The organism is Pantoea wallisii (genome assembly GCF_002095485.1).
In the GTDB taxonomy this organism is placed as follows: Bacteria; Pseudomonadota; Gammaproteobacteria; order Enterobacterales; family Enterobacteriaceae; genus Pantoea; species Pantoea wallisii.
The window spans coordinates 1-48,828 of record NZ_MLFS01000037.1 but is presented as its reverse complement, the minus strand read 5'-3'; the positions used below and the strand labels follow the sequence as shown (position 1 = coordinate 48,828).

Genomic DNA, 48,828 nt, shown 5'->3' with positions numbered 1-48,828 from the left:
CTGGCGACGTCGCCAGCAGCGCCAGGCCCGCCAGGGTGGCGATCAGTACGGATGGCAGGGCACTCAGCAGGATAGCGATCAGTGCGCCGGTGAAGCCGGTGAGCAGATAAAAAATGCCGGCAATTGCTGAGGCCATCCAGCGCCGCGCGGGATTGGGATCAACATCATCCCCCATACAGATGGCGGCGGTGATGGCAGCGATACACACGGAAAAGCCGCCGAACGGCGAGAGAATAAGGGCAATGAAACCGGTCCATCCGGTGAGGGCGGAGACCGGTGGCTGATAACCGTGCGCCTGTAGTGTCGCAATGCCCGGGGCGTTTTGTGATGCCATCGTGACCAGAAAATAGGGCAAGCCCACGCCAATCAGCGCCGCCAGGTTGATGTGCGGCATGATGAATTCTGGCACGCTCAGCGTCAGCGCATGCGGCGGGAAGTGGATCGCCCGCTGCCCCAGCGCCACCAGCACGCCGGTGACCAGCGCCAGGATAATGGCGTAGCGCGGCAGCCAGCGACGGCCAATCAGCCATATCAGGCACATGCTGCCGCACAGGGCCGGGTTGCTCTCTAATCCGCTAAAGGTGCCGATGCCAAAGCGCAGCAAAATCCCCGCCAGCATGGCAGCCGCCAGCGACTGCGGGATGTGATTCATCAGCCGGGCAAAGAGTCCGGTGATGCCGCTCAGCACAATCAGCAGGTTGGTGATCACAAAGAGCCCAACCACCTCATTGAGCGTCAGACCCTGCACGCTGGTTGCCAGCAGGGCGGCACCGGGCGTTGACCAGGCCGCAAGGATCGGCATGCGCGTCCAGAGCGATAACGCAAAAGAGGCCACGCCCATGCCCACGCCGAGCATGGAGAACCAACCGCCGATTTGCGCTGGCGAGGCTCCGGCAGCTTGCGCCGCCTGGAAAATGAGCGCCGCGCTGCTGCTGTAACCCACGAGTACGGCAATGAATCCGGAGACCAGCATCGGAAACGAGAACGCGCTGCGCGTTGAAGCAATATTCATCCATCACATCCTGTTGTGCGTTATAACGCACAATATGGCATGCGTGCGTTTCGCGTACAAGTGCTACACTGCCGCGCGAGCTTTTGGGGGATCTTATGGAAAATCTGCATCAACATCTGAGTCTGGCGCTGAAACAGCTGCGTCAGGCGAATGGCTGGAGCCTGACGCTGGCCGCCGGACGCACCGGTGTGAGTAAAGCGATGCTGGGACAAATTGAGCGCGGTGAATCCAGCCCGACCGTGGCAACGTTATGGAAGATTGCCACTGGTTTTAACGTGCCGTTCTCCTTTTTTGTGCAGGGCGGCGCAGAGCCGGCCGGTGGCGTTGCCACGTTCAGCCAGCCCAATGCGCAGATGCAGGTTAAACCGTTACTGCCCTATGATGCGCAGCTGCGCTTTGATCTGCTGGAGGTGACGCTGGCCCCAGGCGCGCAGAGCGACTCCTCGGCGCACGAAAGCGGCGTTATCGAACAGGTGGTGGTACTCGAAGGAGAGCTTCTGTTGAATATCGAGGGCACCTGGCGACGCGTGCAGTCGGGCGAAGCGAGTCAGTTTGCGGCTGATAAGCCGCACAGTTATCGCAACCCACTCAGCATCCCGCTGCGCTTTCATAGTCTTATCCACTATTTGCAGCGCCCGTAACGTTTCGTTATGCCAGCAGCATCGCCAATTGCAGGGCCGCCGCTTCGTATCAACGGCTTACAAATTAATAACGGTGCAAACTACCCAGGCCTTCCGCCTGTTTATATACTCGCGCTGCATGAGTATAAGCACGGCTTACAGAGCGCAGGCGCAACCTGCGCTGCCATCGCTGACTTACATTAACCCGCCAACCCTGACTCTGAGAGGACTCTTCATGGCTTTAACGACTCTTGATGCCAACACCGCGCTTATTGTAATTGATCTGCAGCACGGCATCGTGCGCCTGCCGGTGACGCCACTGAAACCTGATGAGGTGATTGAGCGTGCCGCTCGTCTGACTGAGGCGTTCCGCGCGAAACAACAGCCTGTAGTGTTAGTGAACGTTGCCGGCGGCGCCCCGGGCCGTACCCAACAGCCGCGTCACGCTGGCGAGCTGCCTGCCGACTGGGCGCAGCTGGTCCCTGAGATGACGCCCCGGCCAGACGATATCTGCATCACGAAAACCACCTGGGGCGCTTTTCACGCGACCGATCTGCATGCGCAACTGCAGCAGCGCGGCGTGACGCAGGTTGTGATTTGCGGCATCGCCACCAGCATTGGGGTAGAGGCCACGGCGCGTCAGGCTTATGAGTTGGGCTATAATGTCACGCTGGCCACCGATGCCATGACCTGCCTGGATGCGGAGACGCACCGCAATAGCATTGAGCGTATTTTCCCTCGCCTGGGTGAAACCGGCACCACCGACGACGTGCTGGCGCTGCTGGCATAAGGCGCATCTGGCGGCCCTGACGGGTCGCCAAAAAGCCCCCTGACGCACCTCAACCAATACTCACCACAACGTTAATAGCGTTCTGCATTTCTCATTAAACCGGCCATGTTGAAGGGTTATTTCGCTTTACCGCGCTACTGTTTTGCTGATTCGCAACGGCAGTTAAAAATAACGCTCACCCGGAATAATCGTCATGAAAAATAAAGTAAGACTGATTTATATCGCCCCTTATCTTTTCTTTCTCGGCGCGGGTTTTGCGCTGGGCGTTTATATGCTGCCCGATCTGAACGCGGAAAACAGTGCCCTGATGCAGGAGATTCGCGCGGCCCAGGCGCAGGCAAAGTACACCGCGCGATTTTCACGTGACCAGCCAGGCAGTAGTGCGCGCTATTGGGCCGAGGGCGATGTTTATATCTCCGAGCATGATATTGCGTTTATCGGCAAGATTGCGCCCGGACCCGACTATAAACTCTATCTGACCCGACAACAGGCGTACGATCAGACAGGTTTCCTGAAAATGAAAAGTGAGGCGGTACTGGTTGGGGCCGTCGATCACGCGGGTAATTTTATTCAGGCCCTGCCTGAGCATGTAAAGCCGGATGATTACGCCGCCGTACAGATCTGGTGTGAGCGTTTTTCTACTTTTATTGCTTCAGCACGCTATCAATAAAAAAGGTGCCTCACGTCTGAGGCACCTGGCTTATTGCTGGAAGGCGTAACTTACCGTTAAACCGGCGCTGTAATTACGGCCCGGCGCGGATTCGTAATAACGACCGTTACTCTCATTAACGATCACGGAACCGACGTAGCGGCGGTCAAACAGATTATCGACGCGGCCAAACAGATCCAGCGTCCAGTTCTTAATCAGCCACTTATAGCCGCTGTTCACGCCCACCACGGTGTAGGACGGCGCTTTTACATCATTTTGATCGTTGGCGGCGATATCGCTCAGGTAGCGCACTTCACCGCCGGCATACCAGCCTGTTCCGGCGTGTAGCCCAGGCCGGCATAAGCCATGTTGCGCGCAATGCCCGGAATGCGTTTGCCGTCGCAGCTGTCGCTGCCGCAGGCATTACTGCGGTAGCGCGCGTCCAGCAGCGTCCATGCCGCTTTTGCATGCCAGTCGTAGCCAAACTGCTGATCAAGCCCCAGCTCCAGGCCGCGCCGCCGGGTTTCACCGGCATTTTTGTAAGTTGAGCGTCCATTGGATGAACCGTCAGTGACGATCTCATTTTTTGTGTCGGTCTGGAACACCGCAGCGGTAAGCAGACCATTGCCGATACGCTTTTTGGTCCCCCATTCAAAGGTATCGCTGGTAGCCGGCTGCAGGCCGAGGTTCAGACCATTTTGATCGTTTGACCGGTATGAGAGCTCGTTCAGCGTTGGCGTCTCAAAACCGCGACCCGCTGACACATAGGTATTCCAGCTGCTATCAATCGCATAGTTGAGCGAGGCCGCAGGCAGCCAGCGATGATAGCGACGGTTGCCGCTGTCATCCGGATCGTCATTGGTTATGTAGTAATCATTGGAATCAAAATTCACCGTACTGAAACGCACACCGGCATCCAGCGACCAGCTGTCGCTCAGTTGCCAGGCCGTTTGCAGATAGGGATCAAGGTTCCACATCAGATTGCGCTCATTGCGCCGCATCTCACCCTGCACGCCCAGATCGCCGCCGCTAAAGTTTTGATAACCCTTGCGCTTTTCGGTCATGGTCTCATAGTCCAGGCCGCCAGTCAGCGTCACCGGCACGGTAAACAGCGTATCGCGGTGCGTCCAGCGGGTATCAATGCCCTGATAGTGACGCGCCAGCGAGATCGCGCCGCCGGGGTGTCCGGCACGCCGCTGTACCGCAGCAGGAATGGACTGATACTGCGTGGTCTCACGCTCACCGGCGTACATCATGACGCTCAGATCGTCGCTGTCACTCATCTGGCGCTGGTAGTGCAGGCCCGCCTGGGTTTGGTCGACCGTTTTGCGCGCATTGTAGAGCGTAACGTTGCTTGCCACCTGGCGCGGATTATCACGCCACTGCTCAACCGTCAGCCCGCCGGGATCCTGCGCCTCTACGTGCACGCTGTTAAACAGCAGCGTCAGGGTGCTGACATCATCAATGCGCACGCCCAGTTTGGCATTGCCGAGATTCTTCTGCGCCGAGCTGTGGTCGCGATAGCCGTGAGTGGTAAAACGTGACGCGGAGACGGTGTAGTTGACATCTCCGGCGTGGGTGCCATCGCCAGTCGCGCCGCTGGCCTTGACGCTATTACGCCAGCTGCCATAGCTGCCGTACCAGCTGCTGGCTTCCAGCGTGGTGGGCTGCTGTCCGGTCTCCGTCTCCACGTTGATCACTCCGCCGGAAGAGTTGCCATAGAGCGCAGAGAAGGGGCCGCGCAGCACCTCCACACGATCAATCGAACCGATATCAATGTTCGAGGTCTGGCCCTGGCCATCCGGCATGGTCGCCGGAATACCGTCAACGTACATTCTCAGCCCGCGTACGCCAAAAGTGGAGCGGGAGCCGAAGCCGCGCACGGAGATCTGCAGGTCCTGCGCGTAATTCTGGCGGTTTTGGATTTGTAGCCCGGGGACGCTGGTGAGGTTTTCAGACAGGTTCACGCGCGGCGCGGCGTGACGCATCTCGTCACCGCTGATCACGCTCACGGCCGCGGGCGTATCAAGTTCGGAGAGGCCCGAACCGGCCGGCGCGGCGCTCACCACCATGGTATTGCCGGCGTTATCCGCCGCCAGCAGCGGCAGCGGGAGAAGTGCAGGCAGCATCAGCAACGGTGCCTGTCGCAATAGAGACATTTTCATTATGTAAAGACCGTGAAAGAGGCGTAATGAACCAGGCGGAACATTTGTGCGCGTATGTTACTCGTTTTGTCGTTTGTTTGAAAAGCGTGAATAGTATGACGGAATATTGTCAGGCGCGGCGTGAAAAAATGTTTTTTCAGCGCACTGACAGCCTGGCTGCCCGGCACAAATTCTGTCAGTGTGGGGGTTTTGCCAGAAAGCACAAGAGGGAGTGAAGATGAGTCAGCAACCTGTGGTAGCAGTACTGGGATTGGGCGCAATGGGGCACGCTTTTGCCGCTAACCTGTTGAAAAAGGGCTTCTGGGTGCGTGGCTGGAACCGCACACGCGCCAAAGGTGAGGATCTGCTGAGCGCAGGCCTGACGCTAACAGACAGCGCCGCACAGGCGGTTGAGGGCGCAGATGTAGTGATCGCCATGCTGGCTGACGGTGCCACCACGCGCCAGACGCTGGCCGACGTCAGCCGCGCGCTGAAGCAGGGCGCGACCGTGGCACAGATGGGCACCATCGGCGTGGACGATACCGATGCTCTGATCGCGGAACTGCAGCAGGCGCGTCCGGATATCCTGTTTATTGATGCACCGGTCTCAGGGACCAAGGCGCCGGCGGAAAATGCCCAGATTCTGGTGATGGCGAGCGGCGATCGCAGCCGCGCGCAGGCCGCTGAGCAGGTTTTTGCCGCTATTGGTAAAGGCACACAGTGGCTGGGTGAAGCCGGTGCCAGCTCGCGCATGAAGCTGGTGGTCAATAGCTGGCTGATTGGCCTGATGCAGAGCCTGGCCGAGAGCACGCGTCTGGCGGAGCAGTTTGGTTTCAGTACGGATGATTTATGGCGCGTGCTGGAGGGCGGTCCGCTGGCTGCGCCCTATGCCAAAGCCAAACTCGCCATGATCGAAAGCGGTGATTTCACCCCGCAGATGCATCTGGTCTGGGCGCTGAAAGACGCGAAGCTGGCGCTGGACGCTGCCGGTGATACCCGCCTACCTGCGCTGGAGAACATTGTGGATGTCTGGCAACAGGCGGTTGACGCTGGCCACGGCGAGCAGGATCTGGCGGCGGTCTATCAGTACCTGAAGCGCTGATATGAGCCAGCGGCTCAGCTTCGATTTCTCACGGCGTCCTTTGGTGCCGTACGCGCATGACTACGCCCACGGCGCAGCAGAGCCTTGGCATTTTCACGACTGCGCCCAGCTGATTCATACGCTGAGCGGGGTGGTGAAGGTGGAGACGCAGCACGGTAGCTGGGTGGTGCCGCCCAGCCGCGGCGTGTGGCTGCCCGCCGGAACGCGCCATGCGCTGCACACGGTGGGCAGCGTGGCGGCGCGGACGCTGTTTGTTGATCCGCTGGCGCGTGCCGATCTGCCGGCCAGCTGTCAGGTGGTGCAGATCTCGCCCTTGCTGCGTGAGCTGATTGTCACCGCGCTGACGTTGCCGGAGCAGTACGGTGCCGGCAGTCGCGCAGAGCGCATCTACGAGCTGATTCTGGATGAGATTCGCGTCATGGATGTGCTGCCGTTTGGCCTGCCGCTGCCGGAGAGCGAACGCCTGCTGGCGCTGTGCCAGCAGATTCAGCAGGCGCCGGGCGAGGCGTGGACGCTGAAGCGCGCCGCCGCGCAGCTGTGCGTGGCTGAACGGACGCTGGCGCGCCACTTTAGCCGCGAGACCGGTTTGCAGTTCAGCGACTGGCTGCGGCGCGCACGCCTGAGCGTGGCGCTGACGCGGCTGGCGCAGGGTGACGCCGTACTCACGGTGGCGCTCGATCTCGGTTATGAGAGTCCGAGCGCCTTCAGCGCCATGTTTCGCCGCGTGCTCGGCGTTACGCCAGCGAACTACTTTCCTGTGGCAGAAAAACGCGTGCCGCGTTGAGCAGGGCCTGCAGCGAGGCGCGCGTGACATCATTATCAATCCCCACGCCCCAGCTGCGTTCGCCGCGCGCATTGAGACAGCTGATGTAGGCCACCGAACGGCTGTCGCTGCGCTTGCCCAGCGTATGCTCGTGGTAATCCTCAATGGTCATTGAGAGATCATAGCGCTGGCGTAGCGCCGCCACCGCCGCCGAGAGCAAACCGTTGCCTTTGCCCTCCAGCGTCAGCGGCTGCGAACCCTGCTGCAGGCGTGCCTTAAAGCGTGTCTCCCCTGTTCATCGCTGTGGCTCTCCGCCTCCAGCAGCCGACGGGCCGGCTGCGTTAAGCCGTAGTGCTGGCAGAACAGCTGCCACAGCGCATGGTGCGTCATCTCCTGGCCATGATCGTCGGTTTGCTGCTGCACCACACGGCTGAAATCCTGCTGCAGTCCGCGCGGCAGTTGCAGGCCATGGTTCTGCTCCAGCAGCCAGGCCGCGCCGCCTTTTCCGGACTGGCTGTTAACCCGAATCACCGCTTCGTAGCTGCAGCCGATATCCAGCGGGTCAAGCGGCAGGTAGGGCATCTGCCAGATCGTCTCCTGCCGTTCGCTGCGTTCAGCAAAACCTTTGCGGATGGCGTCCTGATGTGAGCCGGAGAAGGCGGTAAATACCAGCTCACCGGCATAAGGGTGGCGTGGATGCACCGGCAGCTGGTTGCACCGCGTGACCACTTCCAGCACCTGCTGGATATCGCTGAAATCGAGATTCGGCGCCACGCCCTGCGTATACAAATTGAGCGCCAGCGTGACGATATCGACATTGCCGGTGCGCTCGCCGTTACCAAACAGGCAGCCCTCTACGCGGTCAGCCCCCGCCAGCACCGCCAGCTCCGCACAGGCGATGCCGGTGCCGCGATCGTTGTGTGGATGGACGCTGATCGCAACCTGCTGGCGCTGGCTGAAGTGGCGGCAGAAATATTCAATCTGGTCGGCATAGACGTTAGGGGTGTTGACCTCAACCGTGGCGGGCAGGTTTATGATCATCGGACGCGACGGGCCGGGCTGCCAGATAGCAGCGACCGCTTCGCAAATCTCCAGCGCAAAGTCGGGTTCGGTGAAGCAGAAGGTCTCCGGCGAGTACTGGAATGTCCATACGGTATCGCGCTGCTCCGCACAGCGTGCGCGGATCTGCCGGGCACCGGCGCAGGCCAGTTCAATGATTTCGGCCTTGCTCTGACGGAATACGCGCTCACGGAACAGCGGTGCGGTGGCATTGTACATATGGATGATGGCCTGCGGTGCGCCGCGCAGCGCCTCAAAGGTGCGGTCGATGAGATCGCTACGTGCCTGGGTGAGCACCTGAATCGCCACATCAGACGGGATGTGGTTTTGCTCAATCAGCAGACGGACAAAATCGAAATCGGTTTGCGACGCGGCCGGGAAGGCCACTTCAATCTCTTTGAAACCGCAACGCAGCAGCAGCTGCCAGAACTCCAGCTTGCGCGCACCGTCCATCGGCGTTGCCAGCGCCTGATTGCCATCGCGCAGGTCAGTAGAGAGCCAGCGCGGCGCCTGCGTGAGCTGGCGCGATGGCCATTGACGATCGGGTAAGTCGATTACCGGCCAGGCACGGTATTTTGCAGCAGGTTGGGTCAGCATAGGGTTCTCCTTGTAATGATGCAGCCAGTCTGGCGGAGGCCGCTGCCTCGTGCTCACGCATAACTGACAACCCATCGCGCATTACGGACAAGTTTGATCGCTGCGGGTAATGAACCTGGTCAGAAGGGGTATCGCTGTGGTTGAAAGAAAACCGCTTACCAACCTGAGCCTTTGTGCGCTGGAATCTGGTGCAACGGGGCCGGGACGCGTAGCATAGTCACACGGTGTTCTTTTCAGATAATGCGATGTTATTTAAAACCTTTGATGGTCATAACGACCTGCTCCTGAACCTGTGGCTGCATTACCGCGACGATCCCGCCGGGGCCTTCTATGCGGGTATCGCGAAAGGTCACCTCGATTTTCCGCGGATGCAGCAGGGCGGTTTTGCCGGCGGCTTGTTCGCGATGTTTGTGCCGCCGCAGCGCTACGTTGAAGAGGTGGCGCCGCAGCAAGTGCAGCAAAACTGGCAGCCGCTGGAGATCCTGTGGCAGCAGCTCGACATCCTGAAAACGCTGGTGGCGCACTCTGCAGGGCGTGCGCGCCTGTGCCTCTCCACGGCGGATATCGCTGCCTGTCGCCGCGACGGCGTGCTGGCAATGGTGGCACACATTGAAGGCGCCGATGGCTTTGATGCCGACGGTGCCGATCTCGCGGCGTTTTACCAGGCCGGCGTGCGCAGCATCGGTCCGTTCTGGAACCTGGCAAATCGCTTTGGCGAAGGCGTCAGTGGTGGATTTCCCGGCTCGCCGGACAGCGGGCCCGGCTTAACTGCCGCCGGTGAGCGGCTCATCGCGTTCGCTAACCAGCACCGCATACTGATTGATATGTCCCACATGAACGAAAAAGCCTTCTGGAATACGGCACGGCTCTCGCATGCGCCGCTGGTGGCGACCCACTCAAACGCACATGTGCTGTGCCCCCAGCCGCGCAACCTTACCGATGACCAGTTGCGTGCAATTCGCGACAGCGGTGGCGTGGTGGGCATCAATTTTGGCAATGCATTTCTGCGCGCCGACGGCAAACGCGATGATGACACCGGTGTGATCGAAATTGTTAAACACTGTGAGCATCTGATCTCTATCATGGGGCCCGATCATGTGGCGCTGGGGTCAGATTTTGATGGCATCAGCGTACCGGCAGAGCTCGGTGACGTCACCGGATTGCCCGGTCTCTATGCGCTTTTGCAGAGTCTCAACTATGATCATGCATTGATTGAACAGCTTGCCTGGGGCAACTGGCAGCGCGTGTTGCGACAAATCTGGCAGGATTAGCACCATTCTCTTACGGAATCAGGGTTGATCTCAGCGCGACATTGACGCAACATCGCGCCGCGTCGTGTGTTGCTAAAGGAAGATGCTTTCCTGTGGCAATCATTTCCAGCAGAGCCTGCTCTGCGTTTTGTACTATGAGGAAGAGTATTATGTGGAAAAAGCCTGAGTTTGTTGACCTGCGTCTGGGCCTGGAAGTGACTCTGTACATCTCCAACCGCTAAGACCCTGTGCCCGCCACTCGTGCGGGCCTTTTCTTCTCCTGCTTCGGTCCTTCACATGTTTATTAAAGTCCTCGGTTCAGCGGCAGGCGGCGGCTTTCCGCAGTGGAACTGCAACTGCGCCAACTGCAGCGGGCTGCGTAATGGTACGCTCCAGGCGCAGGCGCGCACGCAGTCGTCGATCATTGTCAGCGACAATGGTGAAGATTGGGTGCTGTGTAACGCCTCGCCCGATATCAGCCAGCAAATTGCCCGTACGCCTGAACTGGTGAAGCACGGCGTGCTGCGCGGCACGGCCATCGGCAGCATTATCCTCACCGATAGCCAGATCGATCACACCACCGGGCTGCTCAGCCTGCGTGAAGGGTGCCCGCATCAGATATGGTGCACGCCGGAAGTGCACGCCGATCTCACCAGCGGTTTCCCGATCTTTACCATGCTGCAACACTGGAACGGCGGCCTGCAGCATCGTCCGTTGACGCCGCTTGATCCTTTCCGCGTTGATGTCTGCCGCAGCCTGCAGTTCACCGCTATCCCCATTCTCAGCAACGCGCCGCCCTATTCGCCGTGGCGCGATCGTCCGCTGCCCGGCCATAACGTGGCGCTGTTTATTGAGAACACCGTTAACGGCCAGACGCTACTCTATGCGCCAGGCCTGGGTGAGCCGGATGCGGTGATTATGCCCTGGCTGCAAAAAGCCGATTGCCTGCTGATTGACGGCACGGTGTGGCAGGACGATGAACTGCTCACCACCGGCGTGGGTAAAAACACCGGCAAAGCGATGGGCCATCTGGCGCTGGCCGAAGAGCAGGGCCTGATGGCGCTGCTGGCTTCACTGCCGGCCCGCCGCAAAATTCTGATTCACATTAACAACACCAATCCGATCCTCAACGAACACTCGCCGCAGCGTCAGTTCCTGACGCAGCAGGGCATTGAAGTGAGCTGGGACGGCATGGCGATCCACCTGCAGGAGACCGCATCGTGATCATCACCGAAGCGTTAACGCCGCAAGCCTTTGAACAGGCGCTGCGTGCCAAAGGCGACTATTACCACATTCACCATCCGTACCACATTGCGATGCATAACGGCGACGCGACGCGTGAGCAGATTCAGGGCTGGGTAGCGAACCGCTTCTATTATCAGACCAACATCCCCCTGAAAGATGCGGCGATCATGGCGAACTGCCCGGATCCGGCCACGCGGCGCAAATGGGTACAGCGTATTCTTGATCACGACGGTAGCCACGATCGGGAGGGCGGCATCGAAGCCTGGCTGCAGCTTGGCGAAGCGGTTGGCCTGACGCGTGAAGCACTGTTATCAGAAAAACATGTGTTGCCCGGTGTGCGTTTCGCCGTGGATGCCTATGTTAATTTTGCCCGCCGCGCCAACTGGCAGGAGGCCGCCTGCAGCTCGCTCACCGAGCTGTTTGCGCCGCAGATCCACCAGTCGCGCCTGGAGAGCTGGCCGCAGCACTATCCGTGGATCAAAGAAGAGGGCTACTTCTACTTCCGCAATCGTCTTAGCCAGGCGAACCGCGATGTGGAGCACGGCCTGGCGCTGGCGCTGGAGGTCTTTACCACCGCAGAGCAGCAGAACCGGATGCTGGAGATTCTGCAGTTCAAACTCGACATCCTGTGGACCCTGCTGGATGCCATGACCATGGCTTATGCACTGCACCGTCCGCCGTATCACACCGTTACCGACAGCGCCGTATGGCACACCACAAGGCTGGTATAACCTTATGAATGAGAATCTGATTCCGGCATTTCGCCGCGGCTACCGCATGCAGTGGGAAGCCGCGCAGGAGAGCCACGTGGTGCTCTATCCGGAAGGCATGGCAAAACTCAATGAGACCGCAGCGGCCATTCTGGCGCTGGTGACGGGCAAGCAGGACGTGGCGGCTATCATCGCCACGCTGAATGCGCGCTTTCCGGAAGCCGGCGGCGTTGACGATGACGTGAAAGAGTTTCTGCAATCAGCAGTAGAACAAAAATGGATTCAGTGTCGTGAACCCGAATAAACCTGGCGTTAATGCGCCGCTGTGGCTGCTGGCGGAGTTAACCTACCGCTGCCCGCTGCAGTGCCCGTACTGCTCGAATCCGCTCGACTTCTCGCAGCAGGAGAAGGAGCTCACCACAGAGCAGTGGATTGAGGTATTCCGTCAGGCGCGCGCCATGGGCAGCGTGCAGCTCGGCTTTTCGGGTGGCGAACCGCTGACGCGAAAAGATCTGCCGGAGCTGATCCGCGCTGCGCGCGATCTGGGCTTCTATACCAACCTGATCACCTCCGGTATTGGCCTGACGGAGAAAAAACTCGACGCCTTCGCCGATGCCGGACTGGACCATATTCAGATCAGCTTCCAGGCCAGCGACGAGACACTGAATGCGGCGCTGGCCGGCTCGAAAAAAGCCTTCCAACAGAAGCTGGAGATGGCGCGCGCCGTCAAAAAACATGGCTATCCGATGGTGCTGAACTTTGTGCTGCATCGCCACAATATCGATCAGATCGATAAAATCATCGACCTGTGCATTGAGCTGGAAGCCGATGACGTTGAACTGGCGACCTGCCAGTTTTACGGCTGGGCGCATCTGAATCGTGAAGGGCTGCTGCCCACGCGTGAGCAGATCGCCCGGGCAGAGGCGGTGGTGGCTGAGTATCGGGCGCGCATGGGCGAGAGCGGAAACCTGACCAACCTGCTGTTTGTGACGCCGGATTACTACGAAGAGCGGCCCAAGCCCTGCATGGGCGGCTGGGGATCGATCTTCCTGAGCGTTACGCCGGAAGGGACGGCGTTACCCTGTCACAGCGCCCGCCAGCTGCCGGTCGCCTTTCCCTCGGTGCTGGAGCAACCTCTGGACGATATCTGGTACAACTCGTTCGGCTTCAACCGTTATCGCGGCTTTGACTGGATGCCGGAGCCGTGCCGCTCGTGCGATGAGAAAGAGAAGGATTTTGGCGGCTGCCGCTGCCAGGCCTGGATGCTGACCGGCGATGCGGATAACACCGATCCGGTATGCAGCAAATCACCGCATCATGGCAAAATTCTTGAGGCGCGACGTGAAGCCAACTGCAGCGATATCAAAATTGCCCAGCTGCAATTCCGTAATCGCAGCAATTCAGAGCTGATCTTCAAACAGCGGATAACCTGATGCACACGCGCCGCCTGACGCTGGCCAATGGCCTGCGTTGTGAGTTGATCCACCAGCCGCAGGCAGGCTCAGCCTCGGCGCTGCTTCGCGTTGCCGCCGGGAGTCTGGATGAACCAGACCGCTGGCCAGGGCTGGCGCATCTGCTGGAGCATCTGCTGTTTTGCGGCGGCCAGCGCTTTAGCGACGATCAGCGCCTGATGCCGTGGGTGCAGCAGCAGGGCGGCCAGATCAATGCCACTACGCAGCTGAACCGCAGCGCATTTTTCTTTCAGCTGCCGCCGGCGTCTTTACCCGACGGGCTGGCACGGCTAGCGGATATGCTGGCCGCACCCCGGTTAACTCTGCCAGCCATCGGGCAGGAGATTGCGGTGATCGACGCAGAGTACCAGCTGCTGCGCAATCACGCCGATACCCTCAGCGAAGCTGCGCTGCTTGACGGCCTGGCCGGGGATTTCAGGCGCTTTCGGGTCGGCAATCGATCCGCATTTGGTGACAACGTCACTGAAGTTCGCTCTGTGCTGCGAGATTTTCATCAGCGCTATTACGTAGCGGCAAATATGCAGCTCTGGTTATCCGGACCGCAGTCGCTGGATCAGCTGGAGGCGCTGGCGCAGGAGTACACGGCGGCGATGCCCGATGGCAAGGGTTCTGCAACGTCTCTCCTTATGCACCCTGACACCGCGCGTGATGCGGTGATTGGGCTGGCGGGTGAAGAGCGCTTTTGGTTAACGCTGATAGTGCCCGGAGAAGAGGTTTCTCTTCGTGACAACGTCACGTTGCTGCGGGCCTTCTGGCTGGATGAGGCGCCGGGCGGACTGATGGCGCAGCTACGCACAGAGACCGGCTGTAGCGCACTGGATGTACAGTGGCTGTATCAGGACGCGCACCAGGCCGTGCTGGCGTTGCGCTTTAGCGCACCAGCGATAGATGCTGAACGGGCCTGGCAAATAGAGCAGCGCGTTTGGCAGCACCTGCATGCAACAGGCCATACCACAGCGGCGCAGCAACGGCACTATTTGCAGCTGGCGCAGCAGGATTTCGCGGCGCTTTCACCTCTGGAGCAGCTGCGTGGCCGGGCGCTGCAGTTTGCGCCACCGGAAGCCGTTCCCGCAGGCTTTGCCGCCTTTGTTACGGCTTTACCGCACGCTGCCATCAGCCGTCTGCTAAGCCGACAGCAGGCAGCGGGTGACGTTTGGCAGACACAAGGGTTTACCCTGCAGCGTGGCCCGTGGCCCCGGGTGCGGCCTGCTGAGGTAATGCCGGTTAGCTGGCGCTTTTATCCGCGCCCCGCATCCCACGAGCTTGCTCTGTGCACTGTGCAGCGTGCGTCACTGCCGCTGATTACGCCGGTGGCGCCGCAGGAGACCCTGCTGCTGCGTCCGGCGTGTTATCACACGCTGGACGATGATCGGGCACAGGCGCGGCACGAAGCGCTGCGGCCGCTGCTGGCGCAGCTGCGCCATGACGGCGGCAACGGCAGCTGGCAGCAGCAGCATGGTATCTGGCAACTGGTCCTGACGCTGCCCGGCGCTGCGCCGCAGGCGGTGCAGCGCCTGCCCGACATCATCAGCGCGCTGCATGCGCCTTGTGCTGTAGCGCCCGCGACGGCACCGCACACGATTGCAATTCGCCAGCTTCTGGCAGCGTTACCCCGGCAACTGATCGCGCCGCCCGCGCAGATTGAGTGGCTTGCCGCGTGGTGCGGTGTCGATCGTTCACTGAGCCAGCTGGTGGCCCGCGGGCTGCCAGCGGATTGCCTTAGCGTTCCGGCGTGGGCGGCAGCGCCACGTTTGCAGCAAGGCATCACGGCGGTGGCGTGTCCCGGTAGCGATCAGGCACTGCTGCTGTTTATTCCCTTGCCGCAGCAGGATGATACTGGCCTGGCAGCGCTACGGGCGCTGGCGCTGATGTTTGAGCCACGTTTTTTCCAGCGGCTGCGGGTGGAGCAGCAGGTCGGCTATGTGGTGTCGGCACGCTATCAGCGAATGGCAGATGTGGACGGGTTGCTGCTGGCTTTACAGTCACCCTCGGTGCCGTGGCGTACGCTGCTGACGCACTGCAAGCGCTTTCTGCGCGATATGCAGGCTGTCCTGGCCGGGCTTAGCGACGAAACGCTGCGCGGCTGGCAGGCAACGCTGCGCGCGCAGTGTCCGGCAACGGATAACGCCACCGCCGCCAGTGAAGCTTTGCGCCAGCAGCAGGGCTTGCCCTGTCTGACGCCGGCCGCTGTGGAGGGGCTGACGCTGGCGCACCTGCAGGATCTGCACCTGCGCCTTCTGCGCGAACGCCGCCGCTGGCGTGTATTGGTTTCGCGCCCGGCTTAGGGAGCGGGCGGGTTTCTGGCGGCCTGCAAAGCCGGCGGAGCCTGAGCATCGGCGTGACGGTTGCCGAATCCCCGCCGTTTTCTTAACGCCAGAACTTTCTCTTTGACGTCTTGCCGATACCCGGATTGCAGCGGTTGCCGGGATCGAGCTGTTGCCAGTGCGCCACGTGATCGCACGAAGCCTGATACAGATGCCCGACATTGTGCTCCGCCGGATATTTAGCTCCGCGCTGCGCCAGATAGCGCTTAACCTCCTCTTTAAACGCTTTCGCATCCACGCCGGGCTTCAGCACATAATCCTGATGGTTAACGTAACAGAAGAAGTGCCCGCAGCAGGAGTCCACCTGAACCTGAGCCGCCAGGTGCGGCGGGAGAGTTAGCCGCCAGGCGTCATCATTGCGGCGCAGCGCCACATCAAATGCCACCAGTCGCTCGTTAGGGTTGTAGCCCAGCGCATCGCAGTAGGAGATGGTGCAGCCACCGACGCCAAACCGCACCAGAAAGGCGTCGGCCGCTTCTCGTGCATCACAATGGAAGAAACTCCCGCGGCGATCGGCAAAGAACTGCTGCAGCAGCGTCTCCAGCTCCATCTTCTGCCGGGCATCCACTTTAATCATCAGATGATGCTCATACTGGCTGCGGTAATCCATGATGCGCGGCGCGACAAAGCGCGGCGTAATCTGGTTAAAGAATTGCAGTACCCGGTCAACAAAATTGCGCGGCAGGAGCTTGATATGGCTGACGCGCACATCCCATTTCGCCTTACTGGCCATCAGCTGCGGTAGCGCCTGTGGGCCCAGCTTGCGGATCGCCAGGTACATATGTTTGGCGTAGCGCACGGTTAAATCAAAGGCGTTACGGTGAATATATTCCGCCTGCAGCGGCAGTTCCTGCATGCGCGTGAGCAGGAAGCGGCGCAGGTCGACCAGCACGGACTCCTCATTCGTGCCGATATAGAACGTATCGCTGGCGGGGCTGGCCTCAAAGGTCGGCAGACGCACCGCAAACACAATCACTTTACCGGCGCTGCCTGCACTCTCGTGCAGATAGCGCAGATCGCCGTTAAAGCGCGCAGGGGAGTCGGCGCTGATATCACGCAGGCGATCGGCATAATCATCGGCCCAGATTTTGCCCTCCCACGCCGGATGATCGCCGGTCTGGTAGCGCTGGTGCGTCAGGTTTTCCAGCATCGCCTCGGGCGTCGCGCCCAGGTCGATACCCAGATGGTTAACCAGCGTCAGCTCGCCCGCCTCATTAATGCGCGCGAACAGCGACTTTTCGGTAAAGGCCGGGCCGCGCCGAATCAGCGAACCACCGGAGTTATTACAGATCCCGCCCACCACCGACGCGCCAATACAGGAGGAGCCAATAACCGAGTGCGGTTCACGCCCCAGCGGCTGGAGCGTCTGCTCCAGCTCCGTCAGTGTCGTACCCGGAAACGCAATGATCTGGCGCGCCTGGTCGATCACCTGCACGCCTTTCAGCTGCCGGGTGCTGATAATGACCACCTCGCGATCGTAATCGTTGCCATCCGGCGTTGAGCCGCCGGTGACGCCGGTATTCGATGCCTGCATCAGCATAATGGCATCGTGCGCGACGCAAACCTGCAACGTTTGCCACAGCTGTTGCAGGGTCTGCGGCAGGACCACGGCAAGCGCTTCGCCACGCCCTACGCGAAACCCTTTTATATACCAGGCTTTATCATCTGCATGGGTTAATACCTGTTTCTCTCCGACAGCGCCAGCCAGCTGACGCAACATCTCCTGCGCGGTGGTCATATTTCCTCTTCCTGATTATCTGTTCGCCTGGCCATTGGAGCGCTCAACGCTAACCGAGTCAATCATTGCCTGGCGCAACCGGGAAATAACGCACGCAGGCATTACGCCTTTATCAGGGCACAAAACGTAATTGGCCAATAAAAATGCGTGGGTAATCACATTTCATAATGAAAAAAAAGAGTGATAGCGGCAAACGGAGAAGTAAAGTGCTCCGCCGGCACAATAAGATATAACGCCATGATTACCATCATCTTTTAATTTTTTACTGAAAATAAATCGTGTGATTGTAATCACAAAAATGCGACTGTTAATCGCTGTGTCAATCGATATGACGCCTGAATATGTGGCTGAAGTGTGATCTCACCTGCAAATAACCGTCTCATTCACCGTAAAAATAGCTTCCAGACGTGCAGTGGCCAATAGGGGGCATTAATGAGAATCGGTATGGTGATCAGCGGCGGCGATGTCACAGGGATTAATAATTTTATTTATCAAATCGCGCGATTAACGCAGGCAGAGATGGTGCTATTTAATGGCGGCATTCCAGGGTTGCTGGAAAATCGTCATCAGGAAATGGCCCGGCGCGATCTGGTTGATTATGCCATTGCCGCTATTCCGGTGATGCAATCCGGCCGAACGACGCGGAAATTAATGCGCCCGGAGTATGAAACCATTGCCCGGCAATTAAAAGGGCTGCGTATTGATGTGCTGATTATGGCCGGTGGTGATGGCTCGCTGCAATTCCTGCACACCTTAAGTGAATTTGGCGTTAACTGTTTTGGCGTCGGTATGACTATTGATAACGATGTCTCCGGCAGCGATTACACCATTGGTTTTTCCAGCGCCTGTGAGCAGGTTTTAAAAGAGGTGGTCAAGCTGCGTAATACCGGACGTGCCTTAACCGGCCGGGTGTTTATGGTGGAGCTGCTCGGCGGTTACTGCGGTGAGTTAACGCTGCAATCGGCGATCAAATCTAACGCGGATTTCGCCCTGATCCCGGAGTGCCAGATCGCCCCTTCTGAGTTGGCGACGCGCATTACCCGGCGGCTGGCGGCGCAAAACAGCGTGATCATTCTCTGTTCTGAAGGCTATACGCGTGAATACTCACCAGGTTTTCAGGGCGCTATTGATACCTTAATTAAACAGCTCGAACCGCTGATAGGCGTGCGCATTCGCAAGACTATCATCGGTTATGGCCTGCGTAATGGCGATCCCACCTGTGAGGAGATCTATCAGGGCACCATTATGGCCAGTGAGGTCGCGCGCTGTATTCAATCGGGTATGCGGAATAAGGCCGTGGTTATCAACGGCAGTAATAAACCGATTCCGATTGATCTGCTTAGTATAAAAAAACGCCTGGTCGATACCGAAGGGCACCATTATAAACTCGCTAAACAACTGCATATTCTGTGAGGAAATAGCCATGCTGAAAATATTATGTGTGTGTGGATGTGGTCTGGGTTCCAGTTTTGCCATCGAAATGAGTGCCAAATCGGTATTAAAGAAACTCGATATTGATGCAGATATTGACCATACCACCATTTCAGAAGCCAACGCGTTTAAATCGGACATGATTTTAACCCAGAAAGCTTTTGCTGACGTCTTAAACGCGGATGCCAGCCCGGAACAGATGAGGCGCGTCATTATTCTCAACAAGCTTACGGATAAAAGCGAAATTGAAGAGAAGATCCTCGCCTTTATGAAAGAAAACAATCTGAAGGTTGCCAGCCATGAATAGTGTTATCGATTTTTTGATTAAAGACCTGTTAGGGCAGGCATCCATTCTGATTGCGTTTATTGCCCTGATTGGTCTGCTGCTGCAAAAGAAATCGGCCGGGAAAGTGGTGGAAGGGACGTTTAAAACGCTGCTGGGCTTTTTAATTATGATGGCTGGCATCAACATTATTGTTGGCTCGCTGACCTTCCTGAACACCATTTTTACCCACGGTTTTGGTATGCAGGGCTATATTACGGACGTGGCCGCGATTGCCGGATTAGCCAACCGTGAGCTCGGCTCTGAAGTGGCGCTGACGCTGCTGGTGATCTTTATCGTCAATATCATCATCGCGCGGCTGACCCCGTTCAAATATATCTTTCTGACCGGACAGGCGCTGCTGTGGATGGCCACCATTGGTGCCGTCATTGGTTATAAAGCGGGGCTGACCGGTTTACCGCTGATCCTCACCGGCGGCATTTTTGGCGGCGTAATGGCCGTGATTATGCCGGCGCTGGCTCAGCCGGTGGTGCGCCGCATTACCGATTCCGACGACGTTGCGCTCGGTCACTTCTGCACCATTGGCTACCTGTTGACGGCAGCGGTGGCGAAGGTGGTTGGCAGGGGGTCGCGATCAACGGAAGATCTCAAGCTACCGGATAACTTCAAATTCCTGCAGGACACCTATCTCTCGATGGCGGTAGTCATGGTACCGATGTACCTAATCCCGGCGCTGGCAGCGGGCCCGGCCTTTATCGCCCAGTACAGCAGCGGCATGAACTACCTGATGTACGCCTTCATGCAGTCGATTCAATTTGTTGCCGGAGTGTTTGTGCTCTACAGCGGCGTGCGCTTACTGCTTAACGAGCTGGTCCCGGCATTTCGCGGGATTGCGATGCGTCTGGTACCGGATGCCAAACCGGCACTCGATTGCCCGGTCATGTTCCCCTATGCCCCGAATGCGGTGATCGTCGGCTTTCTGGCTACCACGCTGGGTTCGGTGGTCGGCATGCTGATATTCCCGATGCTGGGACTGGCGATGATTCTGCCCGGTTTGCTCACCAACTTTTTTGCCGGGGGAACGGCCGGCGTGTTTGGAAATGCCCTGGGCGGACGCCGCGGGGCGATGATTGGCGGCTTTGTTCACGGCCTGTTCATTACGCTGCTGCCCGCCATTCTGGTGCCCATGCTGGAGAGTTACGGCTTCACCGGTGTGACGTTCAGTGACTCTGATGTGATCAGTACCGGCCTGGTACTGGGCCATGCATTCCAGCATAACTGGCTCTTCGTTGCGCTGTTTATCGCCTTTATCACCCTGATCGCCTGGTTTGTTAACGGAAAACCCACCAAATCTCACGAGGAGAAGCTCCATGAAACTTTATAACTTTACCGATCTGCTGCAGGTGGCAAAACAGCGTGAGTTTAAAGCGCTGGGCTCATTTAATTTGCACTGCCTGGAGATGTTACCGGCCTTTTTTTCGGCGGCAGAAAAGACCCACAGTCCGTTAATGATTCAGATATCCACCGGCACGGCAAAATACCTGGGCCATAAATTAATTGTGGATGCCATGCGTTCGCTATCGGAAAGCCGCAATGTGCCAGCCTGTCTGCATCTTGATCACTGCTCGGATCTGAATGCGATTCAGACGGCCATTGACGCTGGCTTTAGTTCGGTAATGTATGACGGCTCCCACTTGCCTATTGAGGAGAACATTGCGAACACGCGCCGGGTTATCGATATGGCCCGACCGGTACAGGTCTCCGTTGAGGCTGAGCTGGGTGCCATTGGCGGTTCGGAAGATGGCAAATGCGTGGAGCTGGCCGATTCATCATTTACCACCGTGGATGATGCTAAACGGTTTGTGGCAGAAACCGGGGTCGACATGCTGGCCATCTCAATTGGTACCGTACACGGCTTATATACCGGTAAAGCCCATATTCAGCATCAGCGCCTGGCCGATATCACCGCAGCAACCAATACGCCGCTGGTGCTGCATGGCGGTACCGGCGTCAGTGATGAGGATATGCGTCTTGCGGTGCGCAGCGGCATTGAGAAGGTGAATGTCGGCACGGAGATGAATGTGCAATGGGTTGCGAACTGCAAGCAGACATTTGAAAAGGGAAAAGTGAACGACAGCGTACGCAATTTCCTGGTGCCGGCTAACGATGCTGTGACCAGTGTGCTGGTCGAAAAAATCCAGCTATTCCGTTAATTACACTGCTTCTGCAAACCCATAACCTGAGCGGTATAACCCGACTCGGGACAGGAGACCCTATGTTCGGATTCTTCAAAAAGGGCCAGGATAATACTGGCCAGCAACAGCAGGAAATAGATCAACAGGCTGAAGTTATCAGTGGGGAAATAAGCGTGCTGGAGCAGCAGCTGGCAATAAATCCTCAGGCGGGAGAGACACAAAAACAATTAATGCTGGCGTATAACCGGGCAGTAACGCTTTATGCTAAAAGCCGCCGTTACCGTCAGGATATTGATCCGCTATTTGTTAAAATTGATGCGTTGCGTAATACCATTCGCCAGTCAATTTAAGGAGGCAGGATGAGCATTAAACGTCTGCTGCAGGAGCTAACGCCATTCAGGTAAGAGTGAGCGTTCGCGACTGGCGCGAGGTGATTGCCCTGGCCGCGCAGCCTCTGGTTCAGGGCGGTTACGTCCGTGAGAGCTATCCACAGGCGGTGATCGCCAATACCTTAACGCACGGCGCATGGTACGTATTTGAGGAGGGAATTGCGATTCCGCATGCGCGCCCGGAGGCTGGCGTACTGAAAGATTGCTTTAGCCTGATAGTGCTGGATGAGCCGGTCTCTTTCAACGGCAGTGAGAGAGCCGACATCGTGATTATGTTCGGCGCGCGCGACAGAAACGCCCACATTGAAGAGGGTATTCGCGCCATTGTCACGCTGCTGGAGGATGAAGAGACGCTGGTGCAGCTGCGCCGCGCCAGCAGTGCGGCGGAGGTGATTTCAATCTTATGATCAGTGAGAACAACGAAAAGTGCGTGGTGCTGATCAACGGCATCCCCGCCTCGGGGAAAAGTACGCTGACGCACGCGGTGTCGCAGCGCCTTGGGCTGCCGGTGCTGACGCTGGATAGCCTCAAGGAGCCGTTTATGACCAGCTTCGCGCCGGTGGATCGGCAGCGTAATCGCCAACTGGGATGCGCAGCGTATCAGGCAATCTGGCAGATTGTGTCGCAGGCGCCACCCGGCTGCGTCTATCTGATCGATGCCTGGTTTGGCTTTCAGCCAAAAGCGGTGCTGCAACAGGGGTTGCAGCGGGCGGGCGTGACGCGGGCGCTGGAGCTGTGGCTGGCTATTACGCCGGATGAGGCTGTTGCCCGCTATCAGGCTCGTCTGTCGCAGCGTTTGCCGGGCCATCCGGGGGCAGAGTATTTGCCTGAGCTGCATGCGCTGGCGGAGCATGCCCGGCCTATGGGGATTGGCCCGGTTTTACAGCTTGATGCACGTGCGCCGGATGAAGCCGCGGCCTGTGCCTGGCTACAGCGCCAGCGCATACTACCGTTGCGGCAGTCAGCGCTTATGGTGTGAGTGTGGATACCAGACAGCGCCGCAGGATTAAGCGCGTCCGGGTGGTATGAACACAGCTTACCGCGTGGCGAGGCCTGCAGGAATGCGGCCTTTGCCGTGCGGGCTTGCTCGTTTATCTGAACCTCTAATAATTAACTTATTGATTTTAAATTTTTTTATAATAGCTTCGTTACATCTTTAGCAGTGATGAAGACAAAAGTTTACACAGCAGCGCTTGGTGTTTCTGCTGCAATTACATATTATGCCAGCACTTTTCTCTGAGGCTGCGGCATGACAATATCGCCCCAACGCGCAAAATCGATTCTGGCACTGGTTTGTCTGGTGCTGGCGTTTTGTCTTGTGCAGCGCAGCTTCAATCTGCCCGTCCAGCCTGGTCAGCCTGTTGCCTCAGTCAGCGTAGCGGCGCATGCGGCGAGCGCGGATGAGGCCGCCAGCAGCGACAAACCCTGTGCGCTGGGGGCAAAATCCCTGAGCGGCAGCGCACCGCTGCTGGACACCGCATTACCTTTCCTGGTGCTGTTGCTGGCGCTGATCGCCACGCTCTTCCAGGTCACCTCTGCGACCGGCTATCGCCGCGCACCGCTGTTTCCGCCCCTGCGACGACGGCATCTGACGCTCTGCGTTTTTCGGGAATAACATCACGCGTTTTACCGCGTAACCCCTGTTATTCACCGGAGAAAACACATGATTTTTATCATCAGGAGCCTGATGCTCCTGCTGGCGAGCTGCGCGTTTGTCGTGCACGCCGCCGACAGCGGCTGGCTGCGCTATGCGCAAAACAGCCACGCCGAAGTACGTCTGCGTACCGCCGCACACGGTAACGACCACCAGCTACTGCTCGATATCCGCCTGCAGCCGGGCTGGAAAACCTACTGGCGCACGCCAGGTGAAGGCGGCGTCGCGCCTGAGATACGCTGGAATACGCCTGGCGTGCAGGCGCAATGGCTCTGGCCCGCACCGGCGCGGTTCGATGTCAGCGGCCTGACTACGCAAGGCTATAAAGGCGACGTCACGCTGCCCATCACACTCAGTAACCTGCCCGGCAACGCGCTGGCGGGTACGCTGACGCTCTCAACCTGCAGTGATGTCTGCATCCTGACTGACTTCCCATTTAGCCTCGATCTCCGCCAGCCGGCAGAGACAGATTTCGCGCGCGATTTCGCTCAGGCCATGGGGCAGATTCCCCCGCAGAGCGGGCTCACGGATCAGCTGGAAGCGAGCTTCGTCAATGATCACCTCGAGATCCGGGCGCAGCGCCAGCAGGGCTGGCGCAATCCGGCGCTGTTCTTCGATTATCCGCCGGGCAGCATGCTCTCGGCACCGCAGATTAGCGTCCAGGGCGACACGGTAACCGCGCGCGTGCCGGTCACCGATGAGTGGGGGGAAACCGCGCCGGATCTGCGCGGCAAAACGCTCTCGCTGGTGATCGCAGATGGCGATATCGCCCAGCAGAGCAGCGTGGTGATTGGCGCGCAGCCGCTTTTTGACAGTGAAGGCCAGCGCGCAACCCTATGGTCTGTACTGCTGCTGGCGCTGCTCGGCGGCTTAATTCTTAACCTGATGCCCTGCGTCCTGCCGGTACTGGCGATTAAGCTCAGCACCCTGGTGCGGCAGCAGGGGCAAACCCGGCGGCAGACGCGCCAGCAGTTCCTGGCATCCAGCGCCGGTATTCTCTTCTCCTTTATGTTACTGGCCCTGCTGATGACCGGGCTGCGCCTCAGCGGCCAGGCACTTGGCTGGGGCATTCAGTTCCAGAGCGGGGGATTCCTGCTGCTGATGGTCGGGGTAATGTTCCTGTTCAGCGCCAGCCTGTTCGATCTGCTGCACTTCCGGTTACCGTCCGGGCTCAGCACCCGTCTGGCCACGCAGGGCGGTGACGGCCTCGCCGGCCACTTCGGGCAGGGCGCATTTGCCACGCTGCTGGCGACACCCTGCAGCGCGCCGTTCCTCGGCACAGCGGTGGCGTATGCGCTGACCGCGCCGCTGCCGCAGCTGTGGCTGCTGTTCGTGGCGTTGGGGATCGGCATGAGTCTGCCATGGCTGCTGGTGGCAGCGATACCGGGTATGGCGCGCTGCCTGCCGCGTCCGGGACGCTGGATGGTGCACCTGCGCACCGGACTTGGCCTGATGATGCTGCTGGCGACCCTGTGGCTGGTCACGCTGCTCATCCCGCACTGGGGCGCCGCCTTCGCTGGTGCGCTGGCCGCTATCCTGCTGCTGGTGCTGTTTGGCTGGCTGCTGCGCAAGCGTGCGCTGCAGCAGGCCGGTTTGCTGTTTATCACGCTGACGCTGGCGGGCGCGCTCTTTCTGATGACGCGCATCGTGCCGGAAGAGGAGCGCCTCGACTGGCAGCCGCTTACGGAAGCCGCCATTTATCAGGCGCTGCAACAGGATAAGCGCGTGTTCGTTGACGTCACCGCAGACTGGTGCATCACCTGCAAGGTCAACAAATCCCGCGTGTTAAATCAGCCGGACGTACGCGCGGCGCTCAAAGCCGACGACGTCGTGCTGCTGCGGGGGGACTGGACACAGCCCGATCCGGCTATCGGCGAGTTCCTGCGCCGGCGCGATCGCGTCGCTATTCCGTTCAACCAAATATATGGCCCGGCGCTGCCGGATGGCCAGATCCTCTCACCGCTGCTGAGTCGTGAAGCGGTGATCACTACACTCTCTGAGGCAAAAAAATGATGAAAAAATCCCTGTTACTGTCGTTGCTGTTTCTGATGTTGCCTGCCCTGGCCGCCGCGCCGTTTACCCCTGAGCAGGAAGCGCGCATTAAACAACTGATCCGTGAAACGCTGGTGGAGAACCCCGCGATCCTTGCCGAAGCGGCAGATGCCTTTGATAAAGAAGCGGCGCGCCAGCAGCAGAATGTTGTGGCGCAAATGGTGGCGAAAAATCGTGACGCACTGTTCAACGATGCCGGGTCACCGCGTATCGGCGCGAAAAAACCGGCCCTGACGCTGGTCTACTTCACCGACTATAACTGCGTCTTCTGTAAGAAATTTGAAGGCGATATCAATACGCTGCTGAAGGCCTATCCGCAGGTAGCCGTGGTGCTGAAACCGCTGCCGTATCGGGCAGAGAGTTCGCTGACCTCGGCGCGTCTTGCGCTCACCGTATGGGAACAGCAGCCGCAGAACTTCCTCAAACTGCACGAGCGCATGATGGCTAAGAAGGGCAACCATGATGAAGCCAGCATCCAGGCGGCGCTGGAGAAGACCGGCATTACGCTCAACGCACCGAGTAAAGCCAGCCTCGATACCATTAACCGTAATCTGACGCTGGCGCAGCAGCTGGGCGTGCAGGGCACACCTGCCACCCTGGTAGGCGACCAGCTGATCAGCGGTGCAGTGCCCTATGCGCAGCTGGAGGCCGCTGTAAAAACCGCGCTGCAGGCGAAGCCGTGATGTCGCGCCTGCGGCGCTGGATGCGCGAAGGCATCGTGCTGGCGCTGATTGCCGCCGCGGCCCTGTTGGCGATGGATTGGCTGCGCGCCCCGCAGCTGCCGGACGATCTGGCCCGGCAACCGCTTACCGCACTGCAGGGCGAGATAAACCTGGCGCAGCTGAGCCAGCAGCGGCCGGTGCTGATCTATGTCTGGGCCAGCTGGTGTGGCGTATGCAAACTCACCACGCCAACCGTCGCGGGACTCAGCCAGGACGGCACACAGGTGGTTAGCGTCGCGCTGCGCTCCGGAAGCGATGCGCGCGTAGCGACCTGGCTGGAGAAAAAAGGCGTGCAGGGCCCGGCGATCAACGATGAGAACGGGGCGCTGGGCCAGCGCTGGCAGATCGGCGCCACGCCGACCTTTATCGTGCTGTATCAGGGCAAGGTGATCAGCACGACCAGCGGCTGGACCAGCCGCTGGGGTCTGGCACTGCGCTTATGGTGGTCGGCACATACCGCCTGAGGAGAGCGGCACCGAGAGGTGCCGTGCTCTTTTTTGTGATGTATATCACGAACGTCAGGCTGCAAATTTCTGTTCGTTGTTTAAAATGAAACGGTGTTTCAATTTTAAATGTGAGGATGCGTCATGAAAATCGCTTTGATGATGGAAAATAGCCAGGCGGCAAAAAACGCAACGGTGTGGCAGGCGCTGCAGGAGGTTGCACAGCCGCTTGGGCACCAGGTGTTCAACGTCGGCATGAGCGATGAGCAGGATCATCATCTGACATACATTCACCTGGGTATTATGGCCAGCGTGCTGCTCAACAGTCGCGCAGTCGATTTTGTAGTAGCCGGCTGCGGCACCGGCCAGGGTGCGCTGATGTCACTTAATCTGCATCCCGGCGTGGTGTGCGGCTACTGTATCGATCCGGCTGACGCTTACCTGTTTGCGCAAATCAACAACGGCAACGCGCTGGCGCTGCCTTTTGCCAAAGGTTTTGGCTGGGGCGCAGAGCTCAACCTGCGCTTCATCTTTGAGAAAGCCTTTACCGGAGAGAAAGGGCTGGGCTATCCGCCAGAGCGCAAAGAGCCGCAGGTGCGTAACGCGGGTATTCTGAATCAGGTTAAAGCGGCGCTGCTGCGGGAAGATTATCTCGGCTCGCTGCGCGCTCTTGATCCCGAACTGGTGAAAACCGCCCTCAGTGGACCGCGTCTGCAGCAATGCCTGTATGAGCATGGCGAGAATCATCAAATTGTGCAGTTTGTACGTGAAACCACAGGAAAATAGTTGCGCCCGCCGTTACGTTAATTAACGCAATTAAAAGAGAAGCGCAGCCGGATAATATACGCTGCGCTTTTATTCTTATTATGCACCAAGAGATGCTATGCCTGTCCCCTGAAAAGTGTTCACCGGAAATCCCCGTCTAAATAATAAAGTTTGCACAATTCAGCACCCGCAACCATATATTAAATATCAATCAACAATAATGTCGCTTATTTTCAGGCGCGGAATGCTTTGCGCTATTTATTGACGGGAGAAGAGTATGCGAATTCACCATCTGAACTGCGGCTGCATGTGTCCGCTGGGGGGCGCCCTGTTTGACGGTTTTAGCCGCGGCCCGTTTGCTGAACTGGTGTGTCACTGCCTGCTGCTGGAGAGCGATCGCCACGGCCTGATTCTGGTGGATACCGGCCTGGGGATGCAGGATATGCGCCATCCGGGGCGGCGGCTCTCGGGCTTCTTCCGCGCCCTGAACAATATTCAATTCAACGAACAGATGTCGGCGCTGGCGCAAATTCAGCTGCTGGGTTTTCGCGCCGAAGATGTGCGCCACATTATCCTGACGCACCTCGATTTTGATCACGCCGGCGGCATCACTGATTTCCCCGGCGCGCAAATTCATCTTCTGCAACAGGAGCTGGATACCGTCTCGCAGGCGCGCGAGAGCCACTGGCTGGCACGCCAGCGCTTCCGGCCGCAGCAGTGGACTGCACACGATGGCTGGCGTGGCTATGCCAGCGCCGGTGAGCGCTGGATGGGGTTTGACGCGGTAAAAGCCATTGACGATCTGAGCGACGAAATTCTGTTGATCCCGCTGCCCGGTCATACGCTGGGCACGCCGGTGTCGCTATTCGTCACTCAGGCGGATGGCTGCTGCACGGCGGCGATGCCTGGTTCTATCGCGGCGAGATGCACCATGCAGAGCGTCACTGCACGCCGGGGCTGCGCGCCTATCAACGCCTGATGTGCAGCGATCGGGCCGCCTGGCGAACCAACCAGCAGCGGCTACGGCAACTCTCTCTGCAGCATCCTGACGACGTGCAACTATTTTGCAGCCACGACGCGCGTGAGCTGGAGCAGTTCCGCCGTCATGGTTAGCTTTTTGTGCGGGAAGCACGCATTACTCTTTATCTTTACTAATATTTCTCAGGCGTGCGAAGCGATGCAGTGCCGATTCGTTATCGCCTGATAAAACTGTAAAGGGAGAGTGCGATGTACCATACCTCAGGAAGGTCGGTATTCGGCGTTACGCTGTATACCCTGCTGGAGCCGCTGCCGCTTGGCTTTTTCTTTGCCGCCTGGCTGTTCGATATTATCTACCTGCAAACGACTGTTATTATGTGGACCAAATCCGCCAGCTGGCTTATCGCATTTGGTCTGCTGCTGGCTATCCTGCCAAGAATCGTTAGCCTGATTTATTTATTCCGCGGCGCACGTCCGGCCGAAAAAGCCCATTTCTGGATCTCGCTGCTGGCCATTGTTGTGGCCGTGGTGAATGCATTTATTCACAGCCGTGATGCCTGGGCGGTGGTGCCGATGGGCGTTACGCTCTCGACAATTGTGGTGGCGCTGCTACTGATCGCGAATGTCCAGCTGGCCTTACGGGAACGTCACGCACAAGGAGCCCGCCCATGAAATGTCATCTGATTAGCGCGCTGGGTCTGGCGGCATTACTGAGCGGCTGTGATAACGGTGCCACCCTGGATCCGCAGCGTCAAACCGGCCCCAATCCCGAGCTGCCGCAGGCGCAAAACTTCTTTATGCCACCGATGCAGGTGCCGGAAGGAACGCCGTGGAAAGAGGGCGAAAAACCGAAAGTGGCTGACGGGCTGAAGATTGAAAAGATCCCGGCGAAGCTGATGCATCCGCGACAGCTCTATGTGCTGCCGAACGGCGATGTGCTGGTGGCGGAAGCCAACGGCGTTAAAAACCCGGTGACGGCCCCGAAACAGCTCATCATGAGCCTGGTGCAGAAATCGTCCGGTAAAGGTGGCCCCGGCGGCAACCGCATTACGCTGCTTCGTAACGTTAACGGTAAGTGGGAGCAGCATCTCTTTATTGAAAATCTGAACGCGCCGTTTGGCATGCAGCTGATAGGCAATACGCTGTATGTGGCCAACGCCGACAGCCTGGTGAAATTCCCTTATCAGACCGGCGAAACGGCGATCCGCACGCCGCCGGAAGAGGTCACAGAGCTGCCAGGCAAGGATCTCAATCACCACTGGACCAAATCGCTGCTGGCCAGTCCGGACGGCAGCAAGCTGTATGTCGGCGTGGGCTCCAACAGTAACATCACCGAAAACGGCATGGGGGCGGAGCTGGGCCGTGCCGCCGTGTGGGAAGTGGATGCGGCCAGCGGCGCCAGCCGCATTTACGCCAGCGGGATCCGCAATCCGACCGGCCTGCAGTGGGAGCCGCAAACCGGCAAGCTGTGGGCAATTGCCAATGAGCGTGATGAGATCGGTTCCGATCTGGTTCCGGATTACCTGACATCCGTGCAGGATAAAGGCTTCTATGGCTGGCCCTACAGCTATTTTGGTCAGCATGTGGATGAACGCGCGCAGCCGCAGCGTCCTGACCTGGTAGCGAAAGCCATCAAGCCGGATTACGCATTGAGTTCGCACGTAGCCCCGCTCGGCCTGCTGTTCTATGGCGCAGATAATATGCCACAGTACCGTGGCGGCGCTTTCATCAGTGAACACGGCAGCTGGAACCGTACGCCGCTCAACGGCTATAAAGTGGTATGGGTAAAATTTGAGAACGGCAAACCTGTGGGGCAACCTCAGCCGGTGGTGACGGGCTTCCTGACGGAGGATGAGAAGCAGGTGCGCGGTTTACCGGTCGGCTTAGCGACCGATCGGCAGGGCGGCGTATTAATTGCCGATGATGCCGGCAACGCTATCTGGCGCATCAGCGCGGCGCAGTGATCAAATAGCAGGCAATAAAAAAGGATTTGGCGGGTAAGCCAAATCCTTTTTTTATGTTCGTTTTGCGGCGGGTAACCGCGCCACGAACGGGGTGCTCAGCACTCCTCACAAAACGCATAATAAAATGTGCAGCGAAATATTTCAAGTTTCGCCAAAATACTGTATGGTTATACAGGTGTTGGGCGCGGGTTTAGCCTCATTGTTTTCTGATGACTCTCAGGGGCGCGGATAGTCAAATCCCGGCAGGTTTCAGGTGGTGCTGGCCTGTGGCTTTTACAATGAGTGCCGCTCAGCGCTCCTCACAGATGTGCTTAGGCGGCCGGCGGGTAGAGTCAGGGTCCTGGTCGCTGAACAGCGCGCTCCTGCAGAGGAGAAGGAAAGTGATGGAACTTGTTCGGTTACTCCTGGATTTAATCCGGGTGATCCTGCAAATCATCGTTGCCCTTTTGCAACTGACCGGTCAGGCGCACTGATCGGAACTTGAGACAAGGCGGAGCTCACCCCTCCGCCTTTTTTCGTGTCGCCGGCTGCATCGCCTGTTTCAGCGCGTCCAGGAACACCGTGACGCGCTGGGGCAGATGGCGCGTGGTCGGGAACAGCGCCCAGACGCCAAGCATCTGTGGCTGCGCATCGCTCAGCTCAAGCGCGACCAGCTCCCCGGCCGCCAGCTCTTCACGGACATCCCACTCTGACAGCTGCGCAATGCCGCAGCCGGCCACGCACAGGGTACGCACGCCTTCAACATTGCTGCCGCTAAAGCGCCCCTCCACGCTCAGGGTGGAGATATGGTCATCCACCTGAAAACCCCACTGCACCACGCCGGACAGGCGCAGACAGTTATGCCGATGCAGATCGGCCAGCGTACGCGGTGTGCCAAAGCGCGCCAGATAAGCGGGTGAGGCGCAGAGTATGCGTGGGTTATCGGCCAGACGATGTGCAACCAGACGCGAATCGCGCAGCGGGGCAATACGGATAGCCACGTCATAACCCAGGCCAACCAGATCGGTAACGTTATCGCTGAGTTCAAACTCAATACGCAGTTCGGGATTGCTCTCCATCAGCGCGGGCAGCAGGGGAATGATGGTGCGACGGCCAAAGCCGGTGGGGGCGGTAATGCGCAACTGACCGGTGGCGCCCTGTTTGTCCGGTGAGAAGAGATTGCGCGCGCTCTGTTCCGTCTCCGCCAGCGCTTTGGCATAGGGCAGGAACTCCTCTCCCTCAACGGTGAGCGCGATAGCGCGCGTGGTGCGATGCAGCAGCCGTACGCGAGATCCTCTTCCAGCGCTGCCAGCCGCCGGGAGACAGTCATGGTGGTGGTATTGAGGCGGCGGGCGGCCTGAGTCAGGCTGCGCGTTTGCGCCACCATCAGAAAAACAGTGATATCTTTGGAGTTCATTGTAACGATATCCGTTATGCAGACGTATCATCATCGCCCATATTTGCCGTAATGACTACGCACTATAATGCGGTCTGATGATAATCCCTGCACAGAGCGTGGTATGACTGATAAACATCTTTTCCAGAGCGACAAGCTCAATCGCCTTAGCCTGAAAAATCGCCTGCTGGTCGCGCCGATGACGCGCATCTCCGCCAGCGTGGATGGCGTGCCCGGTGAGCGTATGCAGCAGTACTACCAGCGCTTTGCGCGCGGCGGTTTTGCGGCGGTGATCACCGAAGGTCTGTATATCGACGAGAGCTGGTCGCAAACCTATGCTTTCCAGGCCGGACTGGTTAACAGCAAACAGGCGACGGGCTGGCGTGCAATTACCGATAGCGTGCATCAGCACGGCGCCAAAATCATCGCACAGCTGATGCATGCCGGCGCGATCTCGCAGGGCAATATCTATCGCCCCGATACGCTTGCGCCTTCAGCAGTGCAGCCACGCGGCGAGCAGCTGAGCTTCTATCACGGACACGGTGCTTATTCGCTGCCGTGTGAGATGAGCGAAGCGCAGATTCAGCAGGTGATCGCCAGCTTTGCCGATACGGCGGCGCGCGCCATTGGTGTGGCCGGTTTTGACGGCATAGAGATTCATGGGGCAAACGGGTATCTGCTCGATCAGTTCTTTACGGATTACACCAACCAGCGCAGCGACCGCTGGGGTGGCGATATCAGCGCGCGCCTCTCGCTGACGCTGGCCGTGATCCGCGCAGTTCGGCAGCGTATCGGCAGCGACATCACGCTGGGCGTGCGCATCTCACAGGGCAAGGTCAACGACTTCCAGCACAAGTGGCGCGAGGGTGAAGCGGGTGCACGACAGGTGTTTGCGCTGCTGGCGGAGTCGGGCATTGATTATCTGCATCTGACCGAATATGACGCGCTGCAACCGGCGTTTGCGGACTCTTCTCACTCGCTGGTGCAGATTGCGCGTCTGGCGGCGCCAGCGTTACCCATCATTGCCAACGGCAATCTCTCCACGGCAGAAACCGCGGGCATGGCGCTGCATCAGGGCGCGGATTACGTGGCCATCGGCAAAAGCGCGCTGGCGAACCCGGACTGGCCGGCACGCATCCGTGAGCAGCGGCCGCTGCAGGCGTTCGATAAGCAGCTGCTGGCTCCGTCAGCCGATGTGAAGAACAGCGAGCTGGCGTAAACCGGGGCGCCCGTGTGGCGCCCTTTTTCAGGGCCGGAAGGCCCAGTCCAGTTTGCCGCCGTCGGCCTGCAATTTATGCAGCTTCTTTTCATTCACGCTATCGCGCGCACCCAGCTGCCGGGCGGTTAACGGGCCGCTATCATTCTGACCAATCACCGTATCCTTCGCCACGCCGGTCATCCTCTCCGCTACCTGCGTAATGGCCGCGGCATAACCCTGACGATCGTTCAAATCCATGCGCTGTAACGGCAACTGAGTGGCCAGCCACTTGCCCCAGTAAAACTCCAGGAAGGGCGGCGGATTCTTCTCTTTTGCAAAACCGATATCCCGCACGAAGTAGACCAGTGAGCGATAGTCGTCGTTTTGCATATGCTGACGCCCCAGCTCCCGGGGCAACGCCCCGGGCGCAATGGTGCCCTGCGGCGTTTCAAGCCACACTAAATGGCGCGCCTCCATCTGCTGCCAGAACGCGTTCATGCTTTTCAGGCTGCGGAAATCGTCGGTAATACGCACCTGCACTGGCGTGCTGAGTCCGGCTATATCGGCGAAGTTACTGAAAGTATGGTGCCCATCAGTAAGATAAAGCTGATTGTCAGGGCCAATCACGGCAGTTTTCATCGGGCCTGGCTGCGTGCCAACCGCAGCTTTACAGCGAAAGCTGGCGGGCTCACTGAGCGTGGAAGCCGCATCAAACGTCGCCACGCCTTTTTGCCCCATGCTTTCACAGTAGTCATCGAACAGCTTTTCCGGTTCGGCCTGATAACGATGCAGTTTGTAATCCAGCTGACGATAGCCGAGCGCCGCCTGCGTGGGATGCAGCTGCGCGAGCGTGGTCCCGACGATTGCGCCGGCGTTGCTGCCGGCGGGCAGGGCTGCCCAGGCGGGTAAGGCGCTCAGCAGTGCGGCAATCAGGCCCGTTGTCGTTTTCATGTTATCCATCCTGTTGGCGAGTCTGCTGCGCATTGTAGCGCAACCCGGGGCATAACGTTTTTTTGCCCGCAAATAACCTGGTGCCGTCGTATTAGTGTCACGGAGACGGGCCAGGATAGGGGTTTCAGGTTGCGCCAGGGCAACCTGTTATCCAGACATCTGACCACAACGGAGCTTCCACTATGGCACTCGCTGCAGTACAACCCGCCAAACTGCAACACACCTTTATCGATCCCAGCGTGCGTATGCGCGAAAGCACGATCGGACAGCAGTGCGAGATTCTGGCGCACACCTTTCTGGAGTACAGCCAGCTGGGGGATTTCTCCTACCTGGGCGAGTACTGCTGCATTGCGGATGCGCAGATAGGTCGCTTTACGGCGATAGCCAATCAGGTGCGAATCGGCGCACCCAATCACCCGATGGATCGCGCTTCACAGCACCGTTTTACCTACTGTCCCGAGTATTACGATAGCCAGGCGCGACGCGACCAGACGTTCTTTGCCAACCGGCGGGCGGATCGGGTGGTCATTGGCAATGATGTGTGGATTGGCCACGGTGTGATTGTGCTGCCTGGCGTGACGGTGGGAGACGGTGCCGTGCTGGCAGCTGGCGCGGTAGTGACGAAAGATGTGCCGCCTTATACCCTGGTCGGCGGCGTGCCGGCAAAGCCAATACGGGCACGCTTTGCACCGGAGATCGCGGCGCAGCTGCAGCGGATTGCCTGGTGGGACTGGCCGCTGGAGAAGCTGATGGCGCATCTGGCCGATTTTCAGTCCGCAGATATTACCGCTTTTTGCGCGCGACATAAGGTGTCGTAGCGGTGGGTAGCATGGCAACGGCGACCCATCAGGCCGCCAGCCGTACGTATTCCAGGCACATCCGCCCGCCCCATGCACCTGCCGATTATCAAAAAATGCGAATTCTTCACCTGACTCATTAATTTCTTCTGACAAAATGAAACGTGATTTCAATCACGGATTGAACGAAGCGGCGTTTGTCAGCCTTCAGTGCGGCTACATTGATTAGCGGCACTAACGTCACACATCGCAACGGGTTTTTACATGCATCTAACGTAAGTTAAAATTTTGTTGATAATGTGTGTAATTTATTTGGGGTGGTTACGAATGACAACAATTGAGGGAAGGGCATGATAAACAAACTCACCAGTATCGTGCTGGCGATTCTGGGTTGTGCGCTGCTGTATATGGGCGGCAAACTGTTAATGATGGGCGGCAGCGCCTTCTATGCGCTGATGGCAGTCGGTTTATTGATTACCGCTATTTTACTGTTCAGAAATCAGCGCAGCGCACTGGCGCTGTACGCCATTTTGATGTGGATTACCCTGGCGTGGATCGTCTGGGAAGTGGGCTTTGATAAGTGGCAGTGGATTCCGCGTGGCGACCTGTTTGGCGTTATCGGTCTGTGGCTGGCGATGCCGTGGGTGGTCAAGCCGCTTTATCAGGGAACGCGTCGCTTCCATACGTTCCTGGGCAGCACCGTTATCATCATGATCCTCGTGGTGATTGGTCTCTGCTTCTACGATCCCGTGCCGCAGGAAGGCACCATCAGCAATGAACGCGCGCAAGGCAGCGAGCAGGGTGCCGCCAGCGACTGGGCAGCCTACGGCGGTACTGCGGAAGGTATGCGTTTCTCCGCGCTGAATCAGATCACTAAAGCGAACGTAAAAGATCTTGAGGTGGCCTGGACGTATCACACCGGCGATCTGCGCCAGGATGCGGATGCGACCGAATACACCTTTGAAGCTACGCCGCTGAAAGCTAACGGCATGCTCTACTTCTGTACGCCGCACAACGAAGTGCATGCGCTGGATCCGGAGAGCGGTGCGGTGAAGTGGAAGTTCACGCCGGCGAAAGATCGCTCTTACCTGCAGCAGCATCAGACCTGCCGCGGTGTCAGCTACTATCAGCCGGCTGCGGCAACCGCGCAGGATAACGCGGCTGGCCCCGCCATCTGTCGTAAGCGTATCTTCAATGCCACTACCGATGCACAGCTGATTGCGCTGGATGCGGACACCGGTAAGCCCTGTGCCGACTTCGGTAACAATGGCGTCGTCGATCTCCACGCCAACATGGGAGATGTGCGTCCGCATGCGCTAATGCAAACCGCTGCACCACTGGTGGCCGGGAACCTGGTGATCGTGGGCGGTTCGGTGATGGATAACGGCTTCAACAGCGGCAATCCATCGGGCGTTATCCGCGCTTACGATGTCCTCAGCGGCCGTCTGGTGTGGAACTTTGATCCGGCGAACCCGGACAACACCGCGCCTGTTGCGGCCGGTCAGACCTATCCGCAGGACACGCCGGTTGCCTGGGGTACGCTAAGCGCCGACCTGAAAAATGGTCTGGTCTATGTGCCCTTCGGTAACGCTTCACCAGATGAAGTGGGTATTGAACGTGATGCCAACAGCAACACCGAGAAGTTCCGCGACACGCTGGTGGCGCTGGATCTGAACACCGGCGCATTCAAATGGCGCTACCAGAGCTCGCATCACGATTTGTGGGACCGCGATAACCCTTCGCAGCCTTCACTGCTGGATATCGATTATCAGGGCCAGAAGCAGCCGGTCGTGATCCTGCCGACGAAAACCGGCAACCTGTTTGTGCTCAACCGACTGACCGGCCAGCCGGTTTATCCGGTAAATGAGGTTAAAGTATCAACCGAAGGCGGCGTGCCAGGGGAGAAATTTGCGGCGACGCAACCGGTCTCAAGCCTGAACTTCATTCCGCAGCCGCTGACTGAAAAATCCATGTGGGGTATCACACCGTTTGATCAGATGTCCTGCCGTATGGATTTCCGCAGCCTGCGCTACGATGGCAATCCGTGGACGCCGGCAACCGAAGCCGGCACGCTGGTGTTCCCGGGGAATATTGGCGTCTTTAACTGGGGCTCGGTCGCGGTTGATCCACAGCGCCAGATGCTGATCGCCACACCTGTGCGCCTGGCGTACAAATACAATCTGATCAAGCGTACGCCATCTACCGCCACGGAACGTCTGTTCACCAAAGATGGTCAGCCTTACTGGAACGAGAATTTCCATGGCGACTACGCGATTCACATCCAGCAGCTGGCCTCCGGCCTGGGTATTCCGTGCATCGCGCCACCGTGGGGCCGTATGGTTGGGGTGGATCTGAAAACCGGCAAAACCGAATGGCTGCGTCGTACAGGCACCACCAAAAACCTGAAAACCAGCTTCCTGCCGGGCCGCTTCCCGATTGGCTTCCCGATGGGCATGGTGGCACACGGTGGTCCGCTGCTGACCGCAGGCGATCTGGTGTTCCATGGTGCCACGGCGGATAACTTCTTCCGTGCCTATGACAGCACCACCGGCGAGCTGCTGTGGCAGACTGAACTGAGCGCCGGTGCACAGGCCACGCCATCCACCTTTATGGGTAAAGATGGTAAGCAGTATGTGGTGATTGCGGCCGGTGGCCACGGTTCACTCGGCACCAAAGCCGGTGACAGTGTGGTGGCGTACCGTCTGAAGTGACGGCGTAATGCAATGGCCGCCGCAAAAGGCGGCCATGATTAATACGCTGCATAAACCGGCGGCCCTGACGGGCCGCCTCTTTGCGGATCAGCGCTTGGCGCGCTCGGTCTGCACGCGCTGAGCAATGCGATCGCCAATGGCCTGATCGATATTGCGCCAGTAGTCGAAGGCCCGCGACAGCACCGGCTCCTCAACACCATTCAGCAAATGCCCGCTCACGTTATTCACTAAACGCTCGCGCGCGGCATCATCCATCACCTTATTCACCAGCGTATTGGCCTGGCCGAAATCGTCATCATCCTGACGCAGCGTATAGGGCGCCCGCACCATGTTGCCGTGCGCTTCCCAGGTTGAATCGGTTGGATAACGCTCACCATCCGCCACGGGACCGCCTTTGGAGTTAGGTGCGTAGACCGGATCGGAGACCGGGTTGATGCGCATCGCGCCATCTTTGCTGTAGCTGTGCACCGGCGCCTGCGGGGCGTTAACCGGAATCTGCTTATAGTTCACACCCAGCCGCGCACGGTGGGCATCCGCATAGGCAAAGACGCGGCCAATCAGCATTTTGTCCGGGCTCAGACCGATGCCGGGCACCAGGTTATTCGGCTCAAAGGCGGCCTGCTCAATCTGCGCATGGTTATCAGTCGGGTTGCGGTTCAGCATCAGCTTACCGACCTTAATCAGCGGATAGTCGCTGTGTGGCCAGACTTTGGTGAGATCGAACGGGTTGAAGCGGTAGGTCTCTGCCTCTGCGAACGGCATGATCTGCATGTAGAGCGTCCAGCTGGGGAAGTCGCCGTTTTTGATGGCGCTGAACAGATCGCGCGTATGGTAATCGCCATCCTGGCCCGCCAGCAGGTCAGCGTGATCCTGCGCCAGGAACTCCACGCCCTGATCGGTTTTGAAGTGGTACTTGACCCAAAACTTCTCGCCTGCGGCGTTGGCCCACATATAGGTGTGGCTGGAGTAACCATTCATATGCCGCCAGCTTTTCGGGATACCGCGATCGCCCATTAGCCAGGTCACCTGATGCGCGGATTCCGGCGACAGCGTCCAGAAATCCCACTGCATATCGTTATCGCGCAGGTTGTTATCGGCGCGGCGCTTCTGCGAGCGGATAAAGTGCTGGAACTTCATTGGATCGCGAATAAAGAAGACCGGCGTATTGTTGCCCACCATGTCGTAATTGCCTTCGGTGGTATAGAACTTAATGGAGAATCCACGGGGATCGCGCCAGGTATCCGGGCTGCCACGCTCACCGGCCACGGTAGAGAAGCGCATCACCACATCGGTTTTGGTGCCGGGCTGAAACACCGCCGCTTTGGTATAACGGCTGACATCCTCGGTCACCTGAAAATAGCCAAAGGCGCCGCTGCCTTTCGCGTGCGGCTGGCGCTCCGGAATACGTTCGCGGTTGAAGTTAGCCATCTGCTCAATCAGATAGTGATCGTGCAGCATCAGCGGCCCGTCAGGCCCGACGGAGAGCGAATGCTCATCGCTGGCTACCGGAATGCCAGCATCCGTGGTGGTCGGTTTACGATCGTCATTGCTCATAATATCTCCAGCTTTTGTAAGGATAATTCAACCTCTAAGCGTAGCAGCACGCCAATGGCTTGCCCGGTTGATTGCGCTGGTGCAAAACCGTGCCGCGTGGAGTGCGAGGCGGCTCGCAAATCTCGGTTTATTTTGGTGGCGAGGCGATCATAATTTTCAACAAGAGCAAAACGTAATTTTGCGAAACAGATCTGAAATGAGAGAGGAATTAACGGCTGGATTGAGACGGTTCGTAGAGGAATTTTAATTTAGTACCGGATATATGCCTGAATTACAGGTTGCCGTTATAAGTTCATGTAAAATAAGTAAATTTACTTTCATGATATCGATCAAGTTACGCCGGATTTCTCTTCTCTATTCTCTCGCCGGGTAGTGCACAGGCAACGCAATCGGCACATGGAAAGAGGAAGAGAGAAGAGTATGGTAAAGCACAATATATGTTTGACGCCTCTGGCGCTGGCAGTGACATATTTGTTTTCCGCCAGCGGTACGGCGGCGGAATTAACGCTGGAGCAGCGGTTAACGCAGCTGGAGGCGAAGATAGCGCAGCAGCAGGCTCCCTCAGAGACAACGCACAGCTTTGCTTTTTCCGGCTATGCCCGTTCGGGATTGCTGGTGAATGATAAAGGGCGGGGCGGCCATGCGGGGCCGGGCATTTCACCGGCCAGCTCGATCGGCGGTGATGCGCATATTGGCCGGCTCGGCAACGAGAAGGATCACTATGTCGAGCTGGGCTTTCATCACCAGAGCCGCTTCAGCAACGGTGCGTGGGCCAATTTTAAGGCGCTGCTGGCCGATGGCTCCTCCAGCCCCGATCCCTGGGTGCAGAGCAGTGATAATAATCTCAACCTTCGTCAGGTCTACGTTGAAATCGGCGATCTGCCGGACTTCAGCGGCGCGGCGAAACATGCCACGCTGTGGGCCGGAAAACGCTTTGATGGCCGTAACTTCGACCTGCACTTCACCGATACCGATATCGTCTTTCTCGGCGGCACCGGTGGCGGCATCAGCAACCTGACGTGGAGCGATCGCGGGCGCAGTGATTTTTCCCTGTATGGCCGCAGTTTTGGCGATCTCGGCAGCAGCCGCTATAGCGATGATAACGTGCAAAACCTGCTGCTGACCTCTAATCAGTTTTACGATAATGCACAGTGGATGCTGACAGGCATGAGCGCCAGCGGGAATGATGATCTCAAAGGGCGCAACGCCACCACCGGCGGCTATGCCCTGCGCAGCGATGACACCGCAAAGCATGGCGTGTTTACCATGCTGGCCTGGCATGACACCTCCAGCTTTTACGGACTAGCCCCGGGCAGCAGCACACATGCGCTGCAGTGGGGACGGGGCCTGGGCGCAGAGCTGCGGCAAATTGGCGGTGACGGTGATCTGACGCGCAGCGCCAGCGCCGTGCGGCTTGCCACATTTGGCGTGGTACCGCTTAGCGAGCGCTGGTCTCTGGCCCCTGCGTTGCTGGCGCAACACAGTGAAGATCGCTATCGCAGCGGCGATCGCTATGACTGGGCCACCGTCAATCTGCGCGTGGCGCAATCCATCACGCAGAACTTTGCGCTGCAGTATGAAGCCTCCTGGCTGTATATGGATTTGAAACCCAATGGCCGCACTTACCGCGATGGTAATACCATCGCCAGCTATAACGCGGTGAAGGGCGATGTCTACAAGCTAACGTTTGCGCCCACCTTCAAGGTTGCAGATATCAATAACATGTTAGTGCGCCCGGAGATTCGCCTGTTCGCGACCTATATGAACTGGTCGAAAGCGCTGGATAAGTATGCGCTGAATGATGATTTTGGCAGCGCCGGTTTTAGCGCGGGCGGCAGCTGGAACGTAGGCGTGCAGGCGGAAGTATGGTTCTGATCGTCAGGAAACGTGCTGCTGCGGCAGCACGTTCTGGCGCGTAAACTGACTCTGTTGAGAGGGATTCAGGTTATAGTGCCAGACACTATGGAAGATAGAAGGGAACATCATGACGATTGCCTGCCTGCACACGGCTGCCAGTAATATCGCCATTTTTGATGCGGCGGCGCATGCGTCCGGCATGCCGCTCGCGCAGTTGAGCCATCTGGTCATGCCGCACCTGCTGGCGGAAGCGGAGCTGAGCGGCGGCATGACGGCTGCGCAGCAACAGCGGCTGACGCAGATGCTGCACAGCCTGACGCCCTGGTTCGACGCGATTCTGATCACCTGTTCGACGCTGGGCGCAGTGGCTGACGGGATGGATAATGCGCAGGCACGCTGCCCGATCTACCGTACCGACCGGATGCTGGCGGATGAGGTGCATCGGCTGGCGGGCAGTACGCAGGTGCTGTGCGCAGCAGAGTCTACGCTGGCCAGCACCCGGAAGCTGTTTTGTCCGCCGACTCTCCCGGCAGTACGGCATCCCGAGGTTCGACTGATTCCTGGTGCCTGGGCCGCGTTTAAGGCCGGCCAGCATGAAAAGTATCATGCAATGATTGCCGAAGCGGTGCAGCAGGCCCGCACACAGGGCGCCGATCAGGTCGCGCTGGCCCAGGTTTCGATGGCCGCCGCGCTGCCGCATATTCCCCCTGCGCTACAGCCGCTCACCAGCCCGCAGCTGGCGCTGCGTTTTGTACTGGCGCACATCAATCGACGCGATAGATAAACCGGTGCGCATGAATGCGCACCCTACAATTCCCTTTACCTGCCGGTCCGCCATTGATGACAACCGGGTTAACCGCCGTACCCAACCACCAGCACGGTGCGCATCGGCCAATGTCATTCAAAATCCCTGATTTAACCTAACAAAATCCCCCTCTGGTACGCAAACCTGCAACCTCTATCATGGGTAACAGAACCTGATTCTGAGGAAAACCAGCATGAACCTGATTAAAGCACAGCGTGACCAGCTGTTTGAATTTGGCCCGTTTACCATTCGTCGCCAGCGCCCGGGCGAGGGGTTTGGTCCGCTGGCGGTTATCGACCAGATGGCACTGAAAACCGGCGCGCAAATTCCGCTGCACCGCCATCAGGATGATGAGATCTTCAGCTACGTCTGGCGTGGCTCAGCGCAGCATCTGCAGGAGAACGGCGAAAGCCTGGCGCTCAATGCCAAACGTGCGCTGGTGGTCAACGCCGGCGCAGGCATCCGGCACGAAGAGTCCACGCCGCTGATCGAAACCTCAATGCTGCAGGCCTACATTCGTCCGGCGCAGAGCGGCGGTGAAGCCCATGTGCAAACATTCACGCGCGCTGAAGGGGTGCCGGATAACCACTGGACGCTGCTGGCGGGCCCGGAGGGGAGTACGGCACCGATGACGCTGCGCCAGGCGGTATATATCTACGATCTCAAACTGGCGCGGGGCAAGCAGCTCGAGGTTCCGCACCTGCCGGGTTACGCCAGTTGGATCAGCGTGCTGGACGGTATCGTGCGCGTCGGCGAGCAGCGGGCACAGCAGGGGGAAGCCGTCAGCGACAGCGCCGGTTTGCCGGTCATATCCGGCGAACGCGACGCGACGCTGGTGCTGTTCCTGGTCAAACATGATGCGCCTGCGGTATCCAGCGGCACCATGAGCGGCAGCTAACCGCGCCGCCCGCTACGCCAGTACCAGATCGCTCTGCGGCTGACAGGAGCAGGCCAGTACATAGCCTTCGGCCAACTCCCGTTCACTCAGCGTCTGCGTACTGGTAACGCGGTAATCACCCGCCAGCACCTGGGTTTTGCAGCAGCCACATACTCCTTCGCGGCAGGCGGCGATAACCGGCACGCCGTTGCTCTCCATCGCCTGCAACAGCGAATTGCCGCGCGGCGCCGAGAACGTTGTTGCCGGCGACCGTTTGCTGAACATCAGCCTCTCTACGTCAGCGCTGGCTGCCACCGGCGGTGTGAAGAACTGTTCGCGGAGGAAGCGCGTTACGCCGAATCGCCTGAGTGTTGCCTCTGCCCAATCCATATAAGGCGCAGGCCCACAGCAGAATACCGTGCGCTGCGCTAAATCCGGCACCTGCTGCAGTAATGCCTCACTCAATCGCCCGGCTATAAAACCCGGCGTCACGTCGTGTTCCGCCACCCGCGTCACCGCGTAGTGTGACCACTCCCGGGCGAAGATCAGATCCTGGGGTGAACGAACATTAACGATCGTTTGCACATCGCACGCCGGACGGTACTTCGCCAGCCAGCGCCGCATCGACATAATGGGCGTCACGCCGCAGCCCGCCGCCAGCAACAGCACCTTGTCACTGGCCTCGTTATCGCAGGTGAAGTGGCCCTGCGCATCGGAAAGCCAGAGATAGTCGCCGCGCCTGACCTGCTGCGTCAGCCAGCCGGAGCCGACGCCATCCTCAATACGGCGCACCGTGAGCTGAATGTACTCACTGACGCCCGGCGTAGAGGAGAGCGAATACGCACGCAGCGTGTCTGCGCGCTGATTAATGCTCACCAGCGCATACTGCCCGGCGCGATACGGATAGTGGTCGTGACACAGCAGCGAGAGCGTCCAGACATCCGGTGTCTCCTGCTGTATATGGTGCACCTGCATACGCCACGGGCAGTGTGAAGTTGGCATTGTCATTGGCGTCTCCTCAGGCACTCAGCATCTGCTGCATATCATGTTCGACAGTGGTCACCTGGCGCAGTCCGAATTTTTCATTGAGGATGGCAAGCAGATCCGGCGTCAGGAAGGCTGGCGCGGTCGGGCCGGTGACAATATTGGTCACGCCCAGTGAAAGCAGGGTAAGTAGAATCACAATGGCTTTCTGCTCAAACCAGGAGAGCACCAGCGACAGCGGCAGTTCGTTGACGCCGCAGCCCAGTTTTTCCGCCAGCGTCACCGCCAGGATAATCGCGGAGTAGGCGTCATTGCACTGACCGGCATCCACCAGCCGCGGCAGACCCTCAATGTGGCCGAAGTCGAGCTTATTAAAGCGGTACTTGCCGCAGGCCAGCGTCAGGATAAGACAGTCATCCGGCACCTGAGTGGCAAAATCGGTAAAGTAGTTACGTTCACCGCGCGCGCCGTCGCAGCCGCCCACCAGGAAAACGTGGCGTAGCTTTTTGCGACTCACCAGGTCGATCAGCGTATCAACGGCGCCCAGCAGCGTCTGCCGGCCAAAGCCGACGGTGATCAGATGCTCAATTTCACTATACGGAAAGCCGTTAAGCTGCTGCGCCTGCGCAATCACCGGGCCAAAATCGTCGCCCTCCAGATGATTAACGCCCGGCCAGCCCACAATGCTGCGCGTCCAGATGCGCTCAGCGTAATCACCCATGTGCGGATCAATAATACAGTTGGAGGTCATGACGATCGGGCCGGGGAAACGGGCGAACTCGACCTGCTGATTTTGCCAGCCGCTGCCATAGTTCCCAACCAGATGGGGATAGTCGCGCAGCGCCGGATAACCGTGCGCCGGGAGCATTTCGCCGTGCGTATAGACGTTCACGCCGGTGCCCGCGGTTTGCTGCAGCAGCTGGTGCAGATCTTTCAGGTCGTGGCCGGAGATCAGGATGCATTTGCCCGCCACCGCTTTGACATTAACCTGCGTTGGCGTGGGATGGCCGTAAGCGGCGGTTTCACCCGCGTCCAGAATGCGCATTACGTTGAAGTTCATCTGCCCGATCTCCATCGCGCAGGCGAGCAGGGCTGCCATATCCGCAGGCCAGCTGCCGAGCCATGCCATGATTTTGTGATACTGCGCGTACAGGGCATTGTCATACTGACCCAGCACATGCGCGTGCTCCATATAGGCTGCCGCGCCTTTCAGGCCATACAGGCACAGCAAGCGCAGGCCAAGTACGTTTTCACCAATGCTGGCCTTATCGCGGTTGGGCACAAACGCGGCTGCCTGGCGCTGCAGCTCCCCCAGGTCATCGCTGACCAGCTGGAGATCAGCCTGGGGATGGTCAACCTGCGCCCGCGCATCCAGAGCGCGGCAGAGTCGTTTAAGCATCTCCCTCTTGGCAATGGCTTCACGCGCATAACCGACAATGCGCAGCGAATCGAAGTTGACATTGGTGAGCGTGGCGAAGAAAGCACGCGGTGCGAACTGGTCGATTTCGTGATCGATCAGGTCATAGCTGCGCGCTTTATCCGCCCAGGCGGAGAGCCCCTGCAGCGCAGCTATCAGCAGATCCTGAAGATCTGAGGTCTCAGCTGTTTTACCGCACATGCCCTGCGCATAAGCGCAGCCGTTGGCCGCCGGCGTTCTAATGGTTTGCTCACACTGCACACAGAACATAGTCGTCCCTTCGCTATAAGTTGTATTTTAAATGCACCTTAAAGCTAAGCCGGATTCTGAAGGCTGACCAGCGGATTTTAGGGCAATGTGCAGGGGAATTGATCTGGCGCAATTTTGCTGCAGAAGAGCGGTTTCAGCTTTCACGCTAAAACGGATTCAGGGACGCGACAGGCCATACGACCCGCCGCGTTCCGGCAACGCTTTACTTAGCGGGCGTGGGAGGCCTGCTCATACCAGCCAATTTTCTCCACTTTGGCGGTGGAGCCACCGCCTTCAAATTCAGAGTCCAGCCAGGCGTTAACAATGTTCTTCGCCAGCTCTGGCCCAATCACGCGTGAGCCCAGGGTCATGATCTGCGCGTTATTGCTCTTGCGCGCACGCTCCGCTGAGAAGGTGTCGTGGCATTGGGCAGCGCGCACACCTTCCACTTTGTTTGCCACGATAGCCATGCCAATACCGGTGCCGCACAGCAGAATACCGCGCTCAAACTGCTGTTTTTGTATCGCGGTCGCCAGCGCAAACGCCACATCCGGGTACATCGGTCGGTCATTCTGTGCATCGTTACTGTAATCAGTGACCTGGTAATCTCTCTCTTCGAGCAGCTTTTTAATCTGATTTTTCAGATCGATCGCTGCATCATCGGCGCCAATAGCGATAGTTTTCATTGTAACTCTCCAGCAGGAATAGACTGTCGCCTGTGCATATGAACGACAAGCGAGAAGATGTTCATCACCAGCCTGCCACAGAAATAAACATATGTTCAATGGTTGTTCATCTGTTTGATGTGGCGGCCTTAGCGGTAACGTGGCTAAAAAGCTTCTCTAACCCCTTGTTTGCGCAGGAAAGGGCGCAAAAATCTGAAATTCAGCCTCTGTTTAAATCTCATGAGCGCAGTCACACTTTCACTATCTGCGGTTGAGCGCTGCACAATTATACGTGTACTGTTCATTTGTTCGAACTGCCATACCAATGAACAAGAAGACCCATTGAGGACTCGATCATGTGCCACTGCTGCCTTACCTCGGAAACGTTCTGTCGCCAGCGCCCCTCTGACGCTCCGACAACGCCTTTTAATCGCGCACGTCATGGAGGTGCGTTATGAGTCAATCCGCTATCAACGCCGTTGAGCACTCGGCTATCCGCAAAATCTCCTGGCGTCTGGTGCCCTTTGTGGCGCTGATGTTCTTCATCAACTTCCTGGACCGCACGGCGATCTCGTTTGCCGGTCCGAACGGCATGACGCAGGACCTCGGCCTGACTGCGCTGCAGTTTGGCCTCGCGTCCGGCATCTTTTTCATTGGTTACATCCTGCTGGAGGTGCCCAGCAACCTGGCGCTGCATAAGTTTGGTGCCCGTCGCTGGCTGGCACGCATCATGATCAGCTGGGGGATTGTGTCGCTGCTGTTTACCTGGGTAAGCAGCGTAGAGGGGCTTTATACGCTGCGCCTGCTGCTGGGCATCGCAGAGGCTGGCTTCTTCCCCGGCGCCATTCTTTACCTCAGCATGTGGGTGCCTGCGCGTCACCGCAGCAAAATCCTCTCGCTGTTCTACCTGGCACAGCCGCTGACGGTGGTATTTGGCGCACCGCTGGCGGCTTCGCTGATTAAGCAGCATGGCCTGTTTGGTCTGGAGGGCTGGCGGGTAATGTTTATGGGGGTTTCAATCCCGGCGATTCTGATTGGTATCGCGGCGCTTTTCTGGCTGGTGGATTCACCGCGTCAGGCGAAGTGGCTCACGGCGGAGGAGAAAAGCTGGCTCACCACTGAACTGGAGGCGGAGCACCAGCAGAAGCAGGGCCATCACAAACACAGCCTGCGTTCGGTAATGGGTAATAGCCGCGTATGGATGCTGTGCCTGATCTACTTCGGCTTCATTTATGGCCTGTATGCGCTGGCGTTTTTCCTGCCAACCATTATCTCAGGCTTCCAGCAGCAGTTTGGCACCACCTTTAACGTGATGCAGAAGGGGCTAATCACCGGCGTACCCTATCTGATTGCTGCCGTGGTGATGTTCTTCTGGTCGCAGGATGCCAGCCGTCGCGGCTGCAAAACCTGGCATATTGCCATCCCGGCGCTGGCCGGTGGCATCAGCGTACCGCTGGCGCTCTATATGGATTCGCCCTTTACCACCATCATGGTGATCGCGATTACGGCCAGCGCCATTTTCGCTGCGTTACCCAATTTCTGGACCTTACCGACGCAATTCCTGACCGGCGCCTCGGCCGCTGCGGCCATCGCGCTGATCAACACCTTAGGCAACGTGGCGGGCTTCTCTGCGGGTTACATCACCGGTGCCTTACATGATGCGACCAACAGCTACGCCTTACCGATGTTTGTCGTGGGCGGATTCATGCTGCTCTCCGCCGTACTGATGCTGTTACTCAATCGCCGCCGCCCGCAGTCGCAGCCGACCCCTTTACCCCAGGAGCAATAAGATGACGTATCTGTTTAATCAACCTTCGGCCTTCGCGGCGGAGCTTATTGAGGGCTTTGTGGCGGCGCACGCCGATAAAGTGCGCCAGGTTAACGGTGGTGTGGTGCGCAGTACGCGTAGCCAGCCGGATACCGTTGCCGTCATTGTCGGGGGCGGCTCCGGTCACTATCCGGCGTTTGCCGGGCTGGTGGGGCAAGGGCTGGCGCACGGCGCAGCATGGGCAATCTGTTTGCTTCACCCTCGGCCCAGCAGATCTATAACGTGGCGCGTGCCGCACACAACGGGGCGGGTGTGCTGCTGATGTTTGGCAACTACGCTGGTGATGTACTGCACTTCGGTCAGGCCTGCGAGCGCCTGCGCGCCGAAGGGATCGCCTGTGACGTGCTGGCGGTGACGGATGATATCTCCAGCGCCGGCAACGATGAGCGGCAAAAACGGCGCGGGGTTGCCGGCGATCTCTGCGTGTTTAAGGTCGCCGCTGCCGCCGCAGAAGCGGGTGACGATCTGGCCACGGTGCTGAAAAAAGCGCAGCACGCCAATGAGCGCACCCGGACATTTGGCGTGGCCTTCTCCGGATGCACACTGCCGGGCGCAACGCATCCGCTGTTTGAGGTGGAAAAAGGGCGTATGGCGCTGGGGTTGGGCATTCATGGCGAACCCGGCATCAGCGAAACCGCCGTACCGCGCGCGGATGAGCTGGCAGAGATCTTCGTTGAGCGCCTGCTGCAGGCGTTGCCGGTCGATATTGCACACGCCAGCGGGCAGCGCGTGGCGGTCATCCTTAACGGACTTGGCTCCGTCAAGTATGAGGAGCTGTTTGTGGTCTATCGCCGCGTGGCGCAGCTGCTGGCCGCAGCGGATATTGAGATCGTGGAGCCCGATGTCGGCGAGTTCGTGACCAGCTTTAATATGGCAGGCGTATCGCTAACGCTGATGTGGCTTGATGATGAACTGGAAACCCTGTGGCGCGCACCTGCCGATACGCCCGCGTATCGCAAAGGCAGCGTATTGAAAGCGGAGCCGCTCAGCGCCGAAACCTGGGCCGCAGGCAGTGAAGAGGCGTTGCCTGAGGCGACGCCGGAGGCGCAACAGAGCGCGCAGCAGGTGCTGCAGCTACTGGAAGCGGTGGCAACGATGCTGCAGCAGAACGCGGAAAAGCTGGGCGATATCGATGCGGTAGCCGGCGATGGCGATCACGGTATCGGCATGGAGCGAGGCGTACTGGGCGCCGTGGCCAAAGCGCGTGAC

At 58.6% G+C, this 48,828-nt stretch carries 41 protein-coding genes and 4 pseudogenes; 35 read left to right on the top strand and 10 right to left on the bottom strand.

All coding sequences use genetic code 11. The features are described from left to right. On the bottom strand, positions 1-1,012 hold a 1,012-nt coding region (locus HA48_RS13785; RefSeq protein WP_128601823.1), incomplete at its 3' end, for a benzoate/H(+) symporter BenE family transporter. Between the two features lie 95 nt (positions 1,013-1,107). Between HA48_RS13785 and HA48_RS13780 the strand changes: the two genes are divergently transcribed. The 3 genes from HA48_RS13780 (at position 1,108) to HA48_RS13770 (ending at position 3,092) form a co-directional block, all read left to right on the top strand. Continuing rightward, positions 1,108-1,653: a helix-turn-helix domain-containing protein gene (locus tag HA48_RS13780; protein ID WP_128601822.1), complete on the top strand. Its 546-nt coding sequence runs from the start codon at positions 1,108-1,110 to the stop codon at positions 1,651-1,653. Between the two features lie 214 nt (positions 1,654-1,867). After that, on the top strand, positions 1,868-2,422 hold the full coding sequence (locus HA48_RS13775) for an isochorismatase family protein (RefSeq protein WP_128601821.1): 555 nt from the start codon (positions 1,868-1,870) through the stop codon (positions 2,420-2,422). A gap of 193 nt (positions 2,423-2,615) precedes the next feature. Next, complete coding sequence (locus HA48_RS13770; RefSeq protein ID WP_128601820.1) at positions 2,616-3,092, top strand: DM13 domain-containing protein; 477 nt, start codon at positions 2,616-2,618, stop codon at positions 3,090-3,092. Positions 3,093-3,122: 30 nt separating this feature from the next. Here HA48_RS13770 and pqqU read toward each other — a convergent pair. Further along, positions 3,123-5,236: pseudogene (gene pqqU, locus HA48_RS13765) on the bottom strand (TonB-dependent receptor PqqU). 217 nt (positions 5,237-5,453) lie between these two features. Here pqqU and HA48_RS13760 point away from each other — a divergent pair. Together HA48_RS13760 and HA48_RS13755 are read left to right on the top strand one after the other, a co-directional pair. Next, the gene (locus tag HA48_RS13760; protein ID WP_128601819.1) at positions 5,454-6,317 is read left to right on the top strand and encodes an NAD(P)-dependent oxidoreductase; all 864 of its coding nucleotides are present in this window, start codon (positions 5,454-5,456) and stop codon (positions 6,315-6,317) included. A 1-nt stretch (position 6,318) separates the two neighbouring features. Beyond that, complete coding sequence (locus HA48_RS13755; RefSeq protein ID WP_128601818.1) at positions 6,319-7,101, top strand: AraC family transcriptional regulator; 783 nt, start codon at positions 6,319-6,321, stop codon at positions 7,099-7,101. On the opposite strand, the pseudogene leuA reads toward HA48_RS13755, so the two are convergent. Continuing rightward, a pseudogene (gene leuA / locus HA48_RS13750) lies at positions 7,052-8,736 on the bottom strand (2-isopropylmalate synthase). The gene HA48_RS13755 and the pseudogene leuA overlap by 50 nt on opposite strands. A gap of 245 nt (positions 8,737-8,981) precedes the next feature. Between leuA and HA48_RS13745 the strand changes: the two are divergent. From HA48_RS13745 to pqqF, 7 genes are all read left to right on the top strand, one after another. After that, positions 8,982-10,007 carry a dipeptidase gene (locus tag HA48_RS13745; RefSeq protein ID WP_128601817.1) on the top strand — a complete coding sequence of 342 codons (1,026 nt, stop codon included), beginning with the start codon at positions 8,982-8,984 and terminating at the stop codon, positions 10,005-10,007. Between the two features lie 149 nt (positions 10,008-10,156). Then, positions 10,157-10,228: a pyrroloquinoline quinone precursor peptide PqqA gene (gene pqqA, locus HA48_RS13740; RefSeq protein WP_010617686.1), complete on the top strand. Its 72-nt coding sequence runs from the start codon at positions 10,157-10,159 to the stop codon at positions 10,226-10,228. A 55-nt stretch (positions 10,229-10,283) separates the two neighbouring features. After that, positions 10,284-11,210 carry a pyrroloquinoline quinone biosynthesis protein PqqB gene (pqqB, locus tag HA48_RS13735; RefSeq protein WP_128601816.1) on the top strand — a complete coding sequence of 309 codons (927 nt, stop codon included), beginning with the start codon at positions 10,284-10,286 and terminating at the stop codon, positions 11,208-11,210. Then, positions 11,207-11,962, top strand: a complete 756-nt coding sequence (pqqC, locus tag HA48_RS13730; RefSeq protein WP_128601815.1) for a pyrroloquinoline-quinone synthase PqqC — start codon at positions 11,207-11,209, stop codon at positions 11,960-11,962. The genes pqqB and pqqC overlap by 4 nt, the downstream gene beginning before the upstream one ends. A 4-nt stretch (positions 11,963-11,966) precedes the next feature. Further along, complete coding sequence (gene pqqD, locus HA48_RS13725; protein ID WP_128601814.1) at positions 11,967-12,245, top strand: pyrroloquinoline quinone biosynthesis peptide chaperone PqqD; 279 nt, start codon at positions 11,967-11,969, stop codon at positions 12,243-12,245. Then, positions 12,232-13,374: a pyrroloquinoline quinone biosynthesis protein PqqE gene (gene pqqE / locus HA48_RS13720; RefSeq protein ID WP_128601813.1), complete on the top strand. Its 1,143-nt coding sequence runs from the start codon at positions 12,232-12,234 to the stop codon at positions 13,372-13,374. The genes pqqD and pqqE overlap by 14 nt, the downstream gene beginning before the upstream one ends. Further along, positions 13,374-15,698 carry a pyrroloquinoline quinone biosynthesis protein PqqF gene (pqqF, locus tag HA48_RS13715; protein WP_128601812.1) on the top strand — a complete coding sequence of 775 codons (2,325 nt, stop codon included), beginning with the start codon at positions 13,374-13,376 and terminating at the stop codon, positions 15,696-15,698. The genes pqqE and pqqF overlap by 1 nt, the downstream gene beginning before the upstream one ends. 82 nt (positions 15,699-15,780) lie before the next feature. Here pqqF and dld read toward each other — a convergent pair whose 3' ends face one another. Next, entirely contained in the window at positions 15,781-17,475 is a 1,695-nt protein-coding gene (gene dld, locus HA48_RS13710; RefSeq protein WP_128601811.1) for a D-lactate dehydrogenase, read from the bottom strand. Between the two features lie 432 nt (positions 17,476-17,907). Here dld and HA48_RS13705 point away from each other — a divergent pair, with 432 nt between their 5' ends. From HA48_RS13705 to HA48_RS13635, 15 genes and pseudogenes are all read left to right on the top strand, one after another. Beyond that, positions 17,908-18,888: a 6-phosphofructokinase gene (locus HA48_RS13705; RefSeq protein ID WP_128601810.1), complete on the top strand. Its 981-nt coding sequence runs from the start codon at positions 17,908-17,910 to the stop codon at positions 18,886-18,888. 10 nt (positions 18,889-18,898) lie between these two features. Then, complete coding sequence (locus HA48_RS13700) at positions 18,899-19,213, top strand: PTS sugar transporter subunit IIB (RefSeq protein ID WP_128601809.1); 315 nt, start codon at positions 18,899-18,901, stop codon at positions 19,211-19,213. Continuing rightward, a complete protein-coding gene (locus tag HA48_RS13695; RefSeq protein ID WP_128601808.1) occupies positions 19,206-20,573 on the top strand; it encodes a PTS sugar transporter subunit IIC in 1,368 nt (455 codons plus the stop codon). The genes HA48_RS13700 and HA48_RS13695 overlap by 8 nt, the downstream gene beginning before the upstream one ends. Then, positions 20,560-21,402 (top strand): class II fructose-bisphosphate aldolase, encoded by an 843-nt coding sequence (locus HA48_RS13690; RefSeq protein ID WP_128601807.1) that lies wholly within the window; start codon positions 20,560-20,562, stop codon positions 21,400-21,402. The genes HA48_RS13695 and HA48_RS13690 overlap by 14 nt, the downstream gene beginning before the upstream one ends. Positions 21,403-21,464: 62 nt before the next feature. Further along, complete coding sequence (locus HA48_RS13685) at positions 21,465-21,734, top strand: hypothetical protein (protein ID WP_128601806.1); 270 nt, start codon at positions 21,465-21,467, stop codon at positions 21,732-21,734. 9 nt (positions 21,735-21,743) lie between these two features. Next, a pseudogene (locus tag HA48_RS13680) lies at positions 21,744-22,180 on the top strand (PTS sugar transporter subunit IIA). Then, complete coding sequence (locus HA48_RS13675; protein ID WP_128601805.1) at positions 22,177-22,752, top strand: P-loop nucleotide/nucleoside kinase family protein; 576 nt, start codon at positions 22,177-22,179, stop codon at positions 22,750-22,752. Before HA48_RS13680 ends, HA48_RS13675 begins: the two are co-directional and overlap by 4 nt. 270 nt (positions 22,753-23,022) lie before the next feature. Further along, positions 23,023-23,388 (top strand): hypothetical protein, encoded by a 366-nt coding sequence (locus tag HA48_RS13670; RefSeq protein WP_128601804.1) that lies wholly within the window; start codon positions 23,023-23,025, stop codon positions 23,386-23,388. A 48-nt stretch (positions 23,389-23,436) separates the two neighbouring features. Next, entirely contained in the window at positions 23,437-25,440 is a 2,004-nt protein-coding gene (locus HA48_RS13665; RefSeq protein ID WP_128601803.1) for a protein-disulfide reductase DsbD family protein, read from the top strand. Then, positions 25,440-26,162, top strand: coding sequence for a DsbA family protein (locus HA48_RS13660; RefSeq protein ID WP_128601824.1), 723 nt, complete (start codon positions 25,440-25,442; stop codon positions 26,160-26,162). The genes HA48_RS13665 and HA48_RS13660 overlap by 1 nt, the downstream gene beginning before the upstream one ends. Further along, the gene (locus tag HA48_RS13655; protein ID WP_128601802.1) at positions 26,162-26,665 is read left to right on the top strand and encodes a protein disulfide oxidoreductase; all 504 of its coding nucleotides are present in this window, start codon (positions 26,162-26,164) and stop codon (positions 26,663-26,665) included. Before HA48_RS13660 ends, HA48_RS13655 begins: the two co-directional genes overlap by 1 nt. Positions 26,666-26,788: 123 nt before the next feature. Then, positions 26,789-27,430, top strand: coding sequence for an RpiB/LacA/LacB family sugar-phosphate isomerase (locus HA48_RS13650; RefSeq protein ID WP_128601801.1), 642 nt, complete (start codon positions 26,789-26,791; stop codon positions 27,428-27,430). Between the two features lie 256 nt (positions 27,431-27,686). Then, positions 27,687-28,388 (top strand): MBL fold metallo-hydrolase, encoded by a 702-nt coding sequence (locus HA48_RS13645; RefSeq protein WP_244182853.1) that lies wholly within the window; start codon positions 27,687-27,689, stop codon positions 28,386-28,388. Between the two features lie 248 nt (positions 28,389-28,636). Continuing rightward, positions 28,637-29,059 (top strand): DUF2231 domain-containing protein, encoded by a 423-nt coding sequence (locus HA48_RS13640; protein ID WP_128601800.1) that lies wholly within the window; start codon positions 28,637-28,639, stop codon positions 29,057-29,059. Continuing rightward, positions 29,056-30,351 (top strand): PQQ-dependent sugar dehydrogenase, encoded by a 1,296-nt coding sequence (locus tag HA48_RS13635; RefSeq protein WP_128601799.1) that lies wholly within the window; start codon positions 29,056-29,058, stop codon positions 30,349-30,351. The genes HA48_RS13640 and HA48_RS13635 overlap by 4 nt, the downstream gene beginning before the upstream one ends. A 497-nt stretch (positions 30,352-30,848) precedes the next feature. Here HA48_RS13635 and HA48_RS13625 read toward each other — a convergent pair whose 3' ends face one another. Further along, a complete protein-coding gene (locus HA48_RS13625) occupies positions 30,849-31,781 on the bottom strand; it encodes a substrate binding domain-containing protein (protein ID WP_425270668.1) in 933 nt (310 codons plus the stop codon). 69 nt (positions 31,782-31,850) lie between these two features. Here HA48_RS13625 and HA48_RS13620 point away from each other — a divergent pair, with 69 nt between their 5' ends. Next, positions 31,851-32,945 (top strand): oxidoreductase, encoded by a 1,095-nt coding sequence (locus HA48_RS13620; protein ID WP_128601798.1) that lies wholly within the window; start codon positions 31,851-31,853, stop codon positions 32,943-32,945. Positions 32,946-32,972: 27 nt separating this feature from the next. On the opposite strand, the gene HA48_RS13615 is transcribed toward HA48_RS13620, so the two are convergent. Next, entirely contained in the window at positions 32,973-33,875 is a 903-nt protein-coding gene (locus HA48_RS13615) for a ParB/Srx family N-terminal domain-containing protein (protein WP_128601797.1), read from the bottom strand. Positions 33,876-34,057: 182 nt separating this feature from the next. Between HA48_RS13615 and HA48_RS13610 the strand changes: the two genes are divergently transcribed. Both HA48_RS13610 and HA48_RS13605 read left to right on the top strand, forming a co-directional pair. After that, entirely contained in the window at positions 34,058-34,693 is a 636-nt protein-coding gene (locus tag HA48_RS13610) for a DapH/DapD/GlmU-related protein (RefSeq protein WP_128601796.1), read from the top strand. Positions 34,694-35,022: 329 nt separating this feature from the next. Next, positions 35,023-37,383 (top strand): membrane-bound PQQ-dependent dehydrogenase, glucose/quinate/shikimate family, encoded by a 2,361-nt coding sequence (locus tag HA48_RS13605; protein WP_128601795.1) that lies wholly within the window; start codon positions 35,023-35,025, stop codon positions 37,381-37,383. A gap of 87 nt (positions 37,384-37,470) precedes the next feature. Here the strand turns inward: HA48_RS13605 and HA48_RS13600 are convergent, their stop codons facing one another. Then, the gene (locus HA48_RS13600; RefSeq protein ID WP_128601794.1) at positions 37,471-38,937 is read right to left on the bottom strand and encodes a catalase; all 1,467 of its coding nucleotides are present in this window, start codon (positions 38,935-38,937) and stop codon (positions 37,471-37,473) included. A gap of 462 nt (positions 38,938-39,399) precedes the next feature. On the opposite strand from HA48_RS13600, the gene HA48_RS13595 reads away from it, so the two are divergent. The 3 genes from HA48_RS13595 (at position 39,400) to HA48_RS13585 (ending at position 42,497) form a co-directional block, all read left to right on the top strand. Further along, positions 39,400-40,812 (top strand): carbohydrate porin, encoded by a 1,413-nt coding sequence (locus HA48_RS13595; protein WP_244182851.1) that lies wholly within the window; start codon positions 39,400-39,402, stop codon positions 40,810-40,812. 109 nt (positions 40,813-40,921) lie between these two features. Continuing rightward, positions 40,922-41,578: a glutamate racemase gene (locus HA48_RS13590; RefSeq protein ID WP_128601792.1), complete on the top strand. Its 657-nt coding sequence runs from the start codon at positions 40,922-40,924 to the stop codon at positions 41,576-41,578. 214 nt (positions 41,579-41,792) lie between these two features. Further along, positions 41,793-42,497: a pirin family protein gene (locus HA48_RS13585; RefSeq protein ID WP_128601791.1), complete on the top strand. Its 705-nt coding sequence runs from the start codon at positions 41,793-41,795 to the stop codon at positions 42,495-42,497. Positions 42,498-42,509: 12 nt separating this feature from the next. Here HA48_RS13585 and hcr read toward each other — a convergent pair whose 3' ends face one another. From hcr to rpiB, 3 genes are all read right to left on the bottom strand, one after another. Beyond that, positions 42,510-43,484, bottom strand: a complete 975-nt coding sequence (gene hcr, locus HA48_RS13580) for an NADH oxidoreductase (protein ID WP_128601790.1) — start codon at positions 43,482-43,484, stop codon at positions 42,510-42,512. A gap of 10 nt (positions 43,485-43,494) precedes the next feature. After that, on the bottom strand, positions 43,495-45,147 hold the full coding sequence (gene hcp / locus HA48_RS13575; RefSeq protein WP_128601789.1) for a hydroxylamine reductase: 1,653 nt from the start codon (positions 45,145-45,147) through the stop codon (positions 43,495-43,497). 206 nt (positions 45,148-45,353) lie between these two features. Next, positions 45,354-45,812 carry a ribose 5-phosphate isomerase B gene (gene rpiB / locus HA48_RS13570; RefSeq protein WP_128601788.1) on the bottom strand — a complete coding sequence of 153 codons (459 nt, stop codon included), beginning with the start codon at positions 45,810-45,812 and terminating at the stop codon, positions 45,354-45,356. Positions 45,813-46,245: 433 nt separating this feature from the next. Between rpiB and HA48_RS13565 the strand changes: the two genes are divergently transcribed. Continuing rightward, complete coding sequence (locus tag HA48_RS13565) at positions 46,246-47,580, top strand: MFS transporter (RefSeq protein ID WP_128601787.1); 1,335 nt, start codon at positions 46,246-46,248, stop codon at positions 47,578-47,580. A 1-nt stretch (position 47,581) separates the two neighbouring features. Beyond that, positions 47,582-48,828 (top strand): annotated as a pseudogene (locus HA48_RS13560) (dihydroxyacetone kinase family protein); the annotation flags it as partial.

Excerpts from the sequence above, each read along its gene's own strand:
- HA48_RS13780 (WP_128601822.1), top strand. The coding sequence starts at position 1,108 with ATGGAAAATCTGCATCAACATCTGAGTCTGGCGCTGAAACAGCTGCGT.
- HA48_RS13775 (WP_128601821.1), top strand. The coding sequence starts at position 1,868 with ATGGCTTTAACGACTCTTGATGCCAACACCGCGCTTATTGTAATTGAT.
- HA48_RS13770 (WP_128601820.1), top strand. The coding sequence starts at position 2,616 with ATGAAAAATAAAGTAAGACTGATTTATATCGCCCCTTATCTTTTCTTT.
- HA48_RS13760 (WP_128601819.1), top strand. The coding sequence starts at position 5,454 with ATGAGTCAGCAACCTGTGGTAGCAGTACTGGGATTGGGCGCAATGGGG.
- HA48_RS13755 (WP_128601818.1), top strand. The coding sequence starts at position 6,319 with ATGAGCCAGCGGCTCAGCTTCGATTTCTCACGGCGTCCTTTGGTGCCG.
- HA48_RS13745 (WP_128601817.1), top strand. The coding sequence starts at position 8,982 with ATGTTATTTAAAACCTTTGATGGTCATAACGACCTGCTCCTGAACCTG.
- pqqB (WP_128601816.1), top strand. The coding sequence starts at position 10,284 with ATGTTTATTAAAGTCCTCGGTTCAGCGGCAGGCGGCGGCTTTCCGCAG.
- pqqD (WP_128601814.1), top strand. The coding sequence starts at position 11,967 with ATGAATGAGAATCTGATTCCGGCATTTCGCCGCGGCTACCGCATGCAG.
- pqqF (WP_128601812.1), top strand. The coding sequence starts at position 13,374 with ATGCACACGCGCCGCCTGACGCTGGCCAATGGCCTGCGTTGTGAGTTG.
- dld (WP_128601811.1), bottom strand. The coding sequence starts at position 17,475 with ATGACCACCGCGCAGGAGATGTTGCGTCAGCTGGCTGGCGCTGTCGGA.
- HA48_RS13705 (WP_128601810.1), top strand. The coding sequence starts at position 17,908 with ATGAGAATCGGTATGGTGATCAGCGGCGGCGATGTCACAGGGATTAAT.
- HA48_RS13700 (WP_128601809.1), top strand. The coding sequence starts at position 18,899 with ATGCTGAAAATATTATGTGTGTGTGGATGTGGTCTGGGTTCCAGTTTT.
- HA48_RS13695 (WP_128601808.1), top strand. The coding sequence starts at position 19,206 with ATGAATAGTGTTATCGATTTTTTGATTAAAGACCTGTTAGGGCAGGCA.
- HA48_RS13690 (WP_128601807.1), top strand. The coding sequence starts at position 20,560 with ATGAAACTTTATAACTTTACCGATCTGCTGCAGGTGGCAAAACAGCGT.
- HA48_RS13685 (WP_128601806.1), top strand. The coding sequence starts at position 21,465 with ATGTTCGGATTCTTCAAAAAGGGCCAGGATAATACTGGCCAGCAACAG.
- HA48_RS13675 (WP_128601805.1), top strand. The coding sequence starts at position 22,177 with ATGATCAGTGAGAACAACGAAAAGTGCGTGGTGCTGATCAACGGCATC.
- HA48_RS13670 (WP_128601804.1), top strand. The coding sequence starts at position 23,023 with ATGACAATATCGCCCCAACGCGCAAAATCGATTCTGGCACTGGTTTGT.
- HA48_RS13665 (WP_128601803.1), top strand. The coding sequence starts at position 23,437 with ATGATTTTTATCATCAGGAGCCTGATGCTCCTGCTGGCGAGCTGCGCG.
- HA48_RS13660 (WP_128601824.1), top strand. The coding sequence starts at position 25,440 with ATGAAAAAATCCCTGTTACTGTCGTTGCTGTTTCTGATGTTGCCTGCC.
- HA48_RS13655 (WP_128601802.1), top strand. The coding sequence starts at position 26,162 with ATGTCGCGCCTGCGGCGCTGGATGCGCGAAGGCATCGTGCTGGCGCTG.
- HA48_RS13650 (WP_128601801.1), top strand. The coding sequence starts at position 26,789 with ATGAAAATCGCTTTGATGATGGAAAATAGCCAGGCGGCAAAAAACGCA.
- HA48_RS13645 (WP_244182853.1), top strand. The coding sequence starts at position 27,687 with ATGCGAATTCACCATCTGAACTGCGGCTGCATGTGTCCGCTGGGGGGC.
- HA48_RS13640 (WP_128601800.1), top strand. The coding sequence starts at position 28,637 with ATGTACCATACCTCAGGAAGGTCGGTATTCGGCGTTACGCTGTATACC.
- HA48_RS13635 (WP_128601799.1), top strand. The coding sequence starts at position 29,056 with ATGAAATGTCATCTGATTAGCGCGCTGGGTCTGGCGGCATTACTGAGC.
- HA48_RS13625 (WP_425270668.1), bottom strand. The coding sequence starts at position 31,781 with ATGATGATACGTCTGCATAACGGATATCGTTACAATGAACTCCAAAGA.
- HA48_RS13620 (WP_128601798.1), top strand. The coding sequence starts at position 31,851 with ATGACTGATAAACATCTTTTCCAGAGCGACAAGCTCAATCGCCTTAGC.
- HA48_RS13615 (WP_128601797.1), bottom strand. The coding sequence starts at position 33,875 with ATGAAAACGACAACGGGCCTGATTGCCGCACTGCTGAGCGCCTTACCC.
- HA48_RS13610 (WP_128601796.1), top strand. The coding sequence starts at position 34,058 with ATGGCACTCGCTGCAGTACAACCCGCCAAACTGCAACACACCTTTATC.
- HA48_RS13605 (WP_128601795.1), top strand. The coding sequence starts at position 35,023 with ATGATAAACAAACTCACCAGTATCGTGCTGGCGATTCTGGGTTGTGCG.
- HA48_RS13600 (WP_128601794.1), bottom strand. The coding sequence starts at position 38,937 with ATGAGCAATGACGATCGTAAACCGACCACCACGGATGCTGGCATTCCG.
- HA48_RS13590 (WP_128601792.1), top strand. The coding sequence starts at position 40,922 with ATGACGATTGCCTGCCTGCACACGGCTGCCAGTAATATCGCCATTTTT.
- HA48_RS13585 (WP_128601791.1), top strand. The coding sequence starts at position 41,793 with ATGAACCTGATTAAAGCACAGCGTGACCAGCTGTTTGAATTTGGCCCG.
- hcr (WP_128601790.1), bottom strand. The coding sequence starts at position 43,484 with ATGACAATGCCAACTTCACACTGCCCGTGGCGTATGCAGGTGCACCAT.
- hcp (WP_128601789.1), bottom strand. The coding sequence starts at position 45,147 with ATGTTCTGTGTGCAGTGTGAGCAAACCATTAGAACGCCGGCGGCCAAC.
- rpiB (WP_128601788.1), bottom strand. The coding sequence starts at position 45,812 with ATGAAAACTATCGCTATTGGCGCCGATGATGCAGCGATCGATCTGAAA.
- HA48_RS13565 (WP_128601787.1), top strand. The coding sequence starts at position 46,246 with ATGAGTCAATCCGCTATCAACGCCGTTGAGCACTCGGCTATCCGCAAA.